General features: G+C 68.5%; 55 protein-coding genes and 1 pseudogene (2 of these 56 cut by a window edge). 22 read left to right on the top strand and 34 right to left on the bottom strand.

From position 1 onward, the window contains the following. Both purF and N2M23_RS11355 read right to left on the bottom strand, forming a co-directional pair. Positions 1-955: the 5' portion of an amidophosphoribosyltransferase gene (gene purF / locus N2M23_RS11360; protein ID WP_265445607.1), read on the bottom strand. It extends 635 nt beyond the left edge of the window; the window shows 955 of its 1,590 coding nt (coding positions 1-955); its start codon is at positions 953-955; its stop codon lies off the left edge, out of view. A 67-nt stretch (positions 956-1,022) separates the two neighbouring features. Beyond that, a complete protein-coding gene (locus N2M23_RS11355) occupies positions 1,023-1,298 on the bottom strand; it encodes a hypothetical protein (RefSeq protein WP_265445606.1) in 276 nt (91 codons plus the stop codon). 404 nt (positions 1,299-1,702) lie between these two features. Here N2M23_RS11355 and N2M23_RS11350 point away from each other — a divergent pair, with 404 nt between their 5' ends. Beyond that, on the top strand, positions 1,703-3,157 hold the full coding sequence (locus N2M23_RS11350; protein ID WP_265445605.1) for a hypothetical protein: 1,455 nt from the start codon (positions 1,703-1,705) through the stop codon (positions 3,155-3,157). A gap of 251 nt (positions 3,158-3,408) precedes the next feature. Beyond that, positions 3,409-5,040 carry a glycoside hydrolase family 10-like protein gene (locus tag N2M23_RS11345; RefSeq protein ID WP_265445604.1) on the top strand — a complete coding sequence of 544 codons (1,632 nt, stop codon included), beginning with the start codon at positions 3,409-3,411 and terminating at the stop codon, positions 5,038-5,040. Here N2M23_RS11345 and N2M23_RS11340 read toward each other — a convergent pair. Both N2M23_RS11340 and N2M23_RS11335 read right to left on the bottom strand, forming a co-directional pair. After that, positions 5,033-5,911, bottom strand: coding sequence for an LLM class flavin-dependent oxidoreductase (locus tag N2M23_RS11340; protein WP_265445603.1), 879 nt, complete (start codon positions 5,909-5,911; stop codon positions 5,033-5,035). The genes N2M23_RS11345 and N2M23_RS11340 overlap by 8 nt on opposite strands. Positions 5,912-5,920: 9 nt before the next feature. Next, on the bottom strand, positions 5,921-6,286 hold the full coding sequence (locus N2M23_RS11335) for a sterol carrier family protein (protein WP_265445602.1): 366 nt from the start codon (positions 6,284-6,286) through the stop codon (positions 5,921-5,923). 63 nt (positions 6,287-6,349) lie between these two features. On the opposite strand from N2M23_RS11335, the gene N2M23_RS11330 reads away from it, so the two are divergent. Beyond that, the gene (locus N2M23_RS11330; protein WP_265445600.1) at positions 6,350-7,159 is read left to right on the top strand and encodes a spermidine synthase; all 810 of its coding nucleotides are present in this window, start codon (positions 6,350-6,352) and stop codon (positions 7,157-7,159) included. Position 7,160: 1 nt separating this feature from the next. Here N2M23_RS11330 and N2M23_RS11325 read toward each other — a convergent pair whose 3' ends face one another. Continuing rightward, the gene (locus N2M23_RS11325) at positions 7,161-7,826 is read right to left on the bottom strand and encodes a response regulator (protein WP_265445599.1); all 666 of its coding nucleotides are present in this window, start codon (positions 7,824-7,826) and stop codon (positions 7,161-7,163) included. Then, on the bottom strand, positions 7,823-9,457 hold the full coding sequence (locus N2M23_RS11320; RefSeq protein ID WP_265445597.1) for an ATP-binding protein: 1,635 nt from the start codon (positions 9,455-9,457) through the stop codon (positions 7,823-7,825). The genes N2M23_RS11325 and N2M23_RS11320 overlap by 4 nt, the downstream gene beginning before the upstream one ends. A gap of 182 nt (positions 9,458-9,639) precedes the next feature. On the opposite strand from N2M23_RS11320, the gene N2M23_RS11315 reads away from it, so the two are divergent. The 5 genes from N2M23_RS11315 to N2M23_RS11295 all read left to right on the top strand — a co-directional run bounded on the left by N2M23_RS11315 (position 9,640) and on the right by N2M23_RS11295 (position 13,753). Beyond that, positions 9,640-10,446, top strand: coding sequence for an ABC transporter ATP-binding protein (locus N2M23_RS11315; protein WP_265445595.1), 807 nt, complete (start codon positions 9,640-9,642; stop codon positions 10,444-10,446). Next, positions 10,436-11,329 (top strand): ABC transporter permease, encoded by an 894-nt coding sequence (locus tag N2M23_RS11310; protein ID WP_265445594.1) that lies wholly within the window; start codon positions 10,436-10,438, stop codon positions 11,327-11,329. The genes N2M23_RS11315 and N2M23_RS11310 overlap by 11 nt, the downstream gene beginning before the upstream one ends. A gap of 31 nt (positions 11,330-11,360) precedes the next feature. Further along, positions 11,361-12,413: an ABC transporter substrate-binding protein gene (locus tag N2M23_RS11305; protein WP_265445593.1), complete on the top strand. Its 1,053-nt coding sequence runs from the start codon at positions 11,361-11,363 to the stop codon at positions 12,411-12,413. Between the two features lie 80 nt (positions 12,414-12,493). Continuing rightward, complete coding sequence (gene panD, locus N2M23_RS11300) at positions 12,494-12,913, top strand: aspartate 1-decarboxylase (protein WP_265445591.1); 420 nt, start codon at positions 12,494-12,496, stop codon at positions 12,911-12,913. A gap of 3 nt (positions 12,914-12,916) precedes the next feature. After that, on the top strand, positions 12,917-13,753 hold the full coding sequence (locus N2M23_RS11295) for an Fpg/Nei family DNA glycosylase (protein ID WP_265445590.1): 837 nt from the start codon (positions 12,917-12,919) through the stop codon (positions 13,751-13,753). Here N2M23_RS11295 and N2M23_RS11290 read toward each other — a convergent pair. After that, complete coding sequence (locus tag N2M23_RS11290; protein WP_265445589.1) at positions 13,743-14,597, bottom strand: S41 family peptidase; 855 nt, start codon at positions 14,595-14,597, stop codon at positions 13,743-13,745. The two genes, N2M23_RS11295 and N2M23_RS11290, sit on opposite strands and share 11 nt — an antisense overlap. Before the next feature lie 57 nt (positions 14,598-14,654). Here N2M23_RS11290 and N2M23_RS11285 point away from each other — a divergent pair, with 57 nt between their 5' ends. From N2M23_RS11285 to N2M23_RS11270, 4 genes are all read left to right on the top strand, one after another. Further along, a complete protein-coding gene (locus N2M23_RS11285) occupies positions 14,655-15,146 on the top strand; it encodes a winged helix-turn-helix domain-containing protein (protein ID WP_265445588.1) in 492 nt (163 codons plus the stop codon). Positions 15,147-15,169: 23 nt separating this feature from the next. Then, the gene (locus N2M23_RS11280; RefSeq protein WP_265445586.1) at positions 15,170-15,589 is read left to right on the top strand and encodes a PPOX class F420-dependent oxidoreductase; all 420 of its coding nucleotides are present in this window, start codon (positions 15,170-15,172) and stop codon (positions 15,587-15,589) included. Positions 15,590-15,674: 85 nt separating this feature from the next. Then, positions 15,675-19,550 carry a phosphoribosylformylglycinamidine synthase gene (gene purL, locus N2M23_RS11275; protein ID WP_265445584.1) on the top strand — a complete coding sequence of 1,292 codons (3,876 nt, stop codon included), beginning with the start codon at positions 15,675-15,677 and terminating at the stop codon, positions 19,548-19,550. 46 nt (positions 19,551-19,596) lie between these two features. Next, entirely contained in the window at positions 19,597-20,973 is a 1,377-nt protein-coding gene (locus tag N2M23_RS11270) for an MFS transporter (protein WP_265445582.1), read from the top strand. Here the strand turns inward: N2M23_RS11270 and N2M23_RS11265 are convergent, their stop codons facing one another. After that, positions 20,974-21,870, bottom strand: a complete 897-nt coding sequence (locus N2M23_RS11265; protein WP_265445580.1) for a phosphoribosylaminoimidazolesuccinocarboxamide synthase — start codon at positions 21,868-21,870, stop codon at positions 20,974-20,976. A 114-nt stretch (positions 21,871-21,984) separates the two neighbouring features. On the opposite strand from N2M23_RS11265, the gene N2M23_RS11260 reads away from it, so the two are divergent. Then, positions 21,985-22,191 (top strand): CsbD family protein, encoded by a 207-nt coding sequence (locus N2M23_RS11260; protein WP_265445578.1) that lies wholly within the window; start codon positions 21,985-21,987, stop codon positions 22,189-22,191. A gap of 86 nt (positions 22,192-22,277) precedes the next feature. Here N2M23_RS11260 and purD read toward each other — a convergent pair whose 3' ends face one another. Then, positions 22,278-23,549, bottom strand: a complete 1,272-nt coding sequence (purD, locus tag N2M23_RS11255; protein ID WP_265445577.1) for a phosphoribosylamine--glycine ligase — start codon at positions 23,547-23,549, stop codon at positions 22,278-22,280. Between the two features lie 303 nt (positions 23,550-23,852). Here purD and N2M23_RS20990 point away from each other — a divergent pair, with 303 nt between their 5' ends. From N2M23_RS20990 to N2M23_RS11240, 3 genes are all read left to right on the top strand, one after another. Further along, complete coding sequence (locus tag N2M23_RS20990) at positions 23,853-24,872, top strand: helix-turn-helix transcriptional regulator (protein WP_265445576.1); 1,020 nt, start codon at positions 23,853-23,855, stop codon at positions 24,870-24,872. 141 nt (positions 24,873-25,013) lie between these two features. After that, positions 25,014-27,254 (top strand): HelD family protein, encoded by a 2,241-nt coding sequence (locus N2M23_RS11245; protein WP_279672152.1) that lies wholly within the window; start codon positions 25,014-25,016, stop codon positions 27,252-27,254. Between the two features lie 58 nt (positions 27,255-27,312). Beyond that, positions 27,313-27,606, top strand: coding sequence for a chorismate mutase (locus tag N2M23_RS11240; protein ID WP_265445575.1), 294 nt, complete (start codon positions 27,313-27,315; stop codon positions 27,604-27,606). A 16-nt stretch (positions 27,607-27,622) separates the two neighbouring features. Here N2M23_RS11240 and N2M23_RS11235 read toward each other — a convergent pair whose 3' ends face one another. Then, positions 27,623-27,970 (bottom strand): ArsR/SmtB family transcription factor, encoded by a 348-nt coding sequence (locus N2M23_RS11235; protein ID WP_265445573.1) that lies wholly within the window; start codon positions 27,968-27,970, stop codon positions 27,623-27,625. Between the two features lie 87 nt (positions 27,971-28,057). Here N2M23_RS11235 and N2M23_RS11230 point away from each other — a divergent pair, with 87 nt between their 5' ends. Together N2M23_RS11230 and N2M23_RS11225 are read left to right on the top strand one after the other, a co-directional pair. Further along, a complete protein-coding gene (locus N2M23_RS11230; protein WP_265445572.1) occupies positions 28,058-29,056 on the top strand; it encodes a cation diffusion facilitator family transporter in 999 nt (332 codons plus the stop codon). Positions 29,057-29,220: 164 nt separating this feature from the next. Further along, on the top strand, positions 29,221-30,099 hold the full coding sequence (locus N2M23_RS11225; protein WP_265445570.1) for a PDDEXK family nuclease: 879 nt from the start codon (positions 29,221-29,223) through the stop codon (positions 30,097-30,099). A gap of 97 nt (positions 30,100-30,196) precedes the next feature. Here N2M23_RS11225 and lysS read toward each other — a convergent pair whose 3' ends face one another. The 15 genes and pseudogenes from lysS to N2M23_RS11150 all read right to left on the bottom strand — a co-directional run bounded on the left by lysS (position 30,197) and on the right by N2M23_RS11150 (position 43,232). Beyond that, complete coding sequence (lysS, locus tag N2M23_RS11220) at positions 30,197-31,936, bottom strand: lysine--tRNA ligase (RefSeq protein WP_265445569.1); 1,740 nt, start codon at positions 31,934-31,936, stop codon at positions 30,197-30,199. 28 nt (positions 31,937-31,964) lie between these two features. Next, entirely contained in the window at positions 31,965-32,180 is a 216-nt protein-coding gene (locus N2M23_RS11215) for a hypothetical protein (RefSeq protein ID WP_265445568.1), read from the bottom strand. A 16-nt stretch (positions 32,181-32,196) separates the two neighbouring features. Then, the gene (locus N2M23_RS11210; protein WP_265445567.1) at positions 32,197-32,469 is read right to left on the bottom strand and encodes a hypothetical protein; all 273 of its coding nucleotides are present in this window, start codon (positions 32,467-32,469) and stop codon (positions 32,197-32,199) included. 1 nt (position 32,470) lies between these two features. Next, a complete protein-coding gene (locus tag N2M23_RS11205) occupies positions 32,471-33,775 on the bottom strand; it encodes an adenylosuccinate synthase (RefSeq protein ID WP_265445566.1) in 1,305 nt (434 codons plus the stop codon). Positions 33,776-33,845: 70 nt separating this feature from the next. After that, positions 33,846-35,234 carry a TerD family protein gene (locus tag N2M23_RS11200; RefSeq protein WP_265445564.1) on the bottom strand — a complete coding sequence of 463 codons (1,389 nt, stop codon included), beginning with the start codon at positions 35,232-35,234 and terminating at the stop codon, positions 33,846-33,848. A gap of 40 nt (positions 35,235-35,274) precedes the next feature. Further along, positions 35,275-36,228: a helix-turn-helix domain-containing protein gene (locus N2M23_RS11195; protein WP_265445562.1), complete on the bottom strand. Its 954-nt coding sequence runs from the start codon at positions 36,226-36,228 to the stop codon at positions 35,275-35,277. A gap of 40 nt (positions 36,229-36,268) precedes the next feature. Then, entirely contained in the window at positions 36,269-37,777 is a 1,509-nt protein-coding gene (locus tag N2M23_RS11190) for an amino acid permease (protein WP_265445560.1), read from the bottom strand. 141 nt (positions 37,778-37,918) lie between these two features. Next, positions 37,919-38,323, bottom strand: a complete 405-nt coding sequence (locus N2M23_RS11185) for a DUF3151 domain-containing protein (RefSeq protein WP_265445559.1) — start codon at positions 38,321-38,323, stop codon at positions 37,919-37,921. 9 nt (positions 38,324-38,332) lie between these two features. Then, complete coding sequence (gene fbaA, locus N2M23_RS11180; protein ID WP_265445558.1) at positions 38,333-39,361, bottom strand: class II fructose-bisphosphate aldolase; 1,029 nt, start codon at positions 39,359-39,361, stop codon at positions 38,333-38,335. A gap of 114 nt (positions 39,362-39,475) precedes the next feature. After that, positions 39,476-40,444 carry an RNA polymerase sigma factor gene (locus tag N2M23_RS11175; RefSeq protein WP_265445556.1) on the bottom strand — a complete coding sequence of 323 codons (969 nt, stop codon included), beginning with the start codon at positions 40,442-40,444 and terminating at the stop codon, positions 39,476-39,478. Positions 40,445-40,553: 109 nt separating this feature from the next. Continuing rightward, positions 40,554-40,709, bottom strand: a pseudogene (locus N2M23_RS11170) (RNA polymerase subunit sigma-24); the annotation flags it as partial. Further along, positions 40,706-41,056: a YciI family protein gene (locus N2M23_RS11165; protein ID WP_265445554.1), complete on the bottom strand. Its 351-nt coding sequence runs from the start codon at positions 41,054-41,056 to the stop codon at positions 40,706-40,708. The pseudogene N2M23_RS11170 and the gene N2M23_RS11165, both read right to left, overlap by 4 nt. Positions 41,057-41,171: 115 nt before the next feature. Continuing rightward, positions 41,172-41,528: a YciI family protein gene (locus N2M23_RS11160; RefSeq protein WP_265445553.1), complete on the bottom strand. Its 357-nt coding sequence runs from the start codon at positions 41,526-41,528 to the stop codon at positions 41,172-41,174. Positions 41,529-41,628: 100 nt separating this feature from the next. Further along, positions 41,629-42,252 (bottom strand): TrmH family RNA methyltransferase, encoded by a 624-nt coding sequence (locus N2M23_RS11155; protein WP_265445551.1) that lies wholly within the window; start codon positions 42,250-42,252, stop codon positions 41,629-41,631. Between the two features lie 32 nt (positions 42,253-42,284). After that, entirely contained in the window at positions 42,285-43,232 is a 948-nt protein-coding gene (locus N2M23_RS11150; protein ID WP_265445550.1) for a helix-turn-helix transcriptional regulator, read from the bottom strand. Positions 43,233-43,344: 112 nt separating this feature from the next. Here N2M23_RS11150 and N2M23_RS11145 point away from each other — a divergent pair, with 112 nt between their 5' ends. Both N2M23_RS11145 and N2M23_RS11140 read left to right on the top strand, forming a co-directional pair. Then, positions 43,345-43,965 carry a mycothiol transferase gene (locus N2M23_RS11145; protein WP_265445549.1) on the top strand — a complete coding sequence of 207 codons (621 nt, stop codon included), beginning with the start codon at positions 43,345-43,347 and terminating at the stop codon, positions 43,963-43,965. A gap of 56 nt (positions 43,966-44,021) precedes the next feature. Further along, positions 44,022-44,699, top strand: a complete 678-nt coding sequence (locus N2M23_RS11140; protein WP_265446163.1) for a DedA family protein — start codon at positions 44,022-44,024, stop codon at positions 44,697-44,699. Between the two features lie 335 nt (positions 44,700-45,034). Here N2M23_RS11140 and N2M23_RS11135 read toward each other — a convergent pair whose 3' ends face one another. The 3 genes from N2M23_RS11135 to macS all read right to left on the bottom strand — a co-directional run bounded on the left by N2M23_RS11135 (position 45,035) and on the right by macS (position 48,656). Continuing rightward, the gene (locus N2M23_RS11135; RefSeq protein WP_265445547.1) at positions 45,035-46,711 is read right to left on the bottom strand and encodes a DUF2339 domain-containing protein; all 1,677 of its coding nucleotides are present in this window, start codon (positions 46,709-46,711) and stop codon (positions 45,035-45,037) included. Positions 46,712-46,799: 88 nt separating this feature from the next. Next, the gene (locus N2M23_RS11130; protein WP_265445545.1) at positions 46,800-47,459 is read right to left on the bottom strand and encodes a response regulator; all 660 of its coding nucleotides are present in this window, start codon (positions 47,457-47,459) and stop codon (positions 46,800-46,802) included. 33 nt (positions 47,460-47,492) lie between these two features. Further along, positions 47,493-48,656 (bottom strand): MacS family sensor histidine kinase, encoded by a 1,164-nt coding sequence (macS, locus tag N2M23_RS20985; protein WP_265445544.1) that lies wholly within the window; start codon positions 48,654-48,656, stop codon positions 47,493-47,495. Between the two features lie 94 nt (positions 48,657-48,750). Here macS and N2M23_RS11120 point away from each other — a divergent pair, with 94 nt between their 5' ends. Both N2M23_RS11120 and N2M23_RS11115 read left to right on the top strand, forming a co-directional pair. Beyond that, positions 48,751-49,362 (top strand): ArsR/SmtB family transcription factor, encoded by a 612-nt coding sequence (locus N2M23_RS11120; protein WP_265445543.1) that lies wholly within the window; start codon positions 48,751-48,753, stop codon positions 49,360-49,362. A gap of 138 nt (positions 49,363-49,500) precedes the next feature. After that, positions 49,501-50,796 (top strand): hypothetical protein, encoded by a 1,296-nt coding sequence (locus N2M23_RS11115; protein ID WP_265445541.1) that lies wholly within the window; start codon positions 49,501-49,503, stop codon positions 50,794-50,796. Positions 50,797-50,884: 88 nt separating this feature from the next. On the opposite strand, the gene N2M23_RS11110 is transcribed toward N2M23_RS11115, so the two are convergent. The 6 genes in view from N2M23_RS11110 to N2M23_RS11085 are tightly spaced (each overlapping or abutting the next) and all read right to left on the bottom strand, a layout consistent with a single transcriptional unit that may run on beyond the window. Continuing rightward, the gene (locus N2M23_RS11110; RefSeq protein ID WP_265445539.1) at positions 50,885-51,577 is read right to left on the bottom strand and encodes a sirohydrochlorin chelatase; all 693 of its coding nucleotides are present in this window, start codon (positions 51,575-51,577) and stop codon (positions 50,885-50,887) included. Next, positions 51,543-52,655, bottom strand: a complete 1,113-nt coding sequence (locus N2M23_RS11105; protein WP_265445537.1) for a uroporphyrinogen-III synthase — start codon at positions 52,653-52,655, stop codon at positions 51,543-51,545. Before N2M23_RS11105 ends, N2M23_RS11110 begins: the two co-directional genes overlap by 35 nt. Further along, complete coding sequence (cobA, locus tag N2M23_RS11100) at positions 52,648-53,751, bottom strand: uroporphyrinogen-III C-methyltransferase (protein ID WP_265445535.1); 1,104 nt, start codon at positions 53,749-53,751, stop codon at positions 52,648-52,650. The genes N2M23_RS11105 and cobA overlap by 8 nt, the downstream gene beginning before the upstream one ends. Then, positions 53,748-54,122: a nitrite reductase small subunit NirD gene (nirD, locus tag N2M23_RS11095; protein ID WP_265445533.1), complete on the bottom strand. Its 375-nt coding sequence runs from the start codon at positions 54,120-54,122 to the stop codon at positions 53,748-53,750. Before nirD ends, cobA begins: the two co-directional genes overlap by 4 nt. Then, positions 54,119-56,668 carry a nitrite reductase large subunit NirB gene (gene nirB / locus N2M23_RS11090; protein ID WP_265445532.1) on the bottom strand — a complete coding sequence of 850 codons (2,550 nt, stop codon included), beginning with the start codon at positions 56,666-56,668 and terminating at the stop codon, positions 54,119-54,121. Before nirB ends, nirD begins: the two co-directional genes overlap by 4 nt. Then, on the bottom strand, positions 56,665-56,894 hold the final stretch of the coding sequence (locus N2M23_RS11085) for an FAD-dependent oxidoreductase (protein ID WP_265445530.1). It continues 1,309 nt past the right edge of the window; 230 of the gene's 1,539 nt are visible here — the last part of the coding sequence; its start codon lies beyond the right edge, outside the window; it ends in the stop codon at positions 56,665-56,667. Before N2M23_RS11085 ends, nirB begins: the two co-directional genes overlap by 4 nt.

Genomic DNA, 56,894 nt, shown 5'->3' with positions numbered 1-56,894 from the left:
CGGTCGCGGCCGGCACACCGGACTCCGGCACGCCGATCACCAGGTCGGCGTCCACCGGATGCTCGCGGGCGAGCACGCGGCCCATTTCGACGCGCGCCTCGTGCACCACGCGGCCGCGGATCACCGCGTCGGGGCGGGCCAGGTAGACATACTCAAAGACGCAGCCCTTCGGCTTCGGCTCGGCGAATTTGTGGCTGCGTAAACCGAATTCGTCGATCGCGATCAGCTCACCGGGCTCGACCTCGCGGATCACGCTGGCGCCGATGGTCTGCAGTGCGGCGGTCTCGGAGGCGACGACCCAGCCGCGTTCGAGGCGGCCGAGCGCGAGGGGGCGCACGCCATACGGGTCACGGGCGGCGTAGAGCGTGCCCTCGTCCATGAAGGCGAAGCAGAAGGCGCCGTCCAGCAGCGGCAGCACCTCCAGCGCGGCCTCTTCGAGCGGCTTGTCGGGGTTCTCCGACAGCAGCGCGGTGACCACGGCGGTGTCGGAGGTGTTGCCGCGGGCGAGTTCACCGCGGGTGGCGCGACCGTCGAGGCGCTCGGCGAGCAGGTCGCGCAGTGCGGCGGTGTTGATCAGGTTGCCGTTGTGCGCGAGCGCCACCGTGCCGCGGTCGCTGCCGCCGAGCGTGGGCTGGGCGTTCTCCCAGGTGCTGCCGCCGGTCGTGGAGTAGCGCGTATGGCCGATTGCCAGGTGGCCGCGCAGGGAGCTGAGGCTGGACTCGTCGAAGACCTGCGACACCAGGCCCATGTCCTTGTAGACCAGGATGCTCTCGCCGTCGCTGGTGGCAATGCCCGCCGACTCCTGACCACGGTGTTGCAGGGCATAGAGCCCGAAGTAGGTCAGTTTGGCGACGTCCTCGCCAGGGGCCCAGACACCGAAGACTCCGCAGGCGTCCTGCGGGCCTTTGCCGTCGGGAGAAAGGTCGTGGGATAGCCGTCCGTCACCGCGAGCCACGTGCTCCAGTGTGACACGCCGGGCGCCGGCACGCCGAACCCACGTCGTACGACGGGGGCCGCGCGGATCAATCGCGGTTCAGCAACCACTCCAGGAGCAGCCCCGCAATCGCGCCGGTCAGCGCCCCGAGGGCAGCGCCCACACCGCCGAGTAGCGCAACGCTGGTGCGACCGGCGTAGTCCGCCTGATTCGGGCCGCTGCCGCCGAGGATGACGCCCGCGATGAGGCCGATGACCGCGCCGGTGATGATGAACGCACCGAAATTCGGCGTACGCACCCGCCGCCGCGTCACCGCGGGAGCGTCGGTCGTCGCCGATTCGGTGGGTTCGACAGGTTCTGGCACGCCTTCCACGGTAACCCGCGGTCTCGCCCGCTGCGCCACGCGGGCGGGAGGAGGGGCCGCGCGTATTCGCGTGCACATCCCGCAACCGTTTCGAGTTATGCACGCCCCCGACCCAACCCGCGTGCATATCCCGCAACCGTTTCGAGTTATGCACGCCCCCGACCCAACCCGCGTGCACATCCCGCAACCGTTTCGAGTTATGCACGCCCCCGACCCAACCCGCGTGCACATCCCGCAACCGTTTCGACTTACGCACGCCCCCGACCCAACCCGCGTGCACATCCCGCAACCGTTTCGACTTCTGCACCGCCTACTCGTCAGTAGGGTCCCCGCCGCGGGCTCCCGGCGCCGACTAGGGTGAACCCTCAGGTTCACATGCCCGCTCCTGCTTGAAGGTGATCGACATGCCCTGGCTCATTCTGGCGATCGTGATCGTGGTGCTCGCGGTCGCGCTCTGGCTCTTCCTGCGCGACCCGCAGAAGGGAGGGTCGGTCGGCATCCACGGCGTGACCGGCAAGCACAAGATCAGCGCCGCCGATGAGGCTGCCACCGAGGAAATCGAGCAGGCGGATGCCAAGTCGACCAAGGAAGCTGCCGCGGTCGGCGCTGGTATGGCGGCAGCCGGCACTGCCGCAGCCGCGGGTGCCGGTGCGGCAGCCGCGAAACCGGCGGCCTCGGCACCGGCAGACAAGAGCGAGGAACCTGCCGCACCAGCCGCTGACGACTGGGATGCGCCGCCTCCTTCGCTCGACGACTCCGCACCCGCCGCCAAGAGCGAGCCCGCGAGCACACCGGCCACCCCCGCCGCAGACGACTGGGATGCGCCGCCGCCTTCGCTCGACGGCTCCGCACCCGCCGCCAAGAGCGAGCCCGCGAGCACACCGGCCACCCCCGCCGCTGACGACTGGGATGCGCCGCCGCCGGCACTGGACAATGCCAAGCCGGCCGCCACGAGCGAGCCCGCCGCACCCGCGGCTTCCACCGGCGACGACTGGGATGCGCCGCCGCCGGCACTGGACAATGCCAAGCCGGCCACCACGACCGAGCCCGCCCAGGCCCCCTCGGCCAGCCCCGGCGACGACTGGGACGCTCCCCCGCCCGCACTGGACGACTCCAAGCCGGCCACCAAGGCCGAGCCCGCCGCACCCGCGGCTTCCACCGGCGACGACTGGGATGCTCCCCCGCCGCCCCTGGACGATGCGCCCGCGTCGGCAACGTCGAAGCCCGAATCCACCCCCGCACCGGCCGCTCCCGCACCGGCCGCCCCTGCAACGTCGACCTCCGGCTCCGGCGACGACTGGGACACCCCGCCGCCCGCACTCGACGAACAAACACCCGCAACGAAACCGGCCGAACCAACCGCAGCAATCTCGAACGCCGAATCCACCCCTGCACCCGCTGCATCTGCGGCTCCTGCTGCCTCAGGCTCCGGCGACGACTGGGACACCCCGCCGCCCGCACTCGATGAGTCGGCACCTGCGCAGACCGCCTCCACCGCCGAGCCGGAGACCCCGGAGCGGGGACCGGCGCCCGAGGCGAAAACGGCCGTGGTCCCCGCCGAAGCCGAGAAGCCCGCTCCCGCCCCTGGCGCCTCGGCTTCCGGCGCCGGTGACGACTGGGACACCCCGCCACCACCGCTGGACGACCCCGCGCCCGCTGCCGCAGCATCGGCCCCCGCTCAAGACCGGCCCGCGGCTCCCGAGTCCGCGCCGGCGGCTGAGCCGGCCGACGAAGAAGCGACCGCGAAGGCGCCGCCTGCCCCGACCGAAAAGCCCGCGCCCGCAGCCAAACCACGCGACGATTGGGACACCCCGCCTCTGCCGCTGGAAGAGTTCGAGAACCCGGACGCGAAGGGCTGACCGCCCGCCACTCTCCCCACGACCGTCGGCGGAAAAGTGCACCCGCACACCCCGGACTCGCACTCTCCCCACGACCGTCGGCGGAAAAATGCACACGCACACCCCGGTCTCGCACTCTCCCCACGACCGTCGTCAGAAAAATGCACCGACGCCCCGGGTTAGTTCTTTCCGGGAAGACTTCAGCACCGTAAATAACCCCACGCGGCCGGCGGACGGTGGCAGAGTCGGCATACCCGACCAAGGAGCCACCGATGACCACCGACCAGTCGATCCGACACCCGGCCGGGCAGCCAGCCCGACGCGCGGTCCTCTTCGGCTTGGCAGCCGCCCCGCTCGCCCTCGCACTGGATCCGGCCCCCGCCGAAGCGGCAGGCGGCCCCGGTCGCAATTACCTTGTGCCGCAACCTCGTCCAGGCCAATTCCCGACCCAGCCGACGACGCCGAAGCACGAACTTCGCGCGATGTGGGTGTCGGTCGTCGCCAACATCGACTGGCCCTCGAAGCCCGGCCTGCCCGCGGCGCAACAGCAGGCGGAGCTGATCGACTGGCTCGAACTGGCCGTGCAGCAGCGGCACAACGCCGTCATGCTGCAGGTGCGCCCGACGGCCGACGCGCTGTGGCCGTCGCCCTACGAACCGTGGTCGGCCTGGCTCACCGGCAAGCAAGGGGCCGACCCCGGCTACGACCCGCTCGCCTTCGCGGTCGCTGAGGCGCACAAACGCAACCTCGAACTGCACGCGTGGTTCAACCCGTTCCGGGTTGCGATGACCGAGGACCCAGCGACGCTCATCCCGTCGCACCCGGCCCGTCGGCACCCCGACTGGGCGATCCCCTACGGCGGCAAGCTCTACTACAACCCTGGCGAGCCGGAGGTCCGCCGCTTCGTGGAGGACGCGATCATGGACGCGGTCAGCCGTTACGACATCGACGCCGTGCATTTCGACGACTACTTCTATCCATACCCTGTCGCGGGCAAGCCCTTCCCGGATGACGCATCCTATGCGCGGTATGGCGCAGGCCAGTCCCTCGCCGACTGGCGCCGCTCCAACATCACAAGTCTCATCACCGAGCTCGGACAGCGCATCAAGTCCGCGAAACCCCTTGTCCAGTTTGGCATTTCGCCGTTTGCTGTATGGCGCAACAAAGCCACGGACCCGCGCGGCTCCGACACCACGGCCGGCGCGCAGACCTACGACGACCTTTACGCCGACACTCGCGACTGGGTGCACCGCGAACTCATCGACTACATCGCGCCGCAGGTCTACTGGTCGATCGGGTTCACTGCCGCCGACTACGCCAAGGTCACCGACTGGTGGGCCAAGACCACGGCCGGCCGCCAGGTGCACCTCTACATCGGCCAGGCGACCTACAAGGTCAACGCAAACGCCGACCCCAATTGGTCTGATCCACAGGAGCTTTCGTCACACCTGCAGTTCAACACCGGCTATCCGCAGGTGCAGGGCAACATTTACTTCTCGGCGGTCTCCGTGCGCACCGACGCACTCGGCGCCACCAGTCTCCTGAACCGCACCTGGTACACCAGGCCCGCACTACTCCCGGCGAGCACCTGGCTCAAGTCACAGCCGCCGGCGCCGATCCGGGCCCTGAAACGCTCTGGGCCCGGCGGAGCGACCCTGCGCTGGCGCGCCGGCTCGGCCGACACCGCACATTTCGCGATCTATCGGATCCCATTGTCGGACAAGCACGCTCGGGCAACCAGCGAGAACCTGGCCGACGCCGCAGACCTGCTCGCGGTGATCCCCCGCGACGGCGCGACGGCCGCGTGGACCGACCCGGCACCCACCGGGACATCACCGGTCGCCTATGTCGTCAGCGCCGTCGACCGCGCCGGCAACGAGAGTGCCGGCGTCGCCGTCAACTGACCGTCAGTCGCGGAAGCACTTCCGCCGCAACGGCTTCCATCGTCGTTACTGCCGCCTCGTAAGGGTTCGATGATCGCGGCCAGTGGGTGATCACGTCGGTGAAGCCCAGCTCGCCCGCGTGACCCACCAGGTCCTCGAACCGGTCGACGCTCTCGAACGACGACCGGCGGAACGGGTCCAGGTTGAGGTGCCGCTGGAAGCTCGCGTCGTTTCCGCGCCCGGCGCCGTCCAACGCTGCATCCATCCGCTCACCGAGCGCCGCGAGGCTCCGCCACCACTCGTCCTCGGTGCCGGTCGGTTTGCCGTAGGTGACCCAACCCTGTCCGATTTCGGCCGCCAGCTTCATTCCCTTGGGCCCGTTCGCCGCAATCAGGAACGGCACCCGCGGTTGCTGCACACATCCTGGCAAGCTGCGAGCATCGTTGGCGGAGAAGAACTTTCCCGAGTAAGTCACGTGATCCTCGCGAAGAATCCGGTCCAGCAGCCGGGCAAACTCGGCAAATCGATCGGTGCGTTCGCGCACCGTGAAAGAGTCGCCGAGCAGGGTCGAATCGAGGTCCCCACCGGTGCCCATGCCGCACAGGAAGCGGCCATTCGAGATGTCGTCCAAGGCCAGCACATCCCGCGAGAAGGTCACGGGGTGCCGGAAGTTCGGCGAGGTGACGAACGTGCCGATGCCAATGGTTGACGTCACCATCGCGGCCGCGGTCAGGGTCGGAGTCGTCCCAAACCACGGCGAGTCCGGCAGACCACCCCAGACGAGGTGATCGTAGGTCCAGGCATGGTCGAAGCCGAGCTGCTCGGCGGCCTGCCATTTCGGCGCGGCCTCAGCCCAGCGATATTCGGGCAGGATGGTGATTCCGACGCGCATCCGACCAGCCTACGGGCGGGCCAGCAAGGGCAGGTATGCCGACAGATCCGACCGGGAGCCGGACGCCGACACCCGACCGGTCGCCTCCGCCTCCGCCCAGGTCAGGTCACCGACGACCAGCTGCATCCACGAGTTCGGCTGCAATTCGACGACGTTCGGTGGAGTGCCGCGGCGATGAGTCAGCCCCTCGATGACCTGCACCGCGCCGTATGGCGGCACTCGCACCTCCACGCTGCGCCCTGGCGCCTGGAGCGCAAGCTCTTGCAACGTGAAGCGCACCGCGGTCGCGAGGGTCGCGCGCTCCACCGCCGGGTCGGCGCACCAGGCGAGCACCGCCTCCCGTCCCTGCGCCGCATCGATCTTCCGGGTGGCCACGTCGCACCATTCTGCCGCAGGCCACCAACGATGAGCACTGCACCGACGCCATACCCTGATCGGGTGAGCGCAGGCCCGTCCGACCACACCTTCGACTTCGCCCCGGACGACCGCGGCGGTGTCACCGTGCTGCGCGACGGCCACCCCCAGTCGCACGTCGACCTGGCCGATCCGGAGCTGCTCGTCTTCGAGTACGTCGCCCAACTCGCGATCGGGATCGACCTCTTGGCGCCCGGGCCGATCTCGGCCACTCACATCGGCGGTGCCGGGCTCACCCTTGCGCGATACATCCAGCACACTCGTCCCGGCTCGACGCAGATCGTCCTCGAACCCGACGTCGCCCTGACCGACGCCGTGCGGCGGGAGCTCCCGCTCCCTCGCGGGCACCGCATCCGAATCCGCCCGCAGGACGGGGCAACCGGGCTCTCCACCCTCCACGACGATGCCGCTGACACCCTCGTCCTCGATGCGTATGACGCAGGCCGCGTCCCCGCGGACCTGTTGTCCCCCACCGCGATCGCCCACTACGCCCGCGTCCTCAAGCCGGGCGGCCTCGCGCTGCTCAACCTCGCCGACGAGCCGGATAGACGGCACCTGGCGAGGGCGCTGGCCACCATCCTCGTCGCCTTCCCGCACGCGGTGGTACTCGCTACCGCCGAGGTGATGAAGGGACGCCGGTTCGGCAACTACGTTGTGTTTGCCTCAGGTTCGCCGATCGAGCTCGACGAGGTCCGGCGTCGCCTGCCCCGCCTCGCGGCACCGACAGCGGCCCGATCCGCCGCAGCGCTGCGCGGCACCGCCAAACCATTCACCGATGCGGACGTCCAGCCGTCGCCCGCACCCCCCGACCCGGGCACGTGGCGAGTTCGCTGAATCAGTCCTTCTTCCAGACGTATTCGTGCTCAGGTCGGCCGGTGCCGCCATACCGCAATCGCATGGTCGCCACTCCTTCGTCGACCAACGCCGCCAGGTAACGCTGCGCTGTAGCGCGCGCAATCCCCAACTCACTACCCAACTCCGCAGCGGTCGTCGGACCAGCCGCACCTTCCAACGCGTCCCGGACGAGGGACGCGGTGACGGACGACTGACCCTTCGGGGTCTGCGGGCGATCTCCTTCGTGCAGCGACCGCAGGGCGGTGTCGATCTGATCCTGGTCGAGCAGGCCGCGGTCAACTCTCCCGCGATAGCGCTGCCACGCCTTCAACCGACGAATCAACTGATCGGCCGGGAAAGGCTTGACCACGTAGTTGAGCGCGCCCGCCGACAACGCAGCGCGCACCGTGTCCGCCGAGGAGTCCGCGGTGATCATGATGACGTCGCACGCCGTCGACGCGAGTTCGGCACACACCTCCAGGCCCGGCCGATCCGGCAGGTAGTTGTCCAAAAGCACCAGATCGGGCCGCAATTCGGCTGCCGCGTCCAATGCCGCGACCGCGGTGTGTGCCACCGCGGCAACCTCGAGCCCCTCCACCGAATCGGCATACGAAGCGTGCACCCCCGCCACGCGGAAGTCGTCGTCGACGACCAGCACCTTCCTCACTGATCCTCCCGGAAGTCCTCGTCCGCCAGCACACCGGGCAGGTGCGCGACGAACACCGTCTCACCGTTGTCTCCGCCACGTGCGGTCAGCCGCAGCTCGCCCCCGAGCGCCTCAGCGGTCCGGCGTGAGATCGCCAGACCCATCCCGCGACCGGTCCCGCGGGAGCTGTAGCCCTCCACGAAGATCGACGCGGCTCTTTCCTCACTGATGCCGTCACCGGTGTTGGCGACCGACAACACCAGCGTGCGATCGTCGGCAAGCAGATCGACCTCGACGACCGCCGGCCGGGCAGCCGAGGTGCGGGCCGCCTCGATTGCGTTGTCCACCAGATTCCCCAGGACGGTGATCACCTCGACCGGCGCCACCAGCTTGCGCGGCACCCACGTCTCTTCCGACAGGATCAGGCGCACACCGGCTTCGGCGGCGTACGACTGCTTGCCGGCGAAGAACGCGCGAATCGTGTTGGACTGCACCGCCGAAGAATTCTCCGATTGGTCGGTCGTCGCGAACTTCGCACTGTCACTGAGGTATTCGATGGCGTCTTCGATCGCGCGGGTGTGGAGCAGACCCATCACGGTGTGCATCCGGTTGGCGAATTCATGCCGCTGCGCGCGCAATGCGCCGGTCAGATTGCGCACTGCGGCGAGTTCGCTGGTGAGCTGTTCGAGCTCGGTGCGGTCCTGCACGGTGAGCACCGCGCCGAGGTCGGTGCCGTCCTCCAGCCGGACGGGCCGGTGCCCCGCCACCAGCACCCGACTGCCCGAGACGGCGGTGACCAGATCGGATGCGCCGTCCGCCGGCATCGACAGCGCCCGGGACAGTCCGGCTGGCAGATCAAGGTCGTCCAGCGGCATCCCGACCTCGATCTGCTTGTCCAGCAACCGTTTTGCCTCCGCGTTGCACATCGTCACGCGACGTTCCGTGTCGACGGCGAGCACACCTTCGCTGATGCCGTGCAGCACCGCCTCGCGTTCCCGCACGAGGTCGGCCACCTCTGACGGCTCCAGGCCCAGCGTCAGCCGCTTGAGCCGGCGACCGAGCATGGTGGTGAGGGCGACCGCGATCAACAATGCGAGCAAGGTCCACGGGACGGTGACGAACAGCGCACTGCGCAGCGCGTGGCCGACCTCGCTGGCCGCGAACCCGACACTGACCTCGCCGACGATCCGGCCGGAGTCGTCGCGCAACGGCACCTTCCCGCGCGCCGACAAACCAAGCGTCCCGCGATCGATCGAGGTGTTCTCGCGGCCGGCGAGCGCCTCGTCGGGATTGGTGCTGACCATCTTGCCGATTTCGTCGGTGTCGGGATGCGCCAGACGGATGCCACGGTCGTCGGTCACCACCACGAAGAGCGCGCGCGTCGACTTCTGCTGCGCCATGGCCATCTCCTGCACCCGTGGCTGATCCTCCCCGGCGACCGCGTCGGCCAGGCCCGGGTCGGACGCCACCGCGCGGGCAACCGCGAGCGCCCGCTGCTCGTACTGCGTCGACAGCGTGCTGCGCAGGAAGAAGCCGGCGACCAGCAGACTGCCGAGTCCGAGCGCCGCGACGACGGCAACCTGCAGCAAGACCATCTGGCGGGTGAAGGGCACTCGGCGCGCCTGCTGATCGCGTCGAAGGGCGCGAATCATGGCGGTCACCTTAGACCGTGATCCGTCTCACAACGCCAGAATGCAAAATGCGCAAAACGCGCCGAGCGCGCGAAAACGCAGCAACGCGAGCAAGACTGCCGCGCCATACCCGCCTGCCCCTAACGTCCAGCCCCGAACCGAACGATGTGACTGCGATCACAAGAAAACGGAAGGGGGCCGCGATGACACCACCGCTCGTCGAGCTGTCACACGCGACCAAACGATTCCTCAAGGCCGACGGCGGCACCCACACCGCCGTATCGGACATCTCGATGACCGTGGGCGAAGGCGAATTCGTCGCGGTCGTCGGCCCGACCGGCTGCGGCAAGTCGACGACCCTGTCGCTCGTCTCCGGCCTCGAGCCGCCGTCCGAGGGCACGGTCGACGTCGCCGGATCGCCGGTCCGCGGCATCCCGGACGGGGTCGGCTACATGTTCCAGGCCGACGCGATGCTCCCCTGGCGCAACGTGATCGCCAACGTCGCCGCCGGTCCGATCTGGCGGGGTGTCTCCAAGTCGGAGGCGCACGACCGCGCCCAGGACTGGATCACCCGCGTCGGCCTCGGCGGCTTCGAGAAGTCCTACATGCACCAGCTGTCCGGCGGCATGCGCAAGCGCGTCGCGCTCGCCCAGACACTGGTCAACGAGCCGCGCATCCTGTTGATGGACGAGCCGTTCTCCGCGCTCGACGTGCAGACCCGGGCCCTCATGCAGAACGAGCTGCTCGACCTCTGGTCGGGCACCGGCACCGCGGTCATCTTCGTCACCCACGACCTCGAGGAGGCCATCGCACTGGCCGACCGAGTCGTGGTGATGACCGCCAGCCCGGCCCGGATCAAGGACGACTTCCGGATCAACCTGCCGCGCCCGCGCAACGTCGAGGAACTGCGGCTCACCCCCGAATTCATCGAAACCTATTCCAAGGTCTGGCAATCGCTGTCCTCCGAGGTCGAGACAGCACGCAAGCAAGGAGCCGCCCGTGTCGCATAGCACTCTCAACGCACCTGGGACCGAGGAGGCCGCTGCCGCAGACGGCCGGATGGCGACGCCGCTCGCCAAGAAGGACCCTCGCGCACAGCTGCGCAAACACAAGACCCTCGTCTACACGCTGCGCATCGCGCTGCTGGTCGCGGTGCTGGCGTTCTGGGAGATCTCGGTCAACCTCTGGTTCGACCCGTTCTTCTACTCCAAGCCCAGCCTGATCTGGGACAAGCTCGTCACCTGGTTCACCGACGGCACCGCGCAGGGCTCGATCTGGGAGCAGATCGCGGTGACCCTGCAGGAGGCGGTCTACGGATTCGTCATCGGCTCGGTCGCCGGCGTCGTCCTCGGCATCCTGCTCGGCCGGGCCCGGCTGCTGTCGGAGGTGCTTGCGCCGTTCATCCAGGCGGCCAACGCCGTGCCCCGCATCGTGCTCTCGGCGATCTTCATCATCTGGTTCGGTCTCGGCATGGAGTCCAAGATCGCCACCGCCACCGTGCTGGTGTTCTTCCCGGTGTTCTTCAACGCCTTCCAGGGCGCCCGCGAGGTCGACCGCAACCTGGTCAACAACGCCCGCATCCTCGGCGCGAGCCGCTTCCAGGTGCTCCGCTCGATCGTCGTGCCCAGCGCGACCTCCTGGATCCTCGCGTCGCTGCACACCGCGTTCGGTTTTGCGCTGATCGGCGCGATCGTCGGTGAGTTCGCCGGCTCCACCAAGGGCGTCGGCCTGCTCATCTCGACCGGGCTGGCCGCATTCGACTCGGCCGCGATCTACGCCGGCATGGTCATCAGCACCGTCCTGGCACTGATCGCCGAGCTCGTCCTCGGGTATGTCGAGCGGCGTCTGCTCAAGTGGCGTCCCCCGTCGCAGTCCGAGACCGTCGCGGTCTGACCCCTTCCCTTCACGAAAGTCAGGAAAACCCATGATGCACAAGCGAATTGCCGGCGCCGCCGCCCTCGGTATGGCGGGAGTCCTCGCCCTCGGAGGGTGCGCCACCAAGAAGGACAACAAGGCGAGCGCCGCCAGCGGTGGCGGCTCGAGCGACAAGGTCCAGATCATGGTCGGCGGCATGAGCAAGGTGATCTACCTGCCTGCCGCGCTGACCCAGCAGCTCGGCTACTTCAAGGACCAGGGCCTCAATGTGGAGCTCGTCGACACCCCTGCGGGCGTCACCGCCGAGACCGCGCTGGTCGCGAACAAGGCGCAGGGTGTCGTCGGCTTCTACGACCACACCATCGACATGCAGTCCAAGGGCAAGTGCCTGGAGAGCGTCGTACAGTTCGCCAACGTGCCCGGCGAGGTCGAGGTGGTCTCCAAGAAGGACGCGGCGTCGATCACCTCGGTCAAGGACTTCAAGGGCAAGAAGCTCGGGGTCACCAGCCAGGGCAGCTCGACCGACTTCCTCACGCAGTACCTCACCGGCAATGCGGGCATCAGCAGCACGGAGTACACAACGGTCAAGGCGGGCGCGGACGCGACGTTCATCGCGTCGATGAAGTCCGGCGGCATCAACGCCGGCATGACCACCGACCCGACCGTCGCGCAACTGACCAAGACCGGCGAAGGCAAGATCCTGCTCGACATGCGCACCGAGGCCGGCACCAAGAAGGCGCTCGGCGGCCTCTACCCGGCCAGCTCGCTCTACATGTCCTGCGACTACGTGAAGCAGAACCCGCAGACCGTCCAGAAGCTCGCCAACGCGTTCGTCAAGACGCTGAAGTGGATCAAGACCCACGACGCGTCGCAGATCGCGGCCAAGATGCCGACCGACTACAAGGGCAGCGACCCGAGCCTCTACGCCAAGGCGCTGACCGACTCCAAGGGGATGTTCAACGACACCGGCGTGATCGACGAGGCCGGCGCCAAGAACGCCCTGGAGGTCCTCGGCTCCTTCTCCCCCTCGGTCAAGCCGAAGAAGGACACCATCGACATCACCAAGACCTACAGCACGGAGTTCGCCAAGAACGCCAAGTAGGCACGCCCTCCCGGCGATCGCGACCCGCGCCATACCCGACCGAAGCGGTATGGCGCGGCCGCCGCGACTACGATCGGGCCATGCTCCGGACGATGATGAAGTCCAAGATCCACCGCGCGACGGTGACGCAGGCCGACCTGCACTACGTCGGTTCGATCACCATCGACGCGCTGCTCATGCAAGATGCGGATCTGCTCGAGGGCGAGCAGGTCGACGTCGTCGACATCACCAACGGCAACCGCCTGACCACCTACGTCATCACCGGCGACGCCGGCAGCGGGATCATCGGCATCAACGGGGCGGCCGCCCACCTGATCAACGTGGGCGACCTGGTCATCATCATCGGTTACGGCCAGGTCGACGACGACGAGGCACGCGGCTTCACCGGCAACGTCGTCTTCGTCGACGAGCACAACAAGGCGCTCGACTGCGGGCACGACCCCGCATCGGCCCCGGAGGACAGCGGCCTCAAGGACCCACGCCACCCGGCATCGGCCTGAGGTATGCCGGAGGGCCACGTCACGCACCGCATCGCCGGTGAGCTGAACCGCGAATTCGGGCACCGCGCAGTGCATTCCACCAGCCCGCAGGGCAAGTTCACCGAGGCTGCGCTGCTCGACGGTCGCGAGTTGGAGGCTGCCGAGGCGTTCGGCAAGCACATGTTCCTGAGGTTCGCCGAGGTGCCCGATCAGGTGCACATCCACCTCGGATTGATTGGCAAGTTCTTCTTCTTTCCCGAAGCCGAGCCGCCGACCGAGAACGCCCGGTGGCGCCTGACGGCATACAGCCCGGACGTGACGATGGAGCTGCGCGGACCCAACGTCTGCCAGCTGCGCTCACCCGACGACATCGCAGAGATCATCAGCAAGCTCGGCCCCGACCCGCTGCGGGCCGACGCCGACCCCGAGGTCGCCTGGGCGCGGATCCACCGGTCCAGCACGCCGATCGCGGTGTTGATGATGGACCAGAAGATCTTTGCCGGGGTCGGCAACATCTACCGCGCCGAGACACTTTTTCGGCACCGCATCGACCCGATGATGTCCGGGAAGTACCTGCGCAGAAGCGAATTCGACGCTCTATGGGACGACCTGACCGAGCTGATGCCACTCGGCGTCCGCGACGGGCGGATCGACACCGTCTACCCCGAGCACACCCCAGAGGCGATGGGCCGTGATCCGCGAGTGGACAAACATGGTGGCGAGGTCTACGTCTATCGTCGCGCCGGCCTGCCGTGTCTGGTCTGTGGCACGACGGTGTCGGTGAAGGAGCTCGCCGGGCGAAACCTCTTCTGGTGCAAGCATTGTCAGCCGCGGTCCCGTCGTCGCAAGGTCATTCCCTGACCCGATCGAGCGCCTCGCTCGCCGGACACTCGACATCGGGTATGACGCCAGTCCCCTCCCAGTTGGTCCCGGTGACCGCATTCACCGAGCGCGCGACCGGCACCGTCGCCTCGAGCACGTCGGTCAGCCGGAAGACTTCCACCGGGTGGGCGCCTCCGCCGGTGACTTCGCCGAAGACCGTTGCCCTGCCTTGCGATTGCAGGTTGTAGGCAATCTCTTCGCAGCCGGAGAAGGTGGTCCCGCTGGTCAGCACGGCGACCGGCACATCGTCAGGCAACCGGCGTTGCGTCGGGTTGGTCCAGAACTGCTGCGCGCTCCCGTCGCGCTGCACGATGTCCTGCAGATGCACCGGCTCGGCACCGAGCAGGAAGCCACACAGGTAGGCCACCGACTCCGGCGTACCGCCACGACCTTCGCGCAGGTCGATCACCAGCCGCTCGACGCCGGCGAGCAGCCCGAACGCGGCGTCGAGATAGGGCTGAGCCATCGGCATCGGCGACAGGTACGGTGCCACCTCGAGCAGCCCAATGCCGTCTCCGAGGCGCGTAACACGCCAGACCCCACCGGCGTTCGCGATCGCCTCGCGACGGTAGAGGTCGCGATACGCCTCTTCGCCGAAGCTATCCATGGCTCCCTCCGGGCGATGCCGCACGCGCAGGTGCAGGTCCGAACTCAGCTCACGCAGCCGGGCCGTTGCTGTCTCGGCGAAACCGGCCGGATCCTGCGTTGGCATACCGTCCGGCTGGAAGGCGTCGGCTATCGCATTTCCGCGGTCGGCAAAGACATAGTTGTCGCGGACCGCGGTGCGCAGTTCGTCGATGATCCGGTCATCATTCGCTGCCATGCGCCAAGTCCAGCCGAACCGTTGACACGATGCCAACAACTCTTGACGCTTGATCGGGTGAAACTGCCCGAATGCCTGGTCGTCGACAGCCCGGCGCAGCGCCGCGCCCTCGAGCACCCACTCCGTCATCGGCTGTTACGCGCCCTGCCGGTCGAGGGCGCAACCATCAGCCAGCTCTCGAGGTTGGCAAAAACCAATAAGGGCAACGTTTCCCACCACCTGCGGGTGCTGCTGGATGCGGGCCTGGTCCAGCAGGGACCGACCCGCACCGTCCGCGGCGGCACCGAGCAGTACTTCCTGCCCGTTGCGCGGCGACTGGAGTTCACGCCCGGGGACGACGGCGCGGCGACACGCGCGATGTTGGCGACCATGGCCGAGGAGATCCCGCACGACAACAACCACCTGCTCAACAGCCGCCGGGTCCGGCTCACTCATGAGCAGGCCGAGCACCTCGCGGCGTATCTCGACCAACTCGTCGACGAGCTACCCGAAGCGCCGCCCGGCGCACCCGATTACGCAGTGCTCGTCGGCGTCTACCGCCGCGACTGATTCGTCATACCAAAGGAGTCCCGATGACCGATGCGCTACAGGACCTCATCGCAGCCAGCCACCTCGCCACGCTCGCGACAATCCGGCGGGACGGACGCCCGCAGCTGTCCAACGTGAGCTGTACCTACGACCCGGAGCGCGACCTGATCCGGGTCTCGATCACCGACGGACGGGCCAAAACCGCCAATCTGCGCCGCGACCCCCGGGCGACCTTGCTGGTCAACGGGAAGGGCGGCTGGTCCTACGCCGCCGTCGACGCCACGGCGACGCTGCTGCCCGTGGCGCAGACGCCCGACGACGCCAGCGTGGAGGAGCTCATCTCCATCTACCGCGCGGTGAACGGCGAACACCCCGACTGGGACGACTACCGCGCGGCGATGGTCGCCGACCGGCGCGTGCCGCTGCACCTGCACGTCGACCGCATCTACGGCTCCGCTCGCTGACGGCCAAGGCTCGCGTGCCGACGGCGCCGGGCGCCTCGATACCCTGGAGCGTCATACCGGCTAGAGCCTTGGAGCCCGCACACCCATGACGCCGACCCACGGCCTGTCGCTCACCACCTTCGACGGCGGCGCCGCCCTCTCACCCTTCCGCGCAGCAGCGCTGCTCACCCGGCTGCAGGCCGTCGCCCCGCAGATCACCGGCGTGTCGGGACGGTTCGTGCACCTGGTCGCCACCGACCAGCCGCTGGACGACCGCGCCGAGCAGCAGCTCGCCGAGCTGCTGACCTACGGCCCGGCATACCAGCCGGTCAGCGGCGACACCGAGACGATCGTCGTCAGCCCCCGCGTCGGCACCGTCTCCCCGTGGGCGTCCAAGGCGACCGACATCGCGCACAGCTGTGGCTTCGACATCCACCGGGTCGAGCGGGTCACCGAGTTCGCCCTGCAGACCGGGCCGCTCACCGACGATGAGCGCACTGCTGTTGCCGCACTCCTGCACGACCGTATGACGCAGAGCGTGCTCGACTCGCGCGAGCAGGCGACCACCCTTTTCGACGAGCCAGATGCCGGGCCGATGGAGCGCATCGACGTGCTCGGCGGCGGGCGCGACGCGCTCGAGAGTGCGAACGCCCAGCTCGGGCTCGCCCTGTCCGACGATGAGATCGACTACCTGGTCGACTCGTTCACCGGGCTGCAGCGCAACCCCAGCGACGTCGAGCTGATGATGTTCGCACAGGCCAACTCCGAGCACTGCCGGCACAAGATCTTCAACGCCGATTTCATCGTCGACGGGCAGCCGCAGACTGCGTCGCTGTTCGGGATGATCCGGCACACCGAGGAAGTGGCCGGTGCCGGCACGATCGTGGCCTACAAGGACAACGCGTCGATCATGCAGGGCGGCACGATCACCCGGTGGATCCCCGAATCCCCTGACGCACCAAGCAAGTACGTCGAACGCGCCGACGACGTGCACGTGCTGATGAAGGTCGAGACGCACAACCACCCGACGGCGATCTCACCCTTCGCGGGGGCGGCGACCGGTGCAGGCGGCGAGATCCGCGACGAGGGCGCGACCGGTCGTGGCTCACAGCCGAAGGCCGGACTGACCGGCTTCGTCGTCTCCAACCTGCACCTGCCGGACACCGAAGAGCCCTGGGAGATCGAGCGATACGGCGCACCGGAGCACATCGCCACCCCACTCGACATCATGCTCGACGGACCGATCGGTGCCGCCGCCTTCAACAACGAGTTCGGGCGGCCGGGGCTGGGCGGGTTCTTCCGGGTCTACGAGCAGACCGTCGACGGCATCCGCCGCGGCTACCACAAACCGATCATGAGCGCCGGCGGTCTCGGTGCGATCAGCGCGAGCCAGACCGAGAAGGTCCGGTTCCCAAGCGGGTCGCTCCTGGTGCAGCTCGGCGGTCCCGGCATGCGCATCGGCATGGGCGGCGGCGCCGCCTCGTCGATGGCGTCCGGTGACAATGCTGCCGACCTCGACTTCGACTCGGTGCAGCGCGGCAACCCGGAGATCGAACGCCGGGCGCAGGAGGTGATCAACCACTGCTGGTCGCTCGGCGAGAACAACCCGATCCTGGCGATCCACGACGTCGGCGCGGGTGGCCTGTCCAACGCCTTCCCCGAGCTTGTCGACGACGCCGGCCTCGGTGCGCGCTTCCACCTCGACGCGGTCCCGCTCGAGGAGCGCGGTCTCTCGCCGAAGGAGATCTGGTGCAACGAGTCGCAGGAGCGTTATGTGCTTGCGATTGCTCCGGATTCGCTCGAGGAATTCGCGCGGCTGGCCGAGCGTGAACGCTGCCCCTTCGCAGTGATCGGCACCGCGTCGGACGACGGCCTGCTGATCGTCGACGAGGCCGGCGTCTCGGACACCCCGATCGACATGCCGATGGAGGTGTTGCTCGGCAAACCGCCGCGGATGACCCGCGACGCGGCCCGCCTGCCGCATTCCAGCGACGCCCTCGACCTCGCCGACGTCGACCTGCGCGAGCTCGCCTACGCCGTCCTGCGGCACCCGACGGTGGCGAGCAAGCGCTTCCTGATCACGATCGCCGACCGCACGGTCGGTGGCCTCACGCACCGCGACCAGATGGTAGGCCCCTGGCAGGTGCCGGTCGCCGATGTGGCCGTAACCCTCTCCGACCTGAGCGGATTCGCCGGGCAGGCGATGACCTCCGGTGAGCGCACCCCGATCGCCGCCGTCGACGCCCCGGCCTCCGGTCGCATGGCCGTCGGTGAGTCGATCACCAACCTGATCGCGGCACCGATTGCCACGCTCGACGGGGTGAAGTTGTCGTGCAACTGGATGGCCGCAGCCGGTCGCCCTGGTGAGGACGCGGCGCTTTACGACACCGTGCACGCAGTCGCGATGGAGTTGTGCCCCGCCCTCGGCGTGAGCGTGCCGGTCGGTAAGGACAGCCTGTCGATGAGCACCCGCTGGGAGGCCGACGGCGACGCCCGCGAGGTCCGCTCCCCGGTCTCGCTCGTGGTGACTGCCTTCGCGTCGTTGCCAGACGTGCGTGGCACGCTGACGCCGCAACTGCACCCGGACGCCGACACCGAGCTGCTGCTCGTCGACCTCGGCGCCGGCAAACACCGCCTCGGCGGTTCGATCGCAGCCCAGGTTCACGGCGAATTCGGCGGCGCCCCAGCCGATCTGGACGACCCGGAGCGCTTGCTCGCGCTCGTCCGGCTCGTCGCGCGACTGCGGGCCGAGGGGCTGATCTGCGCATACCACGACCGTTCGGACGGCGGCCTCTGGGCGACCCTCGCCGAGCTGGCCTTCGCCGGCGGCTGCGGCGTCAGCGTCGACCTGCCATCGGTCGAGTCGCTGCTCACCGAGGAGCTCGGCGCCGTTCTGGAGGTGCCCCTCGCCCGGCGGGCTGACGTCGAGCAGGCGATCGAGGACGCCGGGCTCACCGAGCTCGCGCACTTCCTCGGCCGACCCACCACCGACGCGACCGTGACCGTCGCCATCGACGGCCAGGTCGCGCTCAGCGAGCCCACTCGCGACCTCGCACAGGCCTGGGACGAAGTGTCCTGGCGCATCAGCGCGCTCCGCGACAACCCGGAATGCGCGGACCAGGAGCACTCGTCGGTCGGCGCGCCGTCACCCGGGCTGAACGTGCGCCCCAGCTTCGACCCGACGGAGGACGTCGCCGCGCCCTACCTCAATCTGGGCGCGAAGCCCAGGGTCGCGATCCTGCGCGAGCAGGGCGTCAACTCCCACGTGGAGACCGCATTCGCCTTCCACCGCGCGGGTTTCGAGGCCGTCGACGTGCACATGACCGACCTGCAGGCCGGTCGCCACGACCTCACCGACGTCGCCGGCCTGGTCGCCTGCGGCGGCTTCTCCTACGGCGACACGCTCGGCGCCGGTGAGGGGTGGGCCCGCTCGGTGTTGTTCAACGAGCGGCTGCGGGACGTCTTCGGCGGTTTCTTCCACCGGCCGGACACCTTCGGTCTCGGCATCTGCAACGGCTGTCAGATGTTCGCCGCACTCGCCGAGCTCATCCCCGGCACCGACGCGTGGCCGCGCTTCACCCGCAACCTGTCCGAGCAGTACGAAGCACGCCTCAGCCAGGTCGAAGTGCTCGACTCACCCTCACTCTTCTTCTCCGGTATGACGGGGAGTCTGCTGCCGATCGCGGTCGCGCACGGCGAGGGACGGGCGGACTTCTCCGTCCGCGGCAACCTCGAAACTGTGCACCGGGCAATGCGTTTCGTCGATGCCTCCGGTGCTCCAGCGTCTACCTACCCGGCCAATCCGAACGGTTCCCCCGACGGTCTGACCGCGGTCACCACGCCCGATGGTCGGTTCACCGCGATGATGCCGCACCCGGAGCGGGTGCAGCGCAACATCCAGGTGTCCTGGACAGACGGTCCGGCCCAGGACCCGAGCCCGTGGCTGCGGATGTTCCGCAACGCGCGCGCCCACGTCGACTAGCTCACATCGGGCGCACGCGGCGCCATCGCTCGCTACGCTGCTTCGGGTGTCTATCCAGCACCCCGAGCAGCCCAGCAGCACTGCAGTGCCGTCGATCTCCGCCCGCCTGGACCGGCTCCCGGTCACCCGCCTCCACTGGGTGGCGACGGGAGTCATCGGACTCGGGTTGTTCTTCGACGCCTATGAGAACTTCCTGGCCGGCACCATCTCGGTGGTGCTGAAGAACCAGTTCGACCTCGGAGGCGACCAGCTCAAGTGGCTGCTGGCGTCGGCGTTCATCGGCCAGTTCCTCGGCGCGATCCTGATGGGCCGCTTCGCCGACCGGGTCGGCCGGCGCTCGGCCTTCATGGTCAATCTGCTTTTCTACTCGACGTTTTCGCTGCTCGGCGCGTTCAGCCCCAACGCCACGTTCCTGGTCGTCACCCGCTTCTTCGCCGGCATCGGCATCGGCGCCGAATACGCACTTGGCGACTCCTACCTGTCCGACATCCTGCCGAAGAACGCCCGCGGTCGGCTCATCTCCTGGGCCTATACGGTCTCGTTCCTCGGGGTGCCGGCGGTCGGTTTCCTCGCCCGGTGGCTGACTCCGTTGCAACCCTTGGGCATCGACGGCTGGCGCTACCTGTTCGTGATCGGCTCGATCGGATCGGTCGTCGTCTGGTTCGTCCGTCGCGGCCTGCCGGAGTCGCCACGCTGGCTGGAGACCCAGGGTCGCACCGAGGAGGCCGACGCGATCACGACCCGCTTCGAGCAGCAGGCGATCGCGGAGGGTCATCAGCTGACTGAGCCGGATCCGACCCTGAAACCCCCTCGCGCACAGCAGATCTCGATCCGGTCGCTGTTCCGGCCGCCCTACACCAAGCGCAGCGTGATGCTCTGGCTGATGTCGGCCCTCGAGGTCTTCGGCTACTACGGTTTCGGCACGGTCGCACCCCTCGCACTGGTCGCCAAGGGCTACAGCGTCACCAGTTCCCTGCTGTTCGTGGCCCTGTCCTACCTCGGTTACCCGCTCGGCTCGATCCTGGCGGTGCCGATCGTGGAGCGCGTCGAGCGCAAGGTGCTGGTGGTCTCCACCGCCGGTCTCATGGCGGCGTTCGGTCTCTGGTTCGGGCTCGCCGACGGCCGCACGCAGATCATCCTGGCCGGCTTCCTCTACAGCGTGGCGTCCAACCTCTTCTCCAACGCCTACCACGTCTACCTCGCCGACTCCTACCCGACGGCGATCCGCGGCACCGCTGCGGGCATTGCGTATTCGCTGTCGAAGCTGGTCACGGCGTTCCTGCCGTTCATCCTGCTGCCGGTGCTCGATGGCCACGGCAGCGGCCCGGTGTTCGCCGTCGTCGCAGCCGCAATGGTGCTGCTGATGATCGAGGTGAGCGTCCTCGGCCACCGCAGCACCGGCCGCTCAGCGGACGCCGTCTGATCAGGCCTCGAAGGTGCTCCCGGTGATCGTCTCGTAGGCCTCGACATACTTCGCCCGGGTGCGCTCGACAACGTCGTCGGGCAGCGCCGGCGGCTCCTCTCCGGAGGCGCGGTCCCAGCCACTGGCCGGCGAGGTGAGCCAGTCACGCACGAATTGCTTGTCGTATGACGCCTGCCGGCGCCCGGGCTGCCAGTCCGCCGCTGGCCAGAAGCGTGAGGAGTCGGGGGTCAGCACCTCGTCAGCCAGCACCAGCTCGCCGTCCGGGCGCACGCCGTACTCCACCTTCGTGTCGGCGATCAGCACCCCCTTCGGCGCGGCAATCTCGTTGGCCCGCACCAGGATCCGCACGGTGAGATCGCGCAGCTGAGCAGCCCGGTCGGCTCCGACCGCGGCCTCGACGTCGGCATACGGCATCGGCTCGTCGTGCTCTCCCATCGGCGCCTTCGTCGACGGCGTGAAGACCGGCGGGTCGATCCGCGAGCCGTCCACGAGTCCGGCCGGCAGCTTCAGCCCGGAAACGGTTCCGTCCGCTTCATATTCGGCCAGTCCGTTGCCGGTGAGGTAGGCGCGAGCCACGCACTCGACCGGCACCATGTCGAGCCGCTCGACCAGCACCGCGCGACCGGCGACCGCCGCCGGCACATCGGTGGTGATCACCTGATTGGGCACCAACGGCGCGAGCTGCTCGAACCACCACAGCGACAGCTGGGTCAGCACCTTGCCCTTGTCCGGGATCGGGGTGCGGAGCACGAAGTCGTAGGCGGACATCCGGTCGGAGGCGACCAGCAGCACCTGGTCGTCACGGGGTGCTCCGGCGGCGTCCAGCGGGGCGTAGAGATCGCGCACCTTGCCGGAGTAGACGTGGGCGAAACCGGGCAGTTCGATCGGGCTCGTCATGCGGCCAGTGTTCCAGCAGCAACGCAACAGCACCCCTTGGGGTGAAGCGCTATCGGTGTCGTATTGTCCATAATTGTCAGGAACATTCGCCCCCAAGAGTGAGGAGTGGACGACATGGGTCTCAAGGACAACCTGAGCAACATGGCCGAGGAAGCCAAGGGCAAGGCGCAGGAGGCCGTCGGCAAGGCGACCGGCAACGAGCAGAAGCAGGCCGAGGGTGAGGCCACTCAGTCCAACGCCAACTTCAAGCAGGCCGGCGAAAACCTCAAGGACGGCGACGTCAAGGGTGCCTTCAACGACACCAAGGACGGCCTGAGCTGACCCTCTTTCGAGGTCACTGCCTTAGCAAAGCGGCTGGCTCCCCACACCGGGGAGCCAGCCGCTTTGCCGTTCTCGTGCACGCAGCCTCAGGGCACGGCGACGCCGCCCTCGGCGGCGGCCTGCGCAATGTCGCGGCGATGCTGCGAGCCGCGCAGCCCGATCCCGTCCACCAATCCGTATGCCGCAGCTCGCGCCGCAGCCAGGTCGACGCCGACGCCCACTGCCGACAGCACCCGGCCGCCGGCGGAGACGAGCGTCCCGTCGGCGTCGCGGGCCGTGCCCGCGTGCAACACATAACGATCGTCCGCCGTCTCGGGCACGCCGGTGATCTCGTCGCCGGTGCGGGGAGTCTGCGGATAGCCCTCGCTCGCCACGACGACCGTGACCGCGGAGTCGTCCCGCCATACGAGTGGGGGCTGCTGGTCCAGTTCGCCGGAGGCCGCGGCGTGCAGCAGCGCACCCAGCGGGGTCTGCAACCGGGCCAGCACGACCTGCGTCTCCGGGTCACCGAAGCGCGCGTTGAACTCGATCACCCGCGGCCCCGCACTCGTCAGCGCCAGCCCGACGTAGAGGACCCCCGCGAAAGGCGTTCCGCGGCGGCGCATTTCGTCGATCGTCGGCTGTGCGATGCGACGCACCACCTCGTCGACCAGGCCCTCGGGCGCCCAGGGCAACGGCGAATAGGCACCCATGCCACCGGTGTTCGGCCCCTCGTCACCGTCTCCGATGCGTTTGAAGTCCTGCGACGGCGCCAGCGGCACGATCACCTCGCCGTCGGTGACGCAGAAGATCGACACCTCCGGCCCGTCGAGGTATTCCTCGACAACCACGCTCCCACCCGATGCAAAACACGAAAGCGCGTGTTTCATTGCCTCGTCTACGGATTCGGTGACCACAACACCCTTACCGGCGGCAAGCCCGTCATCCTTCACGACGTATGGCGCGCCGGTGGCGTCCAACGCCTCACGCGCCTCGTCCGGATCGGTCGCGACGTAGCTGCGGGCAGTCGGCACATCGGCGGCCGCCATCACGTCCTTGGCAAAGGCCTTGCTGCCCTCCAACTGCGCCGCCTGCCCGGATGGCCCGAAGGCGGTGAAGCCCGCCTCGCGCAGTGCGTCGGAAACACCGGCGACCAGCGGCGCCTCCGGCCCGACGATCACCAGGTCGGCGGCGAACCCGCGCGCGACCTCAACGACCGCCGCACGATCGCTGACGTCCCCGAGCGGCAGGCACTCGGCCTCGGCGGCGATCCCCGGGTTGCCGGGCGCCGCCGCCACGGCCGTGACGGACGAATCGGCGAGCAGGCCGTGGACAATTGCGTGTTCCCGGGCTCCGGACCCGATCACGAGTGCTCTCACGAGCATGGAGCCTACGGGGCATGCGGGAGAGAAGTTGAGGGTGGATCCCTCCCGAAAGTCAGGGGGGAGGTCTCTCGGGAGGGACCCACCACGAGCGATGGGGTCGGCCGGAGGGGGACTCGGCGACACTGCCACGCTCGCACGACCCAGCTGGGTCGTTGAATCAACTATGACATGTCCAGCTGGGTTGTTGTTAATCCGGCGGTGTCGGACTAGCGTCTTTGTCGGAAACCCGCCAAGCCGGCATGGGAATCGGGGGTTCGCCATACGGTTTCTGACACCGAGAACCGATTGGAAGCCAACGTGCCGCACCGCAACCGGAGACGGACAGCCACCGCTGATGCCACCTCCATCAACGCCAATGACGACGAGACGGCGTCGCTCTATCTGGCTCTACTCCAAAGCTCCCACCCGACCGCGGAAGGCCTTCGTTCGCAAGGATTTCCGCAGGATCAGCTCGACGAGCAGCTACCCATCCTGATGCAACGCGGGATGATCCAGGCGGTGGACGAGGAGAGTTGGTATGTCGTGCCGCCCGAGGTAGCGATGCCGGCCTACGCGGCTGCCTTGGAGGACCGTGCGCGACTCGTGCGAGCCACGACACAGGCGATGTCGCGGGTCTATGTACGCACCCAATCCGAGCGGCGACTCAATCCAGATGTCGGCATTCTGCCGCTGACGTCACTGGTCGAGGTGACCCAGGCGCTGCATCAGGTGACGTCGACCGCGCAATCCTGGGTGCTGTCCAGTCGCACCGACTCCCCGCTCAGCCGCTACCTTCTCGACGCTCCGCGTGCCATCTCGACCACACCGTTCCTGAACAGCCAGGGCGAGCCACTGCACGTCCGGCTCGACATCGATCCGGCGCTGATGACCGACGACAACGCCAGCGAGATCATGCACGCGCGGGCGTCGGCCGGCGACGAGATCCGGCTCACCGCGGGGATGCCATTCACCGGGGCCGTCAATGACCGCGGCCTGGCGATGATCGACCTGAAAGACCGCGGCGGCACGCCCGTCGGCGTCTTGATGAACTTCGCCAACGGTGGCGACGTGGTGCGCGACTGCCTGGAGTTCGCCTGGCGGCTCGGCGTCCCGTGGCGACCGGCCGACGACCCTGCCTCCGAGCGAGACATGCTGGATTCGCGAGACCGGCGCATTCTGCGGCTGATGGCCAACGGCGTCTCGGATGCGGCCATCTCCCGGCAGATCGGCATTTCCTCGCGCACCGTCGAGCGGCGGGTGCGGGTGATCATGGACCGGGTGAACGCCACCACGCGTTTTCAGGCAGGCGTGCTGGCCGCCCGGCAAGGACTCATCTGAGCAAGCTCGGCCGAGTGGCGGACATCACCGAACCCGTGTTGCCCCCGCCGACTAGACTTTGGCGTTCGCTTGCACCCTGACCGGTGCACCGGTCGTCAACGCCGGGTAGGGCACAAGCGAGCAGTGCCGACCCTTTTCAGCTTGGGGGATCCATTGAGCGTTACCAGTGACCGCGCCGGCGCACCTGCCGTGCCGCCTGCTGTCGTCGCGGAGATCGCGGCCGAGCAGGGGTATGTCGACAAGGTCTACGCCGAGTTGGCCAAGGCGGGCGACCGGGCGGCACTCGTCGAAGCGGAGGGGCTGGCACGAGGACGCACCGACCGCACCGGCGAGGCGCGGGAGGAGGAGATCACCGGCCTCTTCGAGCGCGACGCTCTGGTCTTCAACGCGGGGCGCCGACGGCAGGCGCTCGAAACACAATATGAAGGGCTGGTTTTCGGCCGGCTCGACCTAGAGCACGACAAGCCCGCCGCTGACGGCAGCACCGCCGAGGTGCGCTACATCGGCCGCATCGGCGTGCGTGACGACGAGTACGAGCCGCTGGTCATCGACTGGCGAGCGCCCGCCGCCTCGCCGTTCTACCGGGCCACCCCCGTCCACCCCGACGGCGTGGTCCGGCGCCGGGTCCTGCGCTGCCGCGACTCCACGGTGCTCGGCGTCGAGGACGACCTGATGGTGCCCGAGGCACCCGAGGGCATGGTCGTGGTCGGCGACGGCGCGTTGATGGCGGCCTTGACCCGCTCCCGCGGCGGCCAGATGCGTGACATCGTCGCCACCATCCAGGCCCACCAGGACGAGGCGATCCGGGCCTCCAGCCGCGGCGTCACCGAGATCACCGGCGGCCCGGGCACCGGCAAGACCGTGGTCGCGCTGCACCGCGCGGCCTACCTGCTCTACTCCGACCGCCGCCGTTACGAATCCGGCGGCATCCTGGTCGTCGGACCGTCCGCGGCCTACACGGCATACATCGAGCGGGTGCTGCCGTCCCTCGGCGAAGACAGCGTGACGCTGCGCTCGCTCGGTGACCTGGTCGACGGTATGACGGCAACGCGTCTCGACACCCCGGCCGCCGCAGAGATCAAGGGGTCGCTGCGGATCCGGCGGGTGCTGTCCCGGGCAGCGCGGGATCTGCCGCCCGAGGCACCGACGCAATTCCGCGCGATGGTCGCGGGTCACCCGATCCGGATCGACGCCCCGCAGTTGCGCCAGCTCCGTCGCCAGGTGCTGCGTCACCACCAGCACAACGCTGCCACCGAGGCGGCAACCGCAGCGCTCGCCGACGCCGCTTGGGCACAGGTGCGAAGCGGCGAGAAGGGCGAGAAGTCGGAATTCGTCGACCGGTTCACCGACCACCTCGAGGTCGAGGCGTTCATGCGCGACTGGTGGCGCCCGATCGACCCGCGCGAGGTGCTGCTCTGGTTCACCGACGAGGAACGGGTGCGTCACTACACCGACGGCATCCTTGCCGCCGCGGAGCGTGACGAGTTGCGTCGGTCGATGCAGGTCGCGCTCGACGAGGGCAGCTGGTCGGTCGCCGACGTGGCGATGGTCGACGACCTGACCGCCCGACTCGGCGTCATACCCGAGCAGCCCCGCGAGGAACGCGGCTTCTACGAGATCGAGGAGCTCGACGACCTCGGCGTGGCCGAGTTGCAACCGGCACAGCGGATTCCGGCAGTCGAGGTCGGTTACGAGGTGACGCCGACGGATCGACGCGAGCGCCTGCTCGCCGGCCGGATCGGCCGGTCCGACGAATACGCGCACGTCCTGGTCGACGAGGCGCAGGATCTGTCTCCCATGCAATGGCGGTCGCTCGGCCGGCGCGGCCGCTACGCGTCGTGGACGGTCGTCGGCGACGCAGCGCAGAGCTCGTGGCCGCTGCCCGCGGAGTCGGTGGCCGCCCGTGACGAAGCGTTCGGCAGCAAGCCACGCCAGCTGTTCCACATGGACACCAACTACCGCAACGCACGTGAGATCTTCGACTACGCGGCCGAGCTGATCCGTCGCTCCGTCCCGGACGCCGACATCCCGCAGGCGGTGCGCGAGACCGGCGTGCGGCCGATCGAACTCACCGCGACCACAGGCACGCTGCGCGACACCGTGCTCGGTGCGGCCAAGAGTCTGCTCGACGAGGTCGACGGTTCGATCGCGGTGATCACCCCCGACAGCCACCGCGACCTGCTCGCTGACGTGCCGCGGGTCGCGCCCGGCCGGGTGGTGCTCGCCGACCCCATGTCCACCAAGGGGCTGGAGCACGACGCGACGGTCGTGGTCGACCCCGACGCGATCGTCGCCGAGTCCCCCGGTGGGGTCCGGGTGCTGTATGTCGCCCTCACCCGCGCCGCGCACCGGATGACTGTCGTCGAGGTCGACCGCGCATGAGCACCCCACGAAGTTCCTCCCCCGCTTCGCTCCGCCGGACACTTCGCGAGGACCCCGCATGAGCACCGACGAGACTCTTGCGGCATACCGGCGGTCGATCGACAACATCGACGCCGCACTGATCCACATGCTCGCCGAGCGATTCCGCATCACCCAGGCGGTCGGCGAATACAAGGCCACGCACGAGCTGCCGCCCGCCGATCCGGCCCGTGAGGACCGGCAGATCGAGCGGCTACGAGGGTTGGCGACCGAGTCCGGCCTGGACCCGGAGTTCAGCGAGAAGTTCCTGCGCTTCGTGATCGACGAAGTGATCCACCATCACGAGCGGATCCGGGAGTCGGCCGGCGAGTAGTCCGGACCCAGCCGGCTCAGCTCTCGTCGACCTGGTGGTCGGCGTGGAAGAGACCTTCGGTGAGCAACGGGCGGGTGTGCTCGCCGCGCAGGCGGTAAACCACCCGGCGGCCCTCCCGGGTGCCCACGACGAGCCCGGCCAGTCGCAGCTTCGCCAGGTGCTGGCTGGCCACGGTCGGTCGACAACCGGCGATGTCGGCAAGCGTCGCGACATCGAGCTCTTCGTCCCGCAGCGCCCACAGGATCCGCACCCGGGTGGCGTCGGCCAACAGCCCGAATGTGGTGACAGCGGCCTCGACCTGGCCGTCGGAGAGTTCGTCTCCATGCCGGTCGGATTCAGCGCGTGCGGAGTTGGTTGGCGGCATACATCGTGATTATAGTGGTTTTCGATATATGCGCAGTTGCGCAGATATCGATAATGAAAACGAGCATCACTTCCGGGAGGCCGGCGAATGAGCGAGCGCGCACCGCTGTGCACAGGGTCCAAGGAAGGCGGCCACACCGCCACCCAAGGGCACGACGACCACAAGGGTCACGCGCACGGCAGCGGGGGGCACACGCACGGCGTGAGCTCGAACGCCGACCGGCGCTATTTGTGGGGCGCGTTGGCGCTGCTCGGGTCGTTCATGGTGGCCGAGATCGTCGTCGCGTTCGTCTCCGGCTCGCTGGCCCTGCTGTCCGACGCGGGGCACATGCTGAGCGATGTCGGCGCGATCGGCGCCGCCCTCTGGGCGATGCACCTGTCGGCCAAGCCGGCACGCGGCAGCTGGACCTTCGGCTGGAAGCGCGCCGAGATCCTGTCCGCCGCGGGCAACGGGATCACTCTGCTGGTGGTCTCCGGCATCGTGGCGTTCGAGGCGATTCGCCGACTGATCAACCCGCCCGAGGTCGAGGGTGGCGCGGTGCTGATCGTCGCGCTCGTCGGCGTCGCGGTCAACATCGGCGCCGCCTGGCTCATTGCCCGTGCCAACCGCACCAGCCTCAACGTCGAAGGCGCCTACCAGCACATCCTGACCGACCTCTACGGCTTCATCGGCACCGTGGTCGCGGGCATCGTCATACTCCTCACCGGGTGGACACGCGCGGACCCGATCGCGTCCCTGATCGTCGTCGGCCTGATGCTGTATGCCGCCTGGGGTCTGCTGCGCGAAAGCGGCCGGGTGTTGCTGGAGGGCGCACCCAAGGACGTCGACCTCGACGACCTGCAGCAGCACCTGCTCGACACCGACAACGTGCGGTCGGTCCACGACCTGCACGTCTGGACCGTCACCTCCGACCTGCCTGCGGTGTCCGCGCACGTGGTCGTGGCCGACGACTGCTTCACCGACGGCAACGCCCCGCAGGTGCTCGACAAGCTGCAGGCCTGCCTGCACGGTCATTTCGATCTGGAGCACTCGACCTTCCAGCTCGAGCCGGCCGGCCACGCCGCGCACGAGTCCGGCACGCACTGAGCTACCCCTCCCCCTCTGTCCCCTCGCCGCCGCCCCCGCCGAGGTAGCACTCCCGGTCGCCAACACGCCGTCATAACGACCGCAAGTGCTACCTCGCGGCCGGCCGACGACTCCCCCGTGGATGACGTCAGCGCGAGCAGGTCGACTCCGAGCAGACTTCCGGCATGTCCCGCCGTGCCGCCCCGCTCCCACCCGAGCTCGGGGCCGCCTTCACGTATGACGCGGCCCGCGCACGCGGCCTGACACCCGGCCGGCTGCGTCACCGCGGGCTGGTCATCCCGACGCGCGGGCTTCGCCTGACCGACGAGACGCGAGCACTGCGCGAGCGCGCCGCGGCATACCCGCTTCTCTTCCCGACCGGCCGAGTCGCCTTCTCCCACGCGACCGCCGCCCAACTCCTCGACCTTCCGGCTCCGCGCGACGAGCGCCTGCACGTCACGCTGCCCCGCAGCGTGTTCGTGCGACGGCGCGGGGTCGTGATGCACCACGGCCTGGACTCCCGGGAGATCCGTCGGACCGGCGATCTTCCGGTCACCTCGGTGCTGACGACCTGGCTGGACCTCGCGCCGAAGCTGCCGGTCGACGACCTCGTCATCCTCGGGGATGCGATCGTGCAGCGAGCGCCCGAGCTGCTCCCGGGCTTCGCCAAACTCGTCGACGACTCCGCTGGCCGGGGCGGCATAAGCGCCGCCCGTGAGGCCGCCCGGTTGATCCGCCCCGGAGTGCTGTCACCCCAGGAAACGTTGTGGCGCTTGCGTTTTCGGCAAGCGGGCTTCCCCGCCCCCGAACTCAACGCCGACGTGCACGACCACCACGGATTCTTGCTCGGGATGGGCGATTTCGTATGGCGGGAGCAACGCGTCGTCGCCGAGTATGACGGCGACTACCACTTCACCGTCGACCAACGCCGGCTCGATCAGACGCGCCGCCGGGCGATGCGCGCGGCCGACTGGGCTGTGCTGGAGCTCAACGGCGCCGACAATCGCAATCCCGAGCCGGCCATGCGGGCCCTCGCCCGTGCGCTGCGCCTGCCGGGAAGCTGACTCCTCGCCGAGGTAGCACTCCCGGTCGCTATCGGGCCGTCATAACGACCGCGAGTGCTACCTCGCGGGGTCGGCCACCCACCCCGGGGTGCCGCGCTCAGCCGCCGAGCAGCGCGCGGGTGCGGTCGGCACCGACGGCGAGCAGCAGAGTCGGCAGCCGCGGGCCGGTGTCCTTGTCGACCAGGAGGTTGTAGAGCAGCTTGAAGAACTGCCGCTGAGCGGCAGCGAGCTCCTTATCGCCCTTCACGATCTGATCGGCGGCGAGACCGCGCTGCACCTTCGGCACGCCGTAGACCTGGTGGGTGAGGCCGTCGAGCGACCACGCGTCGTCCAGCCGCGGCAGGTCGGATCCGTTGCCGTCCAACAGGATTCGCAAGGCTTGTCGCTCGTCGTCGGAGAGCGCGGCGAGCCGCCCGGTGTCCGGCGCGACACGCACGACGGTGCGGTCCTCGTCGGCCATCTGCGTGCGCACCCAGTGCTCGACGCAGGTCAGCCGCGGCCGCAGCTCGTCCAGGGAGGTCACCGGGTTGTCGGCGTCGAGCGCGCTCACGATGCGCAGCGTCTGCTCCTCGTCACCGGTGGTGATGTCGACGATCGAGGCGAGCGTGCGGTAGGACACCGGCCGGGGCGTCGCGGGCAGCGGACCCTGCGCGACCGAGGCCGCGCGGGTGTATGCCGCGACGTCGCCGGGCTGACCGGCGCCGCTTGCGACCTTGCCGGCGAGGGAGTCCCACTCGTCATACATGCGCTGGATCTCGGCGTCGAAGGCGACGTTGAACGCCTGGGACGGCTTGCGCCGCGCGTAGAGCCAGCGCAGCAGCTGCGGCTCCATGATCTGCAGGGCGTCCGCGGGGGTCGGCACGCCGCCGCGCGAGGACGACATCTTGGCCATGCCCTTGATGCCGACGAAGGCGTACATCGGGCCGATCGGGCGCTCCCAGCCGAACATCGGCGCCAGCTCCTTGCCGACGACGTATGACGAACCCGGCGACTGGTGGTCCACGCCCGACGGCTCGAAGATGACCTTCTCGTAGGCCCAGCGCATCGGCCAGTCGACCTTCCAGACCAGCTTGCCGTGCCGGAAGTCGCGCAGCACCACGGTCTCGCTGTGCCCGCACCGGCAGGTGTACGTCATCTCGGTGGTTGCGTCGTCATACGCGGTGACGGTCGTGAAGTCGGTGCCGCACACCGTGCAATAGGGCTTGTAGGGGTAGTAACCGGTCGAGCCGGAGCCGTCGGCCTCGGCGGCGGCGCCTGAGCCCTCCTCAGCCTCCGCAGCGGCGGCGGCCTCCTCCTCGGACAGCTTCTGTTGCTTGGCCTTCTTCGGGCCGAGCGTGCGGTATTGGTCAAGGACCTTGTCGATCTCCGCACGCTGCGACATCGCGAAGAGGATCTGCTCGGTGTAGGCGCCTGCGGCATACATCTGCGTCTGGCTGATGCCGCGGTAGGTGATGCCGAGCTCGGCCAGGCTCTGCTCCAGCTGCAGCCGGAAGTGCTCGGCCCAGCTCGACGCGGTCGAACCCTCGGGCGGCGGCACCTCGGTCAGCGGCTTGCCGATGTGCTGCTCCCAATCGGCAGTGACCCCAGGCACGTTCGGGACCTTGCGGAAGCGGTCGTAGTCGTCCCAGCTGATGATGTGCTCGACCTCGACGCCACGGCGGCGCACCTCGTCGGCCACCAGGTGCGGTGTCATCACCTCGCGCAGGTTGCCGAGGTGGATCGGGCCGGAGGGCGAGATGCCCGACGCGCAGACGACCTTGGTGTCCTTGGCCTTCGCGTCGGCGATCACTTCGTCGGCGAGTCGGGACACCCAGTCGTCAAGCTGCTGCTCAGTCACGACCGGCAATTCTACGGGTCGCAGCGGTTCAGAAGAGTTGGACCACCAGCAGCACGATCATCGCAGCGATCAGAAGCAGCCCGACCCAGGCGATGACCCGGTGACTGCGCCGATCGGAGCGCAACGAGTTCGCGAAGTCGAGCCCGGGCGCGGTTTCCGGACGCAGGCCCATGCGCTCGGCGTCCGGCGGCAGCTTCGGACCGACGTCAACCGGCTGCTCCGGCTCGTCCTCACGCTTCGTCATCGCCCGCTCCCCTCGCTCAGCTGACCTGGATCGCCCAATCGAGCAGGAACAACCCCAGGAACAGGGCGGGTATGGCGCCCACCATCAAACACCCGGCCTGCGCCGAACGGCCCTGGCGTTGCTGGCCTTCCGGCATCGCTGCCGCGACCTTGCGCAGGCGCCACCAGGTGACGGCGGCAGCGATGGCGGCGCTCAGCACGACGATCGCGAGCACCCACAGGGTGATCCGGAAACCGAGCGGCGGGGTCTTCCCGCTCACCGTGCGGGCGGCGAGACCGGCGAGCACCACCTCAGTCGCCCAGCAGGTCGTGCCGGACGATGACCTCGGAGCGGCCGGGGCCGACACCGATCACCGAGATGCGTGCGCCGATGCGTTCCTCGACGAACTCGACGTAACGGCGCGCGTTTTCGGGCAGCTCCTCGTAGGTGCGGCAGTGCGAAATGTCCTCGAACCAGCCGGGCAGCTCCTCATAGATCGGCTTCGCGTGGTGGAAGTCGGTCTGGTTGACCGGCATCTCGTCGTGACGCGCGCCGTCCACGTCATACGCCACGCAGACTGGGACCGTCTCCAGTCCGGAGAGCACGTCGAGCTTGGTGAGCACGAAGTCGGTGATGCCGTTGATCCGGAACGCGTAGCGGCCGATGACCGTGTCGACCCACCCGCAGCGCCTTGGGCGGCCGGTGGTCACGCCATACTCGGCGCCGGTCTTGCGCAGGAATTCGCCTGCGTCATCGAGCAATTCGGTCGGGAAGGGGCCCTCGCCGACGCGCGTCGTGTAGGCCTTGAAGATGCCGATGACCCGGTCGATGCGGGTGGGTGGGATGCCCGCGCCGGTGCACGCGCCGGCGGAGATCGCGTTGGACGACGTCACATAGGGGTAGGTGCCGTGGTCGACGTCGAGCAGCGTCGCCTGGCCGGCCTCGCACAGCACGACCTTGCCCTCGTCGAGCGCGTCCGAGATCTCCAGCGAGGTGTCGGTGACCATCGGCCGCAGCCGCTCGGCATACTGCAGCAGCTCCTCGGTCACCTCCTCGACCGGCATCTCGCGCCGGTTGTAGAGCTTGACCAGGATCTGGTTCTTCACCTCGAGCGCGGCCGCGACCTTCTGCCGCAGGATCGACTCATCGAAGATGTCCTGCACGCGAATGCCGGCGCGGTTCATCTTGTCGGCGTAGGTCGGGCCGATGCCGCGGCCGGTGGTGCCGATCTTGCGCGAGCCGAGGAAGCGCTCGACGGTCTTGTCCAGCACCCGGTTGTATGACGGGATCACGTGCGCGTTGGCACTCACGCGCAGGGCAGAGGTGTCGATCCCGCGCTCCTCCAGGCCGTCGATCTCCTCAAAGAGCACCCCCAGATCGACCACGACGCCGTTGCCGATCACCGGGGTGACGCCCGGGGAGAGGATGCCGCTCGGCAGCAGGTGCAGCGCGTATTTCTCGCGGCTGCCGTCGGGCTGCTCGATCACGACCGTGTGGCCGGCGTTGTTGCCGCCGTTGAACTTCACGACGTAGTCGATGCGGTCGCCGAGCAGGTCGGTCGCCTTGCCCTTGCCTTCGTCGCCCCATTGGGCACCGACGAGCACGATCGCTGGCATGTGGTGCTGCCCCTTTAGCTGAGTGGTGTTGAGAGCAGTGCCTCAGGCTACCCGGCGCCGCGGGCCGCCCTTACGGCGCGACCGCGTGCGCCTGTCCGGGGCCGACGAGCTTCTTGACCGTGCGGCCGTCGTGGAAGTCGCCGATCGCCCGCATCTGCCAGGTTTCCGGACCGGTACGACGCAGCAGCGCCATCAACACACCGGTCGCCGGCTGCGATGCGGACAGGTCGAAACGCACGAGTTCCTCGCCGGTGTTTCCGTCGACCAGCCGGCAGAACGCGCGCTGGATGTCGGTGAACTTCTGCCCGCTGAACGAGTTGATGGTGAACAGCAGCGAGGTCACCTGCGGCGGGATGCGCAGCAGGTCAACCTTGATCTGCTCGTCGTCGCCGTCGCCGGCTCCGGTCAGGTTGTCGCCGGTGTGCAGGATCGCGCCACCGAACTCCTTCTTGTGCATGAACCAGACGATCTCGAGCTTTTTGCCGCCCTGGTCGTAGGCAATCACCGACGCGTCGAGGTCGATGTTCTTGCGGCCCGGCGCCGGGTCCCAACCAAGGCCCATCACCACGTTGGACAGCGGCGGCGCGGCCGACTTCACCAGGTCGACCCGGGCGCCCTTGCTGAGGTTGACCCGGCCCTTGTCGAGGTTGACCACACCTGCGGCCTGCTGGGCTGGTGCACCGGCGGGCGGTCCGGCCGGGGGTCCGGCTGGCGGCTGCATCTGTGCCGGGGGCACCTGCTGCGGAGGCGGAGGCGGCTGTGGGGGCGCCTGCTGCGGCATACCCTGCGGCGGGTTGCCGAACTGCGGTGCGGCGGACGCCTCAAACTGCGGCGCGCCGAAGTCCGGCGCGGCCGGAGCGGCGGGCGGAGGGGGCGCCTGCTGCGGCGGCGGGGCAGTCGGGGCTGCCTCCGGGTCGGGCGGAGCCGGTGGTGCGGCGCTGTCGTCACTCTCGACCGAGATGCCGAAATCCGTTGCCAATCCAGCCAGTCCGGAGCTGTACCCCTGACCGATGGCGCGCAGCTTCCACTGTCCGTTTCGCTGGTAGAGCTCCCCGCTGACAAACGCCGTCTCGGCCGCTGCCTCCATCGGGAACGTCGCGATCTCAGCCCCGGTCGCCGCGTCGGTGGCGACCAGGGTCAGCCCCGGCACCTGCCCGAAGGTGCCTCCGTCGGCGGAGGCCGCGAGCACGACGCGCTCGACGTCTGCCGGCAACGCAGCGACGTCGACCTGCAACGAGTCCTCGCCCGGTGTCTTGCCGGTATGCCGCACCGCGCCGCTCGCGTGCTGCGGTTGGTTGTAGAAGATGAAGTCGTCGTCGGACCCGACCCTGCCGCCGGCTCGCAGGAGCAACGCGGACGCGTCGACGTCCGGCACCCCCGGGCCGGGACTCCAGTGCAGGGTCACCCGCACGTTTGCAGTGGGCAGAGCGGTGTTCGCACCCTTGCTGAGCTGCGTCATACGATCATCCTCACATGCGACCGGCTCGCGCTGAAGGAGATCAGTCCGACTGGCGGCGCTCGGCGATCCGCAGCGCCAGCTGGAAACGGGTGGCCACGTCGTGGTCGGTCATCAGCGCCGCGATGCGTCGGCGCACGGTGCGCAGCGAGATGCCCATCGCACGCGCGATCGCCTCGTCGGTGAGCCCCTGCCGCATCCAGTCGACCAGCGCCTGCGAGGTGTCCGCAGTCGCGTCCATCGGTGTCGCGGCCGCCCACAGACGGTCGAAGAGTGCAACGAACGCCGCGACGACCATGGGATCGCGCAACACGACGGAATCACCGTCGGTGCGGCCCCAGTCAGTCGAGCCGAGCGCGACCTCATCGCCGAAACACACGAAATCCGAAGGCAATTGGCCCGCAACGCGCTGTTGCTCCCCCAAGGCCGCCCAATCGGACAGCCACGTCCCGTCGCCCTCGAGCGCGCTCGGCAGATAGAGCGTGCGCTGCTCGCGCCCGGACTCCAGCTGCTGACGCACCGTCGGGTAGTCCTCGACCGAGCGGTCCGGCACCGTCGACAGCGTCTGCCGCACCACACCGACGGTCGAGGCCATCAGGTGCTCGTGCACCGACACCAGCACCGCCCGGTCGACGCGCTCGCGCACCGGCTGGTCGACCGCCGAGATCTCTTGTCCGACACGGTGATCGGTCACGAAGCTGTCGATCGCGTCGCGCACCCGGGCGAGGTCCTGCCGCCGGGTCGCCAGGCGCGCCTCCTCGGCGCTCACCACCCGCTCGAGAGCGGCCCGCGGATGGTCGGCGACGACCTCGCCGAGGTCGGTGACCCGCACCAGCCGCCGGGCGCGCAACTGCTCGATCGCATGCTCGGCCTCGTAGTCGGTCCAGCCCAGCTGCGCCACGTGCGCGGCGAGGGTCAATCCCGGGGCACGCAGCACGTGGCGGTAGAGCTGTTCGCCCTGCGGTCCGACACCGAGCACTCCGAGGCGACCGTCCATGCCGGCCAGCCTAGAGCGCCACTGACGGCGCGGGGGTCTGCTACTCGTCGGCGCCGACGCCGCGCGCCAGGTTGCTGCGGTGCCGCGCGTAGACGAAGTAGATGACCATCCCGATCGCCATCCAGACGATCAGCCGGATCCAGGTGCCGACCGGCAGGTTGATCATCAGGTAGAGGCTGGTGATCACCGCGAGGATCGGTATGACGGGCACCCACGGCACCCGGAACGACCGGGGCAGGTCAGGCTGACTCTTGCGCAGCACGATCACCGCGACCGAGACGAGACAGAACGCCGAGAGCGTGCCGATGTTGGTCGCCTCGCCGAGCACCTGCAGCGGCAGGAACGCGGCGAGCGCGGCCACCACCACGGCGGTGATGATCGTGATCCGGTAGGGCGTCTTGAATTTCGGGTGCACGGTCGAGAACGACTTCGGCAGCAGGCCATCGCGGGCCATCGCGAAGAACACCCGCGACTGCCCGTACATCAGGATCAACACCGTCGAGGTCAGGCCGGCCAGGGCACCGATCGAGATCACCGTCGACGCCCAGCCGACACCCACCTGATCGAAGGCGTAGGCGAGTGGGGCGCCGTTGGTGTTGGAGTCGGTCAGCTTGTCGTAGGGCACCATGCCGGTCACCACGAGGCTGGTCAGGATGTAGAGCACGGTGCAGACCGCCAAGGAGGCAAAGATGCCGATCGGCAGGTCGCGCTGCGGGCGCTTGGTCTCCTCGGCCGCGGTCGCGACGATGTCGAAGCCGATGAACGCGAAGAACACCAGGCTGGCGCCGAAGAAGATGCCCGGCACCCCGAAGGAACTCGTCGGCTGCCCGAGCAGCACCTGGATGAGCGGCGCCTGGTCGAAGCCGGAGGCGGAGTCGCCGGGCTTGCTATCGGGGATGAAGGGGGACCAGTTGGACTTGGTGACGTAGAAGAAGCCGACCAGGATCACGATCATGATCACGGTCAGCTTGATCGCCACGACGATCACATTGGTCCGTGAACTCTCCCGCACGCCGAGCACGAGGATCGCCGCGACGATGCCAACGATGGCCACAGCGGGCAGGTTGAAGACGGCATCCTCGCCGGCGATCGACGACGGCAGATCGATGCCGACGTCGGCGAGCAGACTGGTCAGGTAGCCCGACCACCCCTTGGCCACGGTCGCGGCACCGAACGCGAACTCCAGGATCAGGTCCCACCCGATCACCCAGGCGAACAACTCACCGAGCGAGGTGTAAGAGAAGGTGTATGCCGAGCCGGCCACCGGCACGGCGGAAGCAAATTCGGCATAACACAGCGCAGCCAGGCCACAGACGACGGCGGCCACCACGAAGGACAACGGCACCGCCGGGCCGGCCTTCTCCGCGGCCGCGGTGCCGGTCAGCACGAAAATGCCCGTGCCGACGATGACCCCGACCCCGAAGATGGTCAGCTGGAGCGGACCCATCTCCTTCTTGAGGCCGTGCTCACCCTCGGTGTCCCGGATCGCCTGTTGCACGGACTTCTTGCGCAGCAGTGAGGACTGCGCCTTGCCGGTCGTCTGTCCCATCCGGTCAGGGTATTCCCAGGAAACGCCTTCCGGCTGGATTTGCGAGCAGACGATCAGCGACGAACCCCATTGCATTTGTTAGCAATTGAAAGAAATCCGCCCCCGCAAGCAGGGACGGATCTCTTGGTGGCCCGAAGGGAGCTACAGGCCGAGCTCGCGGGCGCCGGTGGCCGATGAGTCGCGCAGGAAGTCGGCAGTGCGCCGCTGCTCGTCGGTCTCGCCGATCGCATCGGCCGCCTTGGACAGCGCCGCGAGCGCACGCAGGAAGCCGCGGTTGGGCTCGTGCTCCCAGGGCACCGGCCCCTGGCCGCGCCAACCCGACTTGCGCAGCGCGTCGAGCCCGCGGTGGTAGCCGGTGCGCGCGAACGCGTAGGCCTCGATCACGTCGCCGTCGGCGAGCGCGTCCTCGGCGAGCGTCGCCCAGGCGAGCGACGAGCTCGGGTTGGTGCGGGCGACGTCGCGCGGGTCGACACCCTGCTCGAGGGCCGCACTCGCAGGGTCGACGGGCAGTTTCGTCTCGGGTATGCCGAGGAGGTTGTCGCTCATGACGTCCTCTCAGCCGATGTGCTTGCCGGCCGAGCCGAGGTTCTGGCACGCCTCGACGACCCGCTCCGACATACCGGTCTCGGCCGCCTTGCCCCACGCGCGCGGGTCGTACTTCTTCTTGTCGCCGACCTCGCCGTCGATCTTGAGCACGCCGTCGTAGTTGCTCATCATCCAGCCGGCGACCGGACGGGTGAAGGCGTACTGGGTGTCGGTGTCGACGTTCATCTTGACCACGCCGTAGGAGACCGCTTCCTCGATCTCCTTGGGGTCGGAGCCGGAGCCGCCGTGGAAGACCAGGTGGAACGGCTTGTCGTCGGGCGTCTTGAACTCCTTGTGCACCGCGTCCTGGGCGGTCTTGAGCACCTCGGGCCGCAGCTTGACGTTGCCCGGCTTGTAGACGCCGTGCACGTTGCCGAAGGTCAGGGCGGTCATGTAGTAGCCCTTGTCACCGGTGCCGAGCGCCTTCGCGGTGGCAATCGCGTCCTCGGGGGTCGAGTAGAGCTTGTCGTCGATCTTGCCCTCGACGCCGTCCTCCTCGCCGCCGACCACACCGACCTCGATCTCCAGGATGATCTTGGCGGCCTTGCACTTTTCGAGCAATTCCTCTGCAATCTGGAGGTTTTCGTGCAGTTCGACCGCCGAGCCGTCCCACATGTGCGACTGGAAGTAGGGCAGCCCACCCTGCTTCACCCGCTCGGTCGACGCCTCGAGCAGCGGGCGGACGAAGGTGTCCAGCTTGTCCTTCGGGCAGTGGTCGGTGTGCAGCGCGATGTTCACGTCGTATGCCGACGCGACCTCGTGCGCGAAGGCGGACATGGCGAGCGCACCGGTCACCATGTTCTTCACACCCAGGCCGGAGAAGTACTCGGCGCCGCCGGTCGAGACCTGGATGATGCCGTCGCTGCCGGCGTCGGCGAAGCCCTTGATGGCTGCGTTCAGGGTCTGGCTGCTCGAGACGTTGATGGCCGGGTAGGCGAAGCCGCCCTTCTTGGCCTTGTCGAGCATCTCGGCGTAGACCTCGGGGGTCGCAATCGGCATGGTGAACTCCGTTTCGACGTCAGAATTGCCGTTCCGGATCATCCTTCCATGCGGCGGCCGTGCGCGGCGGGGTGGTCGCACCAGCTGGGACGACGGCGGCGAGGTCGGTCGAGGTCAGCCGAGGTCGTCGATCCGGCGCTGCAGCGCGGCGCGCTCGGCGTCGCTGCCGCACATCCCCAGCGCCAGCCGGTATGACGCGAGTGCCTCCTCGTCGCGCCCGGTGCGACGCAGCAGCTCCGCGCGGACCGCCGGCAACCGGTGCGACCGCCCGAGGGAGTCCTCCAGTCCGTCGAGCAGGGCGAACGCGGCCGGGACGTCCCCCGCCTCCGCGACGGCGACCGCCCGGTTGAGCCGCACCACCGGTGACCCGGTGAGGTGGTCCAGCTGCCGGTAGAAGTCGCTGATCACCACCCAGTCGGTGTCCTGCGGCCGGGCGGGGCGCGCGTGCTCGGCGGCGATCAACGCCTGCAGCAGGTAGTCCGCGGCGAGCACGCTCGACAGCCGCGCGGCACCGCCACCGGTGAGCGACTGCAGCAGCGTCATACCCTCGTCGATCTCGGCACGGTGCCAGCGCGTGCGGTCCTGATCCGGCAGCAGCACGATCCGGCCACTGCCGTCGACCCGCGCGTCCCGGCGGGAATGCTGCAGCAGCATCAACGCCTCCAGCGCGATCAGTGACGGATTTCCTTGCGCGGCAGGGTTGTTCGACCGCAAGAGCCGCACCAGCCGGATCGCCTCGCCGGCGAGCTCGGCCCGCACGACATCCGGCCCGCTGCCTGGGGCGTAGCCCGCGGTGAAGGCCAGATAGGCGACCTTCGCGACCGTGTCGAGCCGGTCGGCCAGCACGTCGTCACCAGGTATGGCGAGCGGCACTCCCGCCGCGACGACCTTCTTGCGGGCGCGGGTCAGCCGGGCCGCCATGGTCGCCTCGCTGACCAGAAAGAGCCGCGCGATGTCGGCGGTCTGCACGCCGAGCACCAGCCGCAGGGTGAGGGCGGCGCCCGCCTGCGGCGACAGCGACGGGTGAGCGGCGAGCAGTGCCAGGCGGAGCAGGTCGTCGTCCGGCGTCGTGCGGTGCCGCATCCGGGAGTCCTCCCATCGCGAGCAGGGGTTGCTTGCGGGCGGCGACCGCCTCGGCGCGCAGCCGGTCCAGCACGCGCCGCCGGGCCGCGGTCAGCAGCCAGGCGGCCGGATTGTCCGGTGTGCCGTCCTCCGGCCAGCGCCGGGCGGCGGTCTCGAACGCCTCGGCGAGCGCATCCTCGGCCAGGTCCAGCCGCCGGGTCCGTCGGACGAGCAGGGCCAGCAGCCGGCCCCACTCGTCCCGCCATACCTGCTCGAGCGTGGTCATGCGGACAGGTCGACCTCGATGCAGGGGCGCACCTCGAGGGTGTAGATCTCCGGCAGCAGCTCGCACCAGGCGAGCACCTGGTCCAGATCGGGCGCCTGCACCAGGTAGAACCCGCCGATCTGTTCGGCGGTCTCGGCGAACGGCCCGTCGGTCAGCTCGGCCTTCCCACCGCGCCGTCGCACGGTCGTCGCAGTGTCGGTGCCGGCGAGCGCCTCGCCGCCGAGGATGTCGTCGCCGACGACCCGCCCGAACTCGAGATGGTCGCGGTGCCAGCCCGCGCGCTGCTCGTCGGTGGCGGCCTCCCACTCGCCCTCGCGACCGGCCAGCAGCACGAGGTACTTCGTCATGACGCCCGCTCCTGCTGCGTCACTGTGCGGCGCAGCTCGATGCCGTCGCCCGGCGTCATCGTCGTCCACCACCGGTCGGCGTCGCCGAGGATCACGATCATGTATTCGGTCATCTCTAGTCTCCTTGCATCTCGCGCAGCTCGATCAGGTCACCGGTGCTGGACAGCTGCTCGCAGCAGGCGATCACGCCGTCCCGGTCGTCGCTCTCGATCAGGTAGAACCCGACGATCTGCTCGACGGACTCGGTGAAGGGCCCGTCGGTGACAGTCGTCCCGCCGTGCCCGTCGGGCCGCATCGACAGCGCCTGCGCGGACGGCTGCAATGGGCCGGCGAAAAGGACCTTGTGCCCGCCCTCGGCCAGCTCCTTGTTGAAGCGTGCGTGGGCGCGCTGCCCCTTCTCGTGTTCCTCCGGCGGCAGCTTCGCCCACTCCGCCTCCGGAGCCGGCAGCAACACCAGGAATCGCGTGCTCATCGATGACCTTTCGTCGTGCGTCGGTCGTGCTCTTGGTTTTGGTCTGACAGCACGATGACGCGCGGGACCGGTCGCAATCGACAGGTTCGGCGAAAAACTTCTAACCCTGTCCGTGGACGTGCCGCAGAATCCACATGTGCATGGCGATCGCCGCGGCGGCACCGGCGTTGATCGACCGGGTCGAGCCGAACTGCTCGATGTGGAGTATGGCGGTGCACGCGGCCCGCATCTGCGCGCTCAGCCCGGGACCCTCCTGACCGAAGACCAGCACACACTCGCGCGGCAGGTCGTAGGTCTCGATGGGCAGACTGCCGGGAAGGTTGTCGATGCCGATCAGCGGTAGGTCGCCGGCCCACTCGCGGAGCGAGTCGACGTCCGCGTGATGCAGCTCGTGCTGGTAGCGGTCGGTGACCATCGCTCCCCGACGATTCCACCGGCGTTTGCCGACGATGTGAAAAGCCTTGGCGTTGAAGGCGTTTGCGGTGCGGATCACCGAGCCGATGTTGAAGTCATGGCCCCAGTTCTCGACCGCGATGTGGAAGTCGTGACGGTGCCGGTCGAGGTCGGCGACGATCGCCTCCTGCGTCCAGTAGCGATAGCGGTCCACCACGTTGCGCCGGTCGCCGTCGGCGAGCAGCGCCTCGTCATACCTCGGGTCGGGGCTGCCGTCCTCGGTCGTCGGCCACTCGCCGGGCCACGGGCCGACACCGATCTCGTCCTGCACGGGCAGCCACTGTGCCACGCACGCGCGTCGGATCAGTGACCGGCCGCCAGGCGATCGACGCGCTGCGCGATCCGCCGGTATGCCGCGACGAGTTCCTCGTTGTCGACGACCTCGAAGTCGACCGGCAACCGGAGCAACCACCACGCCATCAGCTCGACGTCGTGGCTGCCGACCCGCAGCTCGCAACTGCGCTCGTCGATCGCCGTCAACTGCCCCCACCCGCCGACGTGTTCGCGCACCTCGGCGGCCGGGCAGTGGAGCCGCAGAGTCGCCTCCTGATCCCACCCGGAGTGCACCGACCGGCGGATGAACTCCTCGGCGTCCGGCGCCTCGCGCGGGGTGAAGCCGAAGGTGGAGGCGCGCACCTGGGTCATCCGGTCCAGGCGAAACGAGCGCCAGTCGTCCCGGTCGAGGTCGAAAGCCATGAGATACCAACGTCTTCCGGTGGCGACCAACCGGTAGGGCTCGATCCTGCGGGAGGTCGCGGCACCGGTGCGCGCGACATACTCGAATCGCGCCTGATGGGACTCCCGGATCGCGCGGGCGAGCACCAGCAGATCGTCGGCATCGACCGTGACGGCCTGGTATTCGACGGTGACCGTGGCCTCCTGCACCGCGGTCACCTGGGCCCGGATGTTTGCCGGCATCACCTGGTCGAGCTTGGTCATGGTCCTGATGGCAGCCTCCCCCACACCGGCGACCGTGCCGCCGGCGGCCAGCCGCAGACAGACCGCGACCGCCACCGCCTCGTCCTGGTCGAGCAGCAGCGGCGGCAGCGCACGCCCGGCGCCGAGCTGGTAGCCACCACCCAGCCCGCGACTGGCCTGCACCGGGTAACCGAGCTCGCGCAGCCGCTCCATGTCGCGGCGTACCGAACGGGTGGTGACGCCGAGCCGGTCGGCGAGTTCGGGGCCGGTCCAGACCGCTTGCGCCTGGAGCAGCCCGAGCAGTTGCAGTAGTCGTGCCGTGGTTTCCGCCATGTCGACCACCCTCCATCGGCTAACGGACAGCAACTGTCCTCATCATGCCGGATCGTCGGTGCTGCACCGGCCGACGCGGCCGGATCCGACGAGAGGACCAAGGAGACGCCTCATGCCCGCACATGCTCCGCAGACCGACCACGAGGGCGAGCTGCTCGCCGGCTACGTCACCCAGCAACTGCTCGGACTGAAGTCCGCGGCCTACGGATTGACTGACGAGCAGTTCCGCGCCACCCCGACCGTGTCCACCCTCAGCGTCGGCGCGCTGGTCAAGCACGGCACACGTTGCGCGGCCGGTTGGCTGGACCGGGCCGCCGCGGCGCCGGCCGCACCGCCCGTCGACCCGTCCCTCGCTTCGCTTTCGCAGCAGGAGCGGTTCGCCGCCTATCAGGCGGAGTATGTCGTCACCCCGGACGAGTCGCCCGAGCAACTGCGCCGCGACCTCGACGCCCTGATCCAGCGCGTTGCGTCGCAGGTGCCGTCATACGACTTGGAGGAGCGGGTGCCGGTGCCGACCGACGCGCCGTGGTGGCCGAAGGACCTGGAGAGCTGGTCGGTCCGGTGGGTGCTGTTGCACCTCGTGGAGGAGCTCGCCCGGCACGCAGGCCATGCCGACATCATCCGCGAAAGCATCGACGGCGCGACCATGTACGAACTGCTCGGCGCCGTCGAGGGCTGGCCGGCCAGCGACTGGTTCCAGCCGTGGCGGCCCGCGGAAGACGCCGCGCGCTGAGGGCGGAGTTTCTCTAAGCGGTTCCTCAGCGGCGCTCCCGTACCCTTGGCGCTGTGATGCACTCCCTCGGCCCGAGCTTCATGGACCCGCAATATCTGCTCGACCAGTTCGGGGGTGCCTTCTTCTTCGTCTCGCTGCTGATCGTCTTCATCGAATGCGGCGTGCTCTTCCCGATCCTGCCCGGCGACTCGCTGCTGTTCGCGATCGGGCTGTTCAGCTCCAGCGCCAAGTACAACTTCCACGTCCCGCTGTGGGTCTCGGTGCCGTCGCTGATGATCGCCGCGTTCGCCGGCAATGTCGTCGGCTACGAGATCGGGCGCGCGGTCGGCAAACCGCTCTACGAGCGCGACGGCCGGATCCTGAAGAAAAAATACTTCGAGCAGACCAGCGCCTTCTTCGACAAGCACGGCAACAAGGCGCTCGTGATCGGCCGGTTCGTGCCGATCGTGCGCACCTTCATCACCCTGGTAGCCGGCGCAAGCCGGATGGACCGCAAGCGATTCTTCACCTGGAGTGCGGTCGGCGCGGTGCTGTGGGTCGCGATCGTGGTCTTCGCCGGTGTGCTGCTCGGCAAGGCGTTCCCCGGCCTCGGCGACAAGATCGACCTGGCGATCATGGTCGTCGTGGTGGTCTCGGTGCTGCCGATGATCTACGAGTACCTCAAGCACCGCCGCGAGGCGAAGGCGATCGCCGACGAAACCGTCGAGGCGGCAAAGGATCTCACCGACCGCTGAAGGACGGTTGCGGCTGCGGTGCCACCGCACGCAGCCGCAACGCGATCATCAGCACGACGCCGGCCGCCACGGCACCCGCCGCGAAATTTGTCGACCCTCGGCATACCGACACACCGACAAACGCGCTCCCTGCGGCGCGTTTGTACGCCGAGGGTCGACTTTTGCATGTGAGCGGGCAGGGCCGAAGAAGGCCTCACGGCGTCGCCGAACGATCTCCGAAATGATCGTTTCACGTCTGGCAAGACCGCCGTCCCACAGACGCTTCGAGCGGTACACCAGATCGGGTCGATCTGATGTACCGCTCGAAGCAGTGGTGGTGCCTTCCGATGTGCGGGTCAGCCGGCGACTGCTGCCCCACCGTCGCCCCCGCGCCGGGCGAAGGCCTGCGCATAGCGGGACCCGGCGAAGAGCAGCAGCAGACCGACCGCGATGAAAGTGACCGCCCGGGTCGCGCCGCTCAGCGTGGCCAGGTCGAAGAGGAACAGCTTGCTCAACGCCGCGCCGGCCAGCAGCAGGCCACCACCGAGCGCAACCTTGGCGTATGGCGGGAAGTGCAGCCCGACCGCCAGCAGCGACATCGCCGTAGCCATCCAGATGACCGTCACGCCGAGGTGCCCGGTGTGGAATCCGTCCGTCTGGCCCACGGCTGTGCCGAAGGAGAGGACCGCGGCAGTCACGCCATACAGGCCGATGAGACTGCCGATCACGGCGCTCGCCATGCCCCGCTGGTCGATGCCGAGGCGTCGTACGACGTTCACCGCCAGCGCCGCCCACACCGCGAGCAACAGGCCACCGATCATCGTCGCGCTGCTCAGCGCCGCCGTCGCAACGTCAGCGACGCTCAGCGCCTCCGGGGTGGCGAAGACGAGGTAGGTCGCGGCGCCGCCTGCGGCGAAAGCCAGGGCCACGCCGGAAGCCATCAGCGAACGGGCCGCACCGGCGACCGCGGTCAGTGCGACCGCAGGGACCAGCAACAGGACCGGGAGCCAGCCGCCGGTGGTCATGGACACCACGGCCTCGACCGTGGCAATGCTGGCAACTCCCGCAACCGCCGCGACCCGCAGCGCGTGCATCGGTCGGAAGACCAGCGCCGTGCCGACGGTGACCGCTGCCGCGGTGAGGCCGACGATCATCGCGACGTCGTGGTCGAGTCGCGGCAGCACCACGAGCAGCGGCAGGTAGGCGACCGAGAAGCCCAGCGCGTTCAGATCGTCGTCGTGGCCGCGAGAGATCACCAAGGAGGCCAGGCCGAGAGCCGCAACGACCAGCGGCGCCATCGCCCGGTCGAAACCGGTCGAGTCGGTCATGACGGCAGCGGCGACGAGAGCGGCGGGCAGGGTCCGGATCAGGCCGAGGTAGATCCAGCGATGCGCCCGCTCCGGCAGGATCCCGGCGGCCTGCAGCAGGACCAGGAACCAGGCAAGCGACGTGGTCAATCCGCCCGTCAGCACCGGTGCCAGTGCCGCCACACCGACAGTGACGAGTATGGCGAGCAGTTGCGACCGCCAGCGCATCGCCAGGGCGACCGCTGCCGCAGCGATCGCGCCGGCGAGCGCGAGGCCGCCAACTCGCGGAATCCACTCGTAGTAACTGGTCACCGCCACCACGCTGATGAACAAACCGGCGGTGCCGGTGGCGGCGAGCGCGGTGCCGCCGATCGAACCGCCGGGGCGGCCGTGCACACGCAGACCACCGGCGACGAGAAGCAGCGAAAGTGCGACGCCTCCGCCGACCCGGACCCACGGGGTGAGCAGGCCGGCACCTGCCGCGACCACCAGCAGCATGACCACGCCGATCAGGGTGACGCTGCCGCCGGTGAGGGCGAGCAGCTTGCTGACGACTCCCTCCCGCTGCCACCACGACGTGCGCTGCGGGGGTGTCGGACCTGCAAACGGGGCGTACGCCGGTCCCGACGAAGGCGCCGGCGGGACCGGCGCAGCAAAGGACGGGGTCTGCTCGGACTGCCTGAACCCCGTCGATGTGTTCGCTGAGTGCTTGCCTGAAATGTTCATGCCCACAAGCCTGTTCGCCGGATGCGGCGTGGGCCTGAGTACGACTACTCAGTCGGCGTAGGGACTTGCCGACAAGTAGTGGAACCGGTCAGTCCAGCCCTTGCTCGATCGCGTAGCGGGTCAGCTCGATGCGATTGCTCAGTTGCAGCTTGCGCAGCGTGGCCTGCACATGGTTCTCGACGGTGCGGTGGCTGAGGTCGAGGCGCCGGGCGATCTGCTTGGCGGACAAACCCTTCGCGACCAACCGCAGCACCTCGGTCTCGCGCGGAGTCAGGCTCGGCAGCTGCGGACCGTCCGGCGCCGGCGGCTGGTTCGACATACGGCGGTATTCGCCCAACACCAGGCCGGCCAGCCCCGGAGTGAAGACCGCTTGCCCCGCGGCAGTGGCGTTGACGGCGTCGATGAGCTCTGCCGCTGAGGCGCTCTTGACCAGGTAGCCGCAGGCGCCGGCCTTGACCGCATCGAGCACGTCGTCGCGCTCGGAGGATGCAGAAAGGACCAGCACGTTCGCCTGCGGGGCGGCTTCGAGCACCGCAGCCGTCGCGTCGGCACCGTTGCCGTCCGGCAGTTGCATGTCCATGAGCACGACGGCCGGCTGGGTCGCCTTGGCGCGCTGGCCCGCTGCCGCGACGCTGTCTGCGGTCGCAACGACCGTGAAACCCGACGCCTCCAGGTCGCGGCTGACCCCGTCGCGCCACATCGGGTGGTCGTCAACCACCATCACGGTCGTGCTCCCCTGGTCACTCATATTCGACATCCTGCCCGGTCACCGGCGGCGCTGTCATCGCCGAACGTGCACTTCCCATTCGGTGCCGAGGTCGGGTGCGGTGTCGAGATGGACTGTGCCACCGATGGATTCGATGCGTCCACGGATCGACTTGCTGACTCCCATCCGGCCTTGCGCTTCGGCCTCGGCCAGCCGGCCGTCCTGGATGCCGACGCCGTCATCCCGGACGGTGAGCACGACCTCGTCACCAAGATCCTCGAGGAGCACGAACGATCGTGCCTCCTCCCCCGCGTGACGGGCGGTGTTGTCCAGAGCAGTCCGCACCATCGCCAGCAGCTCGGTGACGACGGTCTCGGGCAGTTCGACCGCGTTGGCAGGTGCCGAAAACGCAACCTCCGGAGGCAGATCCGCTTGCAACCGGCTACGCAGATCGGTCGCGCGTCCGGCGCCTGGCGCTTGCGACTGTTGGCTGAGGAGCGAGCGCAGCGCGCGCTCCTGCTCACCGGCAAGAGCGGCGAGCTCGGCGGTGTCACCGTCACCACCGGCACCACGGCGCCGCATGAGGGCGAGCACCTGCAGCACGCCGTCGTGCACCTCACGGGCGAGCCGCTCCCGCTCCTGGGTCGCCGCCTGCATCCGCACCGCGAGCTCGAACTGTCGTTGCGCCCGCGACACGATGCTGGCGCCGATGCCCAGGGTGACCCCCACCGTGAGCAGGATCGGGGTGGTGGCGTCGGTGACGAAGTTCTTCAACTGATCCTCGACTGCCAAACTGAAAACCGAAAAACTCACTCCCGCAACACCACCCGCGATGGGCCCCCACAGCAGCGCGATCGACACGACCACGTTGGTCACCCAGAAAGTCGACGGCAGACTCTGATGGTGGTGGTAGTACTCCGGCCGGACCACCCACATCGTCGACGCGATCAGCCCTGCTGTGACGAAGATCTCGGCGATCACCATAGGGCGCTTCGGCGCCAGGTCGAACGCGTAGACCAGACCCGCAAGACCGGACCAGATAATGAGTAATGCGATCAGGGCCCAACTGATCGTCGGATGGCTGTATGCCGGCACTCCCGAGCCCTTGGTCGTCTCAGCGTTGACCGAGACGACCTGGGCACCCACGGCATACACCACCGACGCGAACCGAAATACTTGAGCTCCGCGCCAGAACGGCAGCATCGCGTTCGATTCGCGCTCGGCCGCAATGGGATCCACGGTTTCTGAGGTTAGAGCACCACATCTGACGCTTGGTGAGGCACGATGTGCCACGAACGACGACTTCACGTCCTTGCAGAGGAGGCAGGAGCGCATGGTCAGCGAGGGGGAGACTGGCGAGGGTGGCACACGCCCGGGACGGGTCCTGACGCTTACCGACCCGCGCGCGATGCGGATGCTGGCACACGAGGTGCGCCAGGATCTGCTCGATCACCTGAGCGGTGGCCGCGTGCTCACTGCCACCGAAGCCGCCCGGCTGAGCGGCATCTCCCCGTCCGCCATGAGTTACCACCTCCGGGCGATGGAGCGATGGGGCGTCGTGGAGCGGGTCGACTCCCCGGATGGCCGTGAACGTCCCTGGCGAATGGCCGCTGAGTCCATCACCATCCAGGACTCCGCCTGGGGCGATGGCGCGTCCTCGATCGCCGGGTCGATGCTCGATGGGTTCCTTCGTCGGCTGGCCGCGAGCATCCAGCAGCTGATCGATCGCAACGACCCGGAGGAACACGCGACGATCAGTCAGGTCCGCGGTGCGTGGCTGACCGACGAGGAGGCCGATCAACTCGACCAGGTGGTGTCCGATGCGGTGCGCCGCTTCGATGAGCGCCGCCGCGGCGGGCATCGACCGGAGGGCGCGACCGAGCGCGACATCTATTGGCTGAGCATCCCGCACCCGGCGCAGAACGACGACTCCGCCGTCGACTGACACCCAGACAACATTCAGTGTTTGTTAAGGACTTGGTCTCGACTCGGTAAGACCTCCGATCTGGGGCGCTCTCCTCGGGTGAGCATGTGGCCGGGCCGCAGCATTCGTCGTGGCCCGTTCCAGGGAGAGGGAAACATCTTGAAGAACACTCGCGTCTACGCGTTCACGGCGCTGACCGCCCTGACCGTCTCGCTCAGCGGCGCGATCGCGCCGTCGGCCCACGGGGCGACTGACGACGGTCCCGTGACCAAGAGTTCGGATGCCTTCGCCGGCTCGCGCGCCGCCAAGACTGTCGACACCAAGAAGATCTACGACCGCATCGTGCAGAAGCTGCCGGCCGACTGGCAGTCTCGTCGCGACGCCGCTCGGGCGAAGCTGAAGATCGACGAGTCGCCGGTCGAGCGTGCTCTGCGCAGCAAGTTGGCCAAGGCCGCTGCCGCCGGCAAGGCGTCCGCCAACGTGATCGACCCGACCCAGTACGACTGCGGCCCGACCAAGCTGGATGCCTACGTCGACTCGATCCTCGCCAATGTCGACGCCGGCAACCTGCAACTGCTCAGCATGCTCGGCGCGCTGGATGCCCCGACATACGACGCGATCTTGTTCGGCACCTCCAACGGCGCGGGTTACCAGCTACTTCCGGCATACCAGGATTCGTTGACCTCGACGTTCGGCACCGCGCAGCGCTTCTGGGATGTCCGGCTGAACGACGTGCAGCTGATGGCGATGCACGGTGAGATGGTCGTCGACGAGAACCGCCTCGCCTCCACCGTGCAGTACATGTATGGCGTGGGCGCCGCCGACGCGACAGACATTGCGCGGGACATCATCACCATGGTCAAGTCCGACAACGCGCTCAGGAACGGCAAGAACCCGATCTTCACCCTGAACGCATTCGCCTTCACCGGCAAGGGCGACCCAGACCCGGTGATCCGCAAGCAGAAGGACAAGATGGTCTTCGGCGATGGCATCCTTGCCGCGCTGAAAGCCTTGGGACTCAACCAGGTTGGGCCGAAGGCAGTGCTCGGTCACGAGATGGCGCACCATGTGCAGTACGAGGACGGCCTCTTCGACAACACCGATCTGACGGGTCCGGAAGCGACCCGTCGCACCGAGTTGATGGCGGACTCCTTCAGCACCTACTTCGTCACCCACAAGAAGGGGCTGGCGATGAACCCGAAGCAGGTCCTGCAGACCGAGGAGTCGTTCTACGACGTGGGTGACTGCTCCTTTGACAATGCCGGTCACCACGGCACGCCCAACCAGCGCAAGGCGGCCTCGGCCTGGGGTGCGGCGGTCGTCGCCTACTCCGACAATCCATACCGGGTGCTGCCGAGCATGCGACTCGCGACCAAGTTCGACAAGGTGCTGCCGGAGCTGGTGAAGCCGGACGCCCCGACCTCGATCGAGGCATATCGAGCCGCCGCCAAGTAACTCGGCGGCTCCACGACGAGCGGCGTCCACCGATTCGGCCCGGTGGACGCCGCTGCCTCATGTCGCGAGCCGACAGTGTCGAATTCAGTCAGGTCGCAAGCTTGCGATAACTCTCGACGACGAGTCTTGCGATGCGGTCGTCGGCACCGAGCGGATCGGTCACGGCCACGTCGAGGGCGCGTAACCGGTCGTGGAAGAAGCCTGGACCGATCAGGTAGCTCGCGACCGCCGCATCGGGTGTCCGCGCCACTACCTCATCGACCGAAGGCGTTGCGGCAGAGAGGTATCCGAGGCTCACCGGGCCACCCCACACCTCCTGCAGGTATGACGCAGCGCGCCGCGCGTCACGCGCCCCTTCGGAGCGAGACGATCCGGCAACCGCGAGCACCACTGGCTTGTCGGGCAAGGCGCCGGCACCGATGAGACGGTCGCGCAGCACCTGCGCGAGCACTGGATGCGGCCCGAGTGAGCTCGCCCCGACGGCGCCGGGGTAGGTGCCCACGGCGTCAGCGACGTCAACCTGCATGTGGTAGCCCGCGGACAACAGAAGCGGGATCACAACAGTCGGAACATCTTCGCCGGCAAGCGATTTCACCGTTTCGGACAGCGACGGTTGCTGCACGTCGACGTAGGCGTCGACGACCCGCACCGCCGGAAGGAGCGTCGCCACCTTGTCGCGCAGCTCGGTGACGACCAGACGACCCGCCAGGCTGTCAGTGCCGTGCGCGACCAGGACGAGGGCGCGGTCAGGCGAGTTGGCGAACGTCGAGTCGGTAACCACGTTTCACCACGGTAGTGATCAGATCGTGCCCGCGCGTCGTCTCCCGGAGCCGCGAGACCGCCATCTCGGCGGCGTGCAGGTCGGTCGACCCACCCGGTAGCGAGGCGAGAATGTCGGCGCGGGACACCACCGCACCGCCTGCCTCGGCGAGCACCCGCAGCACCGCGAGGCTGGCCGGCGAAAGGGCGAGCACCTGTCCATCGAGCAACGCGGCACCGCTGAGCAGCCGCAGCTCACCGGCGGCCGTCTGCACGCGCAGCCCACGACGCTCGACCAACTCGGCGACCAGCACCCGCACGAGTGCGCCCATCCGGAAGCGGTCCGGCACCAATGGCTCGATGCCCTTGTCCCGCAACGGTTTTGCGGTCGTGTCACCGACAGCAGCGGCCAGCACACCCGCTGGATCGGCGAACGCGGAGACAACATCGGCCAAGACGCCCTCCCGTTCGGCGGCGTCCAGGAAGGCCGCAGCACCGGGGGCAGCGGTGAAGGTGACAGCGTCGCAATCCTGCCGCGCGACACGGTGCACCGCGTCGACGACCGCCGCCGGGTCGGGGGCGGGTCCCCACCGGTAGACGACCAGCGAGCACACGTCGGCGCCGGCTTCATCGAATGCCTCGTCCAGCCCGTCCGCGCCGGCTCCGTGGTGCTGCACAGCGATGCGTCGTCCCGCTACCCCCTCGGTGAGCAGGAAATCACGAATCTCCGCGCTGGTCTCGGACTCGGCAACCCAGTCGGCGGTCAGTCCGGCCGCCTGCAACGCACCGCGCGCCTTCGGCCCGCGCGCCACCAGCCGGGCGTGGCTCAGCAGGTCCACCAGCGGGGCGGCCAGGCCGGCGGCGTCCGCAGCCTCCATCCAGCCGGTGAAGCCGACGCCGGTGGTGATGATCACCCAGTCAGGTGGGGAGGCGATGAGTTCCCTGGTGCGCGAAAGGAGTTCGGCATCGTCAACGTGCGGGACCACGGACAGCGTTGCCGCGTGGTCGACGGTCGCTCCACGGCGTTCCAGTGCGGCAGCGAGCTCTGCTGACCGCCGTTGTCCGGTGAGCACGATCCGGCAGCCCTGCAGATCAGCCATCGTCGCTCTCGTCGAACACGCGCGTGACGTCGCCGATGACGATGGCCGAGGGATTGCCCACACCGGCATCGGCGACCCGGTCGGCGATGGTGTCCAGGTCGCCGGTCACGACGCGCTGCTCTGGTGTCCAAGCGCGGTGCACGACGGTCACCGGTGTCTGGCCCGGCTTTCCGGCCCGGACGAGTGAAACCGCCAGCTCACGCAGGCGCCCCATCCCCATCAGCACGACGATCGTCTGTTGCCAGGCGGCAAGGGTCGGCACGTCGAGATCGTCGTGACCCGAGATCACCAGCACCCCGTGCGCAACCCCACGATGGGTGACCGGGACGTCGGCAGCCGCCGGAGCGGCGAAGGCCGAGGTCACGCCCGGCACCACCTCGACCGGCACTCCCGCCGCGCGACAGGCGAGCATCTCCTCGCCGCCGCGGCCGAGCAGGAACGGGTCCCCTCCCTTGAGCCGTACGACGTAGTCGCCACGTCGAGCACGCTCGATCAGCAGGTCGTTGATCTCGGCCTGCGGCACCGGGTGGTGGTGCGGGGTCTTGCCGACGTCGATGATCTCCGCGGTCGAGCCGAGTGCGCGAAGCAGTCCGACGGGAGCCAGCCGATCGGTGATGACGACGTCCGCGCGGGCGAGCTCGCGCCGACCGCGGACGGTGATCAGATCGTCCGCACCGGGGCCGCCGCCGACCAGCACCACCTTCCCGCCGGCTTCCATGCGCCGCAAGGAGATCGCCGACTCGGTGACCAGGGTGTCGAGATCACCTTGATCCAGCACCCGGGCCGTTTGCTGCTCCACGAAGACCCGTCGCTGCGCGGCCCATCCGTCGATCGCGGCGCGCTCGGCGACCGTCGCGTCCGGTGCCGCCACCCACCAGGCGTCGTCAAGATCGGCCGGCTCCACCTCGCGGGCAGTCCAGTCGAAGGAGGCCGGCTCGGCATACATGGCCTGAAGTTCTTCGCAGAGGGCCGGCGCGACGACCCGCACGAGGGCGCCCTCGGCCAGCAGCACCGACACCCGCTGCGCGGAGCGGGGGCCGCCGCCGACGACCACGGTGCGACGGCCGGTCAGGTCAAGTGCGACGAATTCGGTCATGAAGCCACCTCGGGTCGGTCCTCGGCCGCACCGGGAACACGCGACCGAACCTCGATCATCCCATCTCGCAGACGCACGTCCCAGATCGCAAGACACTTGCTGTCATCGGCCAGGCACCTGCCGGTGCGCAGATCGAACGCCTGCTTGAACATCGGCGAACTGAGGGTTGGCACCTCGACGCCGTCCACCGTCGCACTGCCGACGATGCCGCGCGCCATCACATGGGCACCGCTGAACGGGTCCAGATGGTCCACCGCGAAGACTTGGTCGTCGGCAAGACGCACCAGGGCGATCTGGTGGTCGTCGAGCAGTGCAGCGACCGCGCGGTCCCGTGGGAGTGCATCGAGCGGGCTGACGGCGTGCCAGGTCATCCGCGGACCTCGATCCGGTCCCCGGCGACCAGCACCGGTCGGCGCTGCCCGCGCTCCTGCTCGTAGCGCAGCGTGGGATCGGGCACGTCTGTCGCGTTCACGAACGAGGTGAACCGCGCAAGCTTCTCGGGATCCTCCAGCACGTCCCGCCATTCGTCACTGTATGACGCAACATGCTGCTCCATGGCAGCGTCCAGATCGGCGGCGATTCCGAGCGCGTCGTCCAGCACTACGTCACGCAGGTGGTCGATGCCGCCGGGCAGCTCCTCCAACCAGGGAGCCGTGCGCTGCAGCCGGTCGGCGGTGCGAATGTAGTAGACGAAGAACCGGTCGATCGCCCGGATCAGCCCCTCGTCGTCGAGATCCTCGGCAAGCAGCTGAGCGTGCCGGGGCGTGAAGCCGCCGTTGCCCCCTACGTAGAGGTTCCAGCCCTTCTCGGTCGCAATGACCCCGGCGTCCTTGCCCCGTGCCTCTGCACACTCACGCGCACAGCCAGAGACCCCGAGCTTGAGTTTGTGCGGCGATCGCAGTCCGCGATAACGCAATTCGAGCCTGATCGCCATCGCCACCGAATCCTGCACGCCGTATCGGCACCAGCTCTGACCGACGCACGACTTCACCGTGCGCAGCGACTTGCCATAGGCGTGACCGCTCTCGAAACCGGCATCGACCAACCGGCGCCAGATCAACGGGAGCTGCTCGACCCGTGCGCCGAACATGTCAATGCGCTGACCTCCGGTGATCTTGGTGTAGAGATCGAAATCCTTTGCGATCCGGCCGATTTCGATCAATCCCTCGGGAGTGACCTCACCGCCAGGAATGCGCGGCACCACCGAATAGGTGCCGTCCTTCTGCAGATTGGCCAGCATGTGGTCATTGGTGTCCTGCAGAGTGCCCTGTTCCCCGTCGAGGATGTGGCCGCCATACAGGCTGGCGAGGACCGAGGCGACCACCGGTTTGCAGATGTCGCAGCCTCGACCGCGCCCGTGCCGCTCCACGATCTCGCTGAACGTGCGGGCACCGGTGACCTGCACGGCGTTGAAGAGCTCGGCGCGGGTCAACTCGAAGTGCTCGCAGAGGCCGCGGCTCACCGCGACACCCGCAGCCTCCAGCGCCGTGTCGGCGAGCTTCTTGACCAGGGGAAGGCAAGAGCCGCAACTGGTTCCGGCCTTCGTGCAGCTTTTCACCTCGGCCAGCGAACAGCATCCGCCGTCAGTCACTGCGCCACGCACCTGGGCGGCGCTCACGTTGTTGCACGAGCAGACCGTCGCCTCGTCGGGCAGGTCATCGCCGAGCGGGAGTCCCCCGGTGTCCGGGACCAGATAGACGCTCGGGTCGGCCGCGAGCTCGGTGCCGACCAGCGGGCGGAGAGCTGCGTATGACGATGCGTCGCCGACGAGAATGCCGCCGAGCAGAGTGCGCGCGTCATCGGAGACGACCAGCTTCTTGTAGACGCCGGCAACCGCATCGGCGTAGACGACTTCGAGGCAGCCCGGCGCGGTGGCGAACGCGTCGCCGAAGGAGGCCACGTCGACACCGAGCAGCTTCAGTTTGGTCGACGAGTCGGCGCCGGGGAAGGTCGCGCTCCCACCGAGCAAGCGGTCGGCGACGACCTCGGCCATCGCGTAGCCGGGTGCGACCAGACCCCACACGCGACCGTCGATGCACGCGACCTCGCCGATTGCGGAGATCGCCGAATCCGTTGTCCCACAACTCAAATCGACCACTACTCCGCCGCGTTCACCGACGGCGAGGCCGGCGCTTCGAGCGAGCTCGTCGCGCGGTCGCACGCCCGTGGCGAAGACAACCACGTCGACGTCCAGGTCGGGCCCGTCGGCAAATCGCATCCCGGTGACCAGGCCGCGTCGGGCCCCCAGCACCTTGGCGGTTGCCGTGCCGGTGCGCACCTGGACGTCGAGCGCCTCGATGAGGGAGCGCAGCTGGGCCCCGCCGCCGTCGTCGACCTGCAGTGGCATGAGGCGCGGGGCAAACTCGACCACCGTGCTCTGCGCACCCAGCTCACGCAGGGCTCCGGCAGCCTCCAGACCGAGCAGTCCGCCGCCGACGACCGCGCCGCGGACCGGCTGCCCGGGGCGTTCGCGACGAAGCGCCTCGACATACCCACGGAGGGCGGCGACGTCGTCGATGGTGCGGTAGACGAAGCAGCCGCGCAGGTCGTTGCCCTCGACCGGTGGCAGTGCGGCGTACGAGCCCGTGGCGAGCACCAGGTGGTCGTAGTCGATCGTCTCACCGGTTGCCAGCCTCACCTGACGACCGTCGCGATCGATGTGAGTTGCTCGGATCCCCTTGCGCAGATTGACCATTGGGTCTTGCCAGAGGGCGTCGTCACCCAGGTGCAGGTCTTCTGGATCGCGCCCGGTGAAGTAGGTGGTGAGCGCTACCCGGTCGTATGGCGGACGCGGCTCATCGGCGATCACGGTCACCCGCCACAGTCCGGACTCGCCCCGGCTACGCAGCGCCTCGACGAAGCGGTGGGCCACCATGCCACCGCCGATCACCACGACGTGCTTTACGAGTTCACTCATCGGGACGCCTCCTGTGCTTGTTCCGGAGAATCTACGAACGGCGTGTTTCCGGTGCCGTTGCCGTCATGTTTCGGCTGTGCAACATCGCGGTCGGGTGGGTTCGCCTGATCCATCCACTCCAGGAGGCCGCACACGACCTCACGGCAGCCGCCGCATCCGGTGGTGGCGCGGGTGCGGGCAGCGATCGCCGCCAGATCACGAGCACCGGCGAGGTGGGCATCGATGA

It is taken from the genome of Flexivirga meconopsidis (genome assembly GCF_026162425.1).
Taxonomy (GTDB): Bacteria; Actinomycetota; Actinomycetes; order Actinomycetales; family Dermatophilaceae; genus Flexivirga; species Flexivirga meconopsidis.
Note: the sequence above shows the minus strand (reverse complement) of the source record. Positions and strands in the feature narration are given on the sequence as shown.

Bases quoted from the DNA above. Each gene is read 5' to 3' on its own strand.
- N2M23_RS11350 (WP_265445605.1), top strand. From the start codon at position 1,703: ATGCCCTGGCTCATTCTGGCGATCGTGATCGTGGTGCTCGCGGTCGCG.
- N2M23_RS11345 (WP_265445604.1), top strand. From the start codon at position 3,409: ATGACCACCGACCAGTCGATCCGACACCCGGCCGGGCAGCCAGCCCGA.
- N2M23_RS11340 (WP_265445603.1), bottom strand. From the start codon at position 5,911: ATGCGCGTCGGAATCACCATCCTGCCCGAATATCGCTGGGCTGAGGCC.
- N2M23_RS11320 (WP_265445597.1), bottom strand. From the start codon at position 9,457: ATGATTCGCGCCCTTCGACGCGATCAGCAGGCGCGCCGAGTGCCCTTC.
- N2M23_RS11315 (WP_265445595.1), top strand. From the start codon at position 9,640: ATGACACCACCGCTCGTCGAGCTGTCACACGCGACCAAACGATTCCTC.
- N2M23_RS11305 (WP_265445593.1), top strand. From the start codon at position 11,361: ATGATGCACAAGCGAATTGCCGGCGCCGCCGCCCTCGGTATGGCGGGA.
- panD (WP_265445591.1), top strand. From the start codon at position 12,494: ATGCTCCGGACGATGATGAAGTCCAAGATCCACCGCGCGACGGTGACG.
- N2M23_RS11295 (WP_265445590.1), top strand. From the start codon at position 12,917: ATGCCGGAGGGCCACGTCACGCACCGCATCGCCGGTGAGCTGAACCGC.
- N2M23_RS11290 (WP_265445589.1), bottom strand. From the start codon at position 14,597: ATGGCAGCGAATGATGACCGGATCATCGACGAACTGCGCACCGCGGTC.
- N2M23_RS11280 (WP_265445586.1), top strand. From the start codon at position 15,170: ATGACCGATGCGCTACAGGACCTCATCGCAGCCAGCCACCTCGCCACG.
- purL (WP_265445584.1), top strand. From the start codon at position 15,675: ATGACGCCGACCCACGGCCTGTCGCTCACCACCTTCGACGGCGGCGCC.
- N2M23_RS11265 (WP_265445580.1), bottom strand. From the start codon at position 21,870: ATGACGAGCCCGATCGAACTGCCCGGTTTCGCCCACGTCTACTCCGGC.
- N2M23_RS11260 (WP_265445578.1), top strand. From the start codon at position 21,985: ATGGGTCTCAAGGACAACCTGAGCAACATGGCCGAGGAAGCCAAGGGC.
- N2M23_RS11240 (WP_265445575.1), top strand. From the start codon at position 27,313: ATGAGCACCGACGAGACTCTTGCGGCATACCGGCGGTCGATCGACAAC.
- N2M23_RS11235 (WP_265445573.1), bottom strand. From the start codon at position 27,970: ATGCCGCCAACCAACTCCGCACGCGCTGAATCCGACCGGCATGGAGAC.
- N2M23_RS11230 (WP_265445572.1), top strand. From the start codon at position 28,058: ATGAGCGAGCGCGCACCGCTGTGCACAGGGTCCAAGGAAGGCGGCCAC.
- N2M23_RS11225 (WP_265445570.1), top strand. From the start codon at position 29,221: ATGTCCCGCCGTGCCGCCCCGCTCCCACCCGAGCTCGGGGCCGCCTTC.
- N2M23_RS11215 (WP_265445568.1), bottom strand. From the start codon at position 32,180: ATGACGAAGCGTGAGGACGAGCCGGAGCAGCCGGTTGACGTCGGTCCG.
- N2M23_RS11205 (WP_265445566.1), bottom strand. From the start codon at position 33,775: ATGCCAGCGATCGTGCTCGTCGGTGCCCAATGGGGCGACGAAGGCAAG.
- N2M23_RS11200 (WP_265445564.1), bottom strand. From the start codon at position 35,234: ATGACGCAGCTCAGCAAGGGTGCGAACACCGCTCTGCCCACTGCAAAC.
- N2M23_RS11195 (WP_265445562.1), bottom strand. From the start codon at position 36,228: ATGGACGGTCGCCTCGGAGTGCTCGGTGTCGGACCGCAGGGCGAACAG.
- N2M23_RS11190 (WP_265445560.1), bottom strand. From the start codon at position 37,777: ATGGGACAGACGACCGGCAAGGCGCAGTCCTCACTGCTGCGCAAGAAG.
- N2M23_RS11185 (WP_265445559.1), bottom strand. From the start codon at position 38,323: ATGAGCGACAACCTCCTCGGCATACCCGAGACGAAACTGCCCGTCGAC.
- fbaA (WP_265445558.1), bottom strand. From the start codon at position 39,361: ATGCCGATTGCGACCCCCGAGGTCTACGCCGAGATGCTCGACAAGGCC.
- N2M23_RS11175 (WP_265445556.1), bottom strand. From the start codon at position 40,444: ATGCGGCACCGCACGACGCCGGACGACGACCTGCTCCGCCTGGCACTG.
- N2M23_RS11165 (WP_265445554.1), bottom strand. From the start codon at position 41,056: ATGACGAAGTACCTCGTGCTGCTGGCCGGTCGCGAGGGCGAGTGGGAG.
- N2M23_RS11160 (WP_265445553.1), bottom strand. From the start codon at position 41,528: ATGAGCACGCGATTCCTGGTGTTGCTGCCGGCTCCGGAGGCGGAGTGG.
- N2M23_RS11150 (WP_265445550.1), bottom strand. From the start codon at position 43,232: ATGGCGGAAACCACGGCACGACTACTGCAACTGCTCGGGCTGCTCCAG.
- N2M23_RS11145 (WP_265445549.1), top strand. From the start codon at position 43,345: ATGCCCGCACATGCTCCGCAGACCGACCACGAGGGCGAGCTGCTCGCC.
- N2M23_RS11140 (WP_265446163.1), top strand. From the start codon at position 44,022: ATGCACTCCCTCGGCCCGAGCTTCATGGACCCGCAATATCTGCTCGAC.
- N2M23_RS11135 (WP_265445547.1), bottom strand. From the start codon at position 46,711: ATGAACATTTCAGGCAAGCACTCAGCGAACACATCGACGGGGTTCAGG.
- N2M23_RS11130 (WP_265445545.1), bottom strand. From the start codon at position 47,459: ATGAGTGACCAGGGGAGCACGACCGTGATGGTGGTTGACGACCACCCG.
- N2M23_RS11120 (WP_265445543.1), top strand. From the start codon at position 48,751: ATGGTCAGCGAGGGGGAGACTGGCGAGGGTGGCACACGCCCGGGACGG.
- N2M23_RS11105 (WP_265445537.1), bottom strand. From the start codon at position 52,655: ATGGCTGATCTGCAGGGCTGCCGGATCGTGCTCACCGGACAACGGCGG.
- cobA (WP_265445535.1), bottom strand. From the start codon at position 53,751: ATGACCGAATTCGTCGCACTTGACCTGACCGGCCGTCGCACCGTGGTC.
- nirD (WP_265445533.1), bottom strand. From the start codon at position 54,122: ATGACCTGGCACGCCGTCAGCCCGCTCGATGCACTCCCACGGGACCGC.
- nirB (WP_265445532.1), bottom strand. From the start codon at position 56,668: ATGAGTGAACTCGTAAAGCACGTCGTGGTGATCGGCGGTGGCATGGTG.